The organism is Rhizobium sp. 01L410 (assembly GCF_056400165.1).
The window spans coordinates 1-55,843 of the sequence record NZ_JBFTST010000003.1; the positions used below are offsets into that span (position 1 = coordinate 1).

Here is a 55,843-nt window from a genome sequence, read left to right on the forward strand (position 1 = left end):
CAACGCCATCCGGCGGATGATGTTTAAAAGTCCCATGTGGATCACTCCGTTGCCCCCGCCGCTCGCCGCATTGGGGGAAGGTTCACATGGCTCAATTCTCAATGGAAATTATGCGCCTAACCGGCTCAGTTCTGCGTGGAAACCAACACGGGGCGGCAACCCCGGCCTTTTTCGTATCATCCTGTCACACCTGCGACAGAACACCCCGAATATGAGGGTGATGCGAAACTGAAATCAATCCGCAAATTTGTGGAAGCTGTGGACCGCAAGATATTCCCAACGTATTGGGACTAGGCCGTTTTTCGTTTTCCACAGCAAAATATTGTTGAAAATCAGCCTGTTACTGCGGCGGCGTTAAGACATTGTTAATGCTGTATTTTGTGCGGGAAAAGTGCGGGATTGCAAGGTTCGAGCAACGTAAGTCGTCGCGCACCGCAAGGAATCACAAAGAATATCGACCACGATTCGGGTTGAAATTGCCAGCCGATCGCTTTCACTAGGCGAGCTCGCCACGTTTCCCCGGATCGTTTCTCACCATAGCTCGCAATAATCGCTCCGATGACTCGTCTTCGACATAGATCTGATCGCTTTCAGCCGACCTAGCGCGGCTCATCTCTTGCTCAGACGCAGGCAACTCAAACACCCTTGATACGAGCCGCCTCGCGAGCCGCCTTGATGTCGATCGACTGGGCTACTCCGTCAAATCAAATGCCGCAAGATCACTTGGCCTGGTCATTGTGTAACTGTTTCGCCACCATTGTGGCTTGTCGACTTCCTGCAGCTTTGCCAGCCAGGCCTCCAAATCTTGCCCGGTCGGCGGGGTGCCCTTCACATAATAGCAATTCAGCATCTCCAACTCCGCCGTTGGCGCGCCGATAAATCGCGTCCCACTGAAGTCACAAAGCTCAATTTTTGAGGTGGCGAATGTCTTGGCAGAAAATTTATCGAAACTGCAATGCGATATCGAGCACTTATAGTAGTAATCGCGTTCCAAGAGGGACGCGTACTTGCAGTTCACATCGATGAACCGGGCGAAGTCATCAATATTCTTCAAAGTAAAATTGCTTATCTTACCTCCGACGTACTTGTGTGACGCAAAGCCTCTTGCTCCCTCCCACTCATAATTGGGATCATCGGACTCAAAAACTGCTTCGATTTCGGATTGAAGACCGATGTGAAGCCCTTTTGCCAACGTCCGGCGAGCTGCAAGACAGGCATTTCGCAAGCTCTTAGTGCGAACATGGCGCAGGTAAAAGTCTGCCAGAAGGTTCATCGCTTGCAATGAAAACTTCCGTCGTTCATCGAGTATGAGGATCTCAAGGGTCGCTATTCCGCCCAACGCCTGCGCTTCACGTTCCTTATCGCCCAGCATTTTCGCACCCTCTTGAAGGAGCTTAGCTAGGTTAGCCTCGTCGTTGGCATCGTTGTTTCTGATCTGTTGGCTGACCTGAAGCCGCTGCTGCTCAAGCTGCTGGCGCTGTTGTTCAAGTTGCTGGGTATTTAGGACACCTCGCCAAGCCACGGTAAAGAACGTGACCAGCGCTAAGAGCGCTCCGCCGAATGGTGTGAAGGCCTGGGCCTTTTGAACCATGGATGCATTATCGCCTGAATCGATCACCCACAGAGCGGCAATTGAAGCTACGATGACGGCTATGATCATTGACGACAAGGCAAGAGCAAACCACGTTTCGTGGGTGATTGCTGGACCCTCGCTGATCCGATTTCTCACCTTCTCTTCGTTCTTACCCAAATCCGTCACTTTCGAGCACCTTGATAGACGCAATCCCGTCGATTGCGATAGTTGGAGGGTTTTTGCTGGTGCAAAGGGGGTGTGAGGGGCGAGTGCAGGTCAGGCCTTCTTTTTCGCTGGCGTCTTGGATTGCCCCGCTTTCTTTACTGCTGGCGGCGGAGTTTCGATCTTGCTCCAGTCCCAACGTTCGCCCTCGGCGGCTTCGCGCCTCACCAGGCCGTAGCCGTAGCGAGAGGCGATCGAACGCACCTTGTCGAGCAGCGCCTCGTCATATCCGTCGTCACCGGGCTTTGGAAACGTCTCCGGATCTGGCGATACCACGTCATCGTCATCGCCATTTGCCGGCAGCAGTTCGACCTGGCGGCGTCCGTCGTCGAGGTGGTGAATCTCGGCGATCGACATACCCCGCAGCGCCCTCACCTCGTCGAGGATGGTGCCGAGCGTGCTCATGATCGAGACGCCGGGTGTCGGGTGCGACCTCAGGTGATCGCCATACGAGAGCCCATAGTCCCCCTCACTCGGTTCGGGTGCTTCGGCATGCCGCGACAGATGCTCGTCATAATCGAGCGTATCCTGAAGACGCTTCAGGATCTCTGCGTTGATAGACCTGTGTCCGGCATTCGCCGCAGCCTCGATGCGAGCCTTAAGCGTTTCAGGAATGCGCAGTCTGAAATGAGGATCTTCTCGGGCCATGACGCACCTATGACGCACAATCACCTTGACATCAATGCCTCACCGTGCGCTATATCTGATAGACGCACGGTGCGTCACGGAGGAATTCTTATGACATCTCGCACTGCCGAACGCCTCCTGATCCGATTTTCGGAGGGGCTCAAGGCACGGATCAAGGAAGAGGCAGAAAAGAACCACAGGTCGATGAATGCGTCCAACTTGAGCGCGCACTATTTGATCCACTCGAAATGAAAAAGGGAGAAGCGGCTTAGGACCCGCGTCTCCCTTTGAGATCAACATTCTGTCTAGGAGAATGCCGAAATGCGCAAACAGATTAACGCCAATGCCAATTTAGATGCAAGCGGTATCGATAAGGGCATTGTGATTGACAGCATCGACGACATGCATACCGCTCGAAGCTACATCCACGCGATTCAGCTGATGGCAAACGGGCTAAGCATGACGCCGGACCCGAAAGAAGACGCCAACGCGTTTCTGCTGGTCTCGATCCAGGCGATGGATTTCACGCTCAAGGCCTTGAACACTCTGCAGGAGGAAGTGAATGGCGCTCTCGAAGCTTCACACCATGGATAGCGTTGCCGAGGCACTGCATGTGTCCAAGCGCACGCTTCAGGACATAATCAAGGACAAGCCCTTCTACCGGCAGGTGGGAAGGCGCAAGGTGTTTACAGACGCTGATTATCAAGCGCTGGTGGAGTCTCTTTCATGCCACTCAAACTCATCCCGCCAGGCCGGCACGGAAGCCCTAACTTCTACATCCGCGGCACCATCCGAGGCGTCACTGTTGACGAAACTACAGGCACTGACGACCGGAAAAGGGCGGAAGAAATCCGCATCCGCAGGGAAAGCGAGATCCTCGACCGTCGTATCCATGGCATCCGAAAGACAGCGACGTTTCTTGAAGCCAGCGTGATGTATCTCGATGCTGGCAACTCTGCCCGATACGTCGATAGGGTAGCCAAGCATTTTGGAATGACGCCGCTTGCCGATATCGACCAGATCGCGATCGACCAGGCGGCGGCCAAGCTCTATCCGAAGGCGGGACCCGCAACCCGCAACCGGCAAGTTTACACGCCGATTTCGGCGATCATGCATTTCGCCGCAAGTCGCAAGATGTGCGAGCGGCCTCTCATTGAGCGACCGAAACAGCCGAAAGGTCGCATTCGCTGGCTGACCAAGGAAGAAGCCGACAAGCTCGTCCAGAATTGTTCTCCGCACCTCAAGCCGCTAGTCATGTTCTTGTTGCTGACGGGCGCCCGAATGTCGGAAGCGCTCTATCTAAACTGGCGCGACGTCGATCTCAGCCGCGCCCACGTCCAGTTCATTGATACGAAGAACGGCACCGACCGAGGCGTTAGCCTTCATCCTTCTCTCGTCGTCGCTCTCGCCAATATCAAACATCGCGACGGCGCCGTCTTCCGTCGGCCAGATGGACAGCCTTACGAGGTGAAAGGGGATGACGAAGGCGGTGGTCAGATCAAGACCGCATTCAAGGGCGCCTGTCGCCGCGCCGGCATTGTGAACTTTACGCCTCACGATTGCAGGCACACCTGGGCGACGTGGCACTACGCCGCCAACCGCGACTTGCTGGCGCTCCAGAAGCTCGGCGGCTGGAAGACGGAGAAGATGGTGCTGCGCTACGCGCATGTGAACGTCTCCAATCTGGCGGACACGATCAATGCTATCTCTTGGGGGAAATCCGGGGGTGGCAAAAGCGTAAAGCAGAAAAGAACAAGGAAAACAGCATGATGCAGAGCGATAAACGCGACCTTGGTAAGGGTGAGGTCGGTGGTTCAATCCCACTCGGCAGCACCAGTTTTTCTTCAGTTAATTCACGCCCCCCGCTTACGCCGATCCCGCACGGTCACCTGGAATGTGCCGTCGCCAACATGAATGGCGGTACCGCTCCAACAGAGCAATTTATCAAGTTTCAGACCTCCCCCTTTTCTTTGACTTGTTGCCCCATAGTTAAATCCCTGTCGCCGAAAGGCTTTTTGGATAGGAGTGGGGATAAATGGGTGCTTCGATACTGATCGGTATTCTGATCACGTTTCTCGTCATCATTCTCGTATTGTACTTGGTTCAACGCCTGCCGATCGATGGCCGCACACGGCAGATCGTGCAGATTATCGTGATCATCATCGGTATCGTGTCGCTACTGAAATACCTAGCTGTCTTCTAGGATCCGGGGGCCCGGCTTTTGCCGGGCCACAATTCCCGCACGGAGCAAGGCCACACGTTCGCCCTCGGCATCTCCTCCAATGTGAGATGGCCGATCTGGCCAAGTTCAGTTCAAATCCCCCATTGCGACCAATGAATAACCCGCTAATATACTCTCAGCACGAGCCTTTCGGGAGGAACACGAGGGGCGTTGTGCGCGTTTGGCGTAAACACTGGAGGAATACGCCTATGGCAACTGACAGATGGGATAGTCCGGTCAAGGTCGGCTTCGAGGATACCGATGCCCGTACCGTCAACGGTCCGTTCGATGCATTGAAGTGCCTTGCCGATCTCTGGCCCGCGGCGCGCGGTCTGCGCTATCTGAAAGCCCGCAGCACCTGCCGTGCAGCACTCGATGGCCGCAAGACGGCGGAAGAGGCGCGGCTGGAGTTTGTGGCGGCGGCCGAAGAGGCGAAGCTCAGGCTTCACTGACCAGCGGCGGCTTCAGCGGGAAACAGCGACCCTGACGGCTGCGTGCCGGAACGGGACGGCTGTTTATTTTCATTTAACCAACGGTGAAGGACGGGCTGGATAGCCCAAGTATTGACGTTGCGTGCCGGCGCAGGCCAACAATAAAACATCCGCAGCCATCATGATGATGGTCAGAGGCTCGTCACCCTCTGCTTATGCAGACGAGCCTCGAACAGAGATAATTTGCGGAAATACTTCGGGTATTTCACGCTTTCAGCAGCCGGTATCGCTCTGGCTTTCGACTTCCACATAGCCGACGCCCATGATCGTGCCATCAGGTGCGCGGATGAAGGACGGCATGTAATGCGCCTCGGCCGGCTGGCAGGCGACGGTGCTGGTATATTCGTTGAGCGCGATCTGATCCTGCGGCAGAGCCGAGTAATAATCGACATCGGTTTCCAGAGAGGCGGCTGCGGGAATGGCAAATGCGGCGGAGGCAATGAAAAGGGCTGGAACCCCCATACGGATAAACGTCCTCATGACTCTCTCCAGCGTTGAAATCCGCCCAATCAACCCTTGAAGGGCGGCTTTGGTTCCCCGCTTTTCTTCGCACGATTTCACGCGCACTTGCCGGAACTTTTCGGGCAGCCGGTCTGTTCAATAGGGTTGAGAACAACGTGGCCGGACGAAGTAGAATTAATCATGAAAACACTGATGCTGATCATCGTCGCGCTCATGGTGGCATCCGTTCTCAGTATTCTCGTCATCAAGCCCTTCGAGCAGGGCGGCAGCAACGATGACACGCCGCCGAAAACGATCCAGCAGCCGGAGCCGAAGTAACGCGCCGCCCTTCCCCCGCGCAAATTTCGAAGCTCTCTACTTGGCGAAGCGGATCTTTGGCGCATATCAATGAAGGGGTCGAAGGGGGCAACTCTCATGTTCAAGGTCATCGTTCCGGTTTTCACCGCCGCCGCCATGCTGGTGGCCTGCGGCGCTGCCGATAGTGGCGCCGGGCCGACGCCTATCCCCGGCAGCCTCACCTATGGCGGCCCTGCCCGCTCCAAGCTGACGAAATCGCCGCCCGGCAGCTATGTCTATAACAGCTTCTACAATTCCAGCGGTCAGAAGGTGCAGGAGACCTATATCCTGCAGCCGGACAGGACGCTGAAGCTGACGCGCCAGGAAGTGGTTTCCGACTTCGTCTACTGACGCGCGCTTGACAGGAATCACTATCAAGAACATTCAAGGAACGTCTTATTTGTCCGTGCCGCTCTGCCGCGCGGGCGCCAACCGGACGGCTGGATGTATCTCGAGAAGCTCAACCCGCAACAGCGCATGGCCGTGGAGCATGGAACCCTCACCGAGGGGAGCCATGTCGCGGGACCGCTGCTGGTCATTGCCGGCGCCGGTTCCGGCAAGACCAACACGCTGGCGCACCGTGTCGCGCATCTGATCGTCAAAGGCGCCGATCCGCGCCGCATCCTGCTGATGACCTTCTCGCGCCGGGCGGCCTCCGAGATGGCGCGGCGCGTCGAGCGCATTTGCGCCGAAGTGCTCGGCGCCAATTCCGGCATCATGGCCGATGCGCTCGCCTGGAGCGGCACGTTTCACGGTATCGGCGCGCGGCTGTTGCGCGACTATGCCGATCAGATCGGTGTCGATCCGGCCTTCACCATCCACGACCGGGAAGACAGCGCCGATCTGATGAACATCATCCGGCACGATCTCGGCTTCTCGAAGACCGAGAACCGATTCCCGACCAAGGGGACGTGCCTGGCGATCTATTCGCGGGTGGTCAATTCGGAGGGTGAGCTGCCACTGGTGCTGCGCGATGCCTTTCCCTGGTGCGCCACCTGGGAGAACCAGCTGCGCGATCTCTTCGGCGCCTATGTCGAGGCCAAGCAGGCGCAGAACGTGCTCGATTACGACGACCTGCTGCTCTACTGGGCGCAGATGGTGGCAGAGCCAATGATCGCCGAGGATATCGGCAGCCGCTTCGACCATGTTCTGGTCGACGAGTATCAGGACACCAACCGGCTGCAATCCTCCATTCTGCTGGCGCTGAAGCCGGGCGGACAGGGACTGACCGTCGTCGGCGACGATGCGCAGTCGATCTATTCCTTCCGCGCCTCGACGGTACGCAACATTCTCGACTTCCCGGCTTCGTTTACGCCTGCCGCCAATATCGTCACGCTCGACCGCAATTACCGCTCGACGCAGCCGATCCTGGCGGCCGCCAATGCCGTCATCGACCTTGCCTCTGAGCGTTTCACCAAGAACCTCTGGACGGAGCGGCAATCGGCCGAGCGGCCGCGCCTGGTGACCGTTCGCGACGAGGCCGATCAGGCGCGCTTCGTCGCTGACAAGGTGCTGGAGAACCGCGAGGAAGGCGTCAAGCTGAAGAGCCAGGCGGTGCTGTTTCGCGCCTCGCATCACAGCGGCGCGCTGGAGGTGGAACTCACCCGGCGCAACATTCCCTTCGTCAAGTTCGGCGGGCTGAAGTTTTTGGATAGCGCGCATGTCAAGGACATGCTGGCGGCATTGCGCTTTGCGCTCAATCCGCGCGACCGCGTAGCCGGTTTCCGGCTGATGCAGATCCTGCCGGGCGTCGGCCCCTCGACGGCGCAAAAGACGCTTGATCACATGGCCGCCGATCCGAGCCCGATCCAGGCGCTTGCCGAACTGGCCGCACCGCCGCGCTCGGGCAACGATTGGACGGCTTTCGTGTCCGTCATGCAGGAGCTGAAGACTGGCAAGGCCGGCTGGCCGGCCGAGATCGGGCTGGTGCGCGAATGGTATCAGCCGCATCTGGAACGGCTGCACGAGGATGCCTCGACGCGTCAAGCCGACCTGCTGCAGCTCGAGCAGATTGCAGCGGGTTATCCTTCCCGCGAGCGCTTCCTGACGGAACTGACGCTCGATCCGCCGGATGCGACCAGCGACCAGGCCGGCGTGCCGCTGCTCGACGAGGATTACCTGATCCTTTCCACCATCCATTCGGCCAAGGGGCAGGAATGGACCAAGGTGTTCATGCTGAACGTCGTGGATGGCTGCATACCATCCGATCTGGCAGTCGGCAGCAGTGCGGAGATCGAGGAAGAACGGCGGCTGCTTTACGTCGCGATGACGCGGGCCAAGGACAATCTCGATCTCGTCGTGCCGCAGCGCTTCTTCACCCACGGACAGAATGCGCAGGGTGACCGGCATGTCTATGCCTCCCGCACCCGCTTCATCCCGGCAACGCTGCTGCAATTCTTCGAGGTCTGCGGTTGGCAGCAAGCGAAGGCCGAAACGGCGGCCAGCCAGCAGGCGCGCCAGGTGCGGATCGATGTCGGCGCACGCATGCGCGGCATGTGGCGCTAAAGGGCCAAGGGCTCGACGCGGCCGAAAAACGGCGCGAGGGCTTCAGGGCCGACCGCCGAGACATCCGCCGGTTTCCATTTCGGATTGCGATCCTTGTCGATGACGGCGGCGCGGACGCCCTCATAGAAGTCGGGCGTCTTCAGGATCTGCATGCAGGCAGCCAGTTCCCGGTTCAGACATTCTGCCAGGCTGGCGCTCGCCCTGCCCGCCCGCAGCAGACGCAGCGTCAGCTTCAGGCTGGTCGGCGAGCGTTTGGCGATGACGGTGCGCGTCTCGGCGGCGAAGGCTCCATCCTCTGCCTCCAGTGCCGCCAGAATGTCCTCGACGCTGTCGAAGCGGAAAGCGCGGTCGATGATCGCCCGGTTGTGCTCCAGATGGCCGGCATGGGGATGATTGGCGAGATGTTTCAGCATGGCATCGACGGTGGTCGACGACGATCCGACTGGCATGCGGGCCAGCGCATCGATCATCTCGGGCAAGCGGGCGGAGGCAATCTTGACGTCGGCAAGCCCGGCATAGAGCGCGTCCGTGGCATTCATTTCCAGGCCGGTCAGCCCTGCCCAGGTGCCGGTTTCGCCGGGCATGCGCGGCAGCAGCCAGGTGGCGCCGACATCCGGAAAATAGCCGATCCCGGTTTCCGGCATGGCAAGCCGCGTGCGCTCGGTTACAACCCGGTGGCGGCCATGCGCCGAAAGACCGACGCCGCCGCCCATGGTGATACCGTCCATGACCGCGATGTAGGGCTTGGTGAAATTGGCGATGCGATGGTTGAGCGCGAATTCCTCACGCCAGAAGGTTTCAGCCTCCTCTGAGCCCGCAAGGCCGCTCTGGTGGAGAGCGCGGATATCGCCGCCGGCGCAGAAGCCGCGCTCGCCCTCTCCTGTGACGACGATGCTTGCAACGGCAGGATCGGCTTCGAACTCGTCGAGCGCCGCGTCCAGCATGCGCACCATGGTCAGCGTCAGGCTATTCAGCGCCTTGGGACGGTTGAGGCGGATGATGCCCGCGCTGCCGCGCCGTTCGATGAAGACTTCCCGGTCGGATGTTTTGTGCATGGTCACCGCGCCTTTGTTGATCAGATATCAATAGACAGGCGCGGCACTTCGTTCCAGTGGGATCAGTAAGGCAGCATCGCGTGTAGAGGTTCCTGGCCGATCATCAGGCCGTCGCGCTGCAGCGCATAGTCGATCGCCGCATCGAGCTTCAGCGGTCGCGAGAAATGGTAGCCCTGCGCCAGCCGCACGCCCATCGCCCGAAGACCGTCGGCAACCTCTTCGCTCTCCACGCCTTCGGCAACCGATGCGATGCCGAGGTTCTGGCAGAGATTGGCGACGGAGCGGGTGATGTTCATCGAACGGATATCGCGATCGAAATTCATCACGAAGGCCTTGTCGATCTTCAGCTTGTCGAAGGCGAGACGATGGATGTGGCTGAGGCTGGAGAAGCCGGTGCCGAAATCGTCGAGCGCGATCGATATACCGGCGGCGCGCAGGACGCCGATCACCTGGTCGGCCGTGTCGAAATCGGAAAGCAGCGCGGTCTCGGTGATCTCGAACTCGATACGCTTGGGATCGACGCCGGAGCGATGGATCATGGCCAGGAGAGCCATCGACGTCTCGTGGTCGCAGATATCGCGGGCCGAAAGGTTGAACGACAGGCGCAGATGCTCGGGGATCTGCTTCAGCGCGTCGAGCGCCTGACCGAACAGCACGCGGGTCATCCGGCCGATGACAGCCGTGCGCTCGGCGGCTGGAATGAAGGCATCCGGGCTGATGCGGCCGAAGCGGGCACTGTCCCAGCGCGCCAAGGCCTCGTAGCCGACGACGCGGCCGCTCTTGAGCTCGATGATCGGCTGGTATTCAAGCGACAGCTCGCTGGCGAAATCGTTGGCCTGCAGTTCGAGCTCGATCAGGTAGCGCTGGGTCAGTATCTTCTCATGTTCAGCCGAGAAGAATTCGACGCCGCCGCGGCGCTTGCTCTTCACCTGATAGAGCGCGAAGTCGGCCTTCTCGTAGAGATCTTCGGCGGAGAGATCGCCACCCTCGGGATAGACAATGCCACAGGATCCGGAGACGCGCACCGAACCGTCGGGAATTTCGAAGGCTTCGTGAACGGAGGAGCAGAGAGCCTGGCCGAGATCGGCGGTGGCCCTGCGGCTGATACCTTGTGGAAAGATGATACCGAACTCATCGCCGCCGAGACGGGAAACCACAGCCTCGCTGCCGGCAAGCGCGGTGAAGCGGCGCGCGGTTTCCTTGAGCACGAGATCGCCCGCCGAATGGCCGAAGATATCGTTGACGGGCTTGAAGCCGTCGAGGTCGATGATGCCCATAACCGGCGGCTCCTTTGGCTGCTCTTGCAGAATGCGCTCCAGCGACAGGAAGAAGCTGCGGCGATTGGCAAGGCCGGTCAATTGATCCTGAAGTGCGTTGCGGCTGTTGACGAGGTTCAGCTCATGGGCTTCGGCCTGCTTCTTCTCCAGCTCCTCGGTCATCTGCACGAGACCGGCGAAATTCTGGAAATAGCTGTTGATCACCCGCAGGAACGGAAGGATCAGGAACAGACCGCTGACGGCGGTGGCGATAAAAACAGGATTTCCTGACGACAGGAAGGTCAGCACCATGGCCGTGAAGGTGATGACCGTGGTGATCATCGCCGCGACCGGCAGGTGCATGAGACAGAAGACGCAGGAGATTCCCGTTACAACGAGGAAGTAGGCGATCTGGCCCTGCTGATAGGCATTGCCGTAGCTGTAGAGCGCGACGGCCCAGGCGCCGAAGGCGATGGTGAGGATGCAGGAGCCGGCGATCGTCACGCGCATCACCTTGTAGGCGCGTTCAGGCGTGACGTTTTCCTTGCCGTTGATCTCCCACCAGCAGAGGCGGAACAGGCAGGCGACACTGAGGCCGGTCGGGATATAGAGCGACAGCCAGAGCGGCGCGGTCTTGATGTGGGTGATCGCGACAGCCAACGAATTGATGATCAGCAGGACATAGAGAATCGGGATCTGTGTCGACAGAGCCTGAAACTGTGCCATCAAGAACTTCGGGTTGTCTTTTTGCAGCCGTAGCGAAGCGATGAAGCTTTTCATTGTCCCTTTTCCCTTGGCCATAAAACAGCCAGAGAAAGCTTGATTTTTTCTTATTTACGCCGGAGCTAGCCCTCTATCCTCAGACAGATGGTAAACATCATGTTAGCGCGATCAGAACGATGCGGCGGCGAGTTCGCGGTAGATGCCCTGAAGATCGCCGACGCGGCGCTGGGTCAGTTCCAATTCCCAATCAAGCGCGCTGCGAACGATAGTTTCCAGCGAGTCATGCTTCGGAACCCAGTCGAGCAGGCGTCGCGCCAGCGTTGCATCGGCAACGACGCTGGCGGAATCGCCCGGGCGGCGTGGCGCCATGTGAATCTTAAACGAGTGGCCGTGGACGCGGGTGACCATGTTCAGCACATCGAGAACGGAATAGCCCGAGCCGTAACCGCAATTGGCGACCAACGAACCCTTGCCCTTGCGCAGGTGCTGTAGCGCCTTCAGGTGCGCCTCGGCGAGATCGGTCACGTGGATGTAGTCGCGCACACCGGTGCCATCATGCGTTGGATAGTCGATGCCATAGACGGCGACGCTGTCGCGCTTGCCAAGAGCCGCTTCGCAGGCGACTTTGATCAGATGCGTCGCGCCATTGGTGGACTGGCCGGCGCGACCCTCGGGATCGGCGCCCGCAACGTTGAAATAGCGAAGGGCCACGTAGTCGAAGTCATAGGCTGCAGCCGCATCGCGCAGCATGAACTCGGTCATCAGCTTCGACTGGCCGTAGGGATTTTCCGGATTGAGGCTGGCGGTCTCCTTGACCGGATCGGAACTCGGCTGCGGTCCATAGACAGCAGCGGTCGATGAGAAGACGAAATGGCGTACGCCGGCTTCGATAGACGCGCTGAGCAACGCGCGCGTCTTGCCGGAATTGTTATCGTAATAGGAGAGCGGATCTGAAACCGACACCGGTACGACGGCCGAACCGGCGAAATGGATGATCGCCTCGATGTCGTTTTCGATGAAGATCGTCCGCAGAATATCGGGATCGGCAACATCGCCGAGATAGAAGCGGGCCGCAGGCGCAACCGCCCAGCGGAAGCCGGTCGATAGGCGATCGAGCACGACCACCTCTTCACCCGCCTCAAGCAGTGTCCAGACCATATGGCTGCCGATATAGCCAGCGCCGCCCGTCACCAAGATTGCCATGTCCCGCATTCCCTGTTTTGTCGCACAGGGGCATCAGACGGATTTTACCTTTCGGATTCTCTTATCAAAGGCCCGTTTTGGGCCGTTCCGGCGGGTAAGTTTGCGGCTGTGGTTAGAGGCCGATTTCGGCTTTCGCTACAATTTTATCGAACCGGCCAAACACGGGGCAGATGCCCGGCTGATGGCGCCGGGCATTCCGATCTCAGCGGCTCATGATGTAGTCGCAAAGACGCTCGGCGGCGGTGCGAACCTGGGCCGGATCACGCAGGAAACAGGCGCGCAGGAAGAGTTCGCCGCCCGCGCCGAAAGCCGCACCCGGCGCCAGGCCGACACCGGTCTTGTCGACGATATCGATCGCGGCCTTGCGGCTGTCGGTGATACCGTCGATCTTCAGGAACGCATAGAGAGCGCCATCGGGCTTCAGCGTCTCGACGCGATTGGTGGCAATCAGGGCGTCGCAGAGGATATCGCGGGCTTCGGTGGCCTTGCGAATGTTGACGGCGACGAAATCATCGCCGTGGTTGAGCGCTGCGACGGCGCCCTTCTGCATGAACTGCGCAACGCCCGAGGTTGAATACTGGATCAGGTTTTCCAGCACCTGCCCGGTTTCCGGCGGGCCGACGATCCAGCCGACGCGCCAGCCGGTCATCGACCAGTTCTTAGAAAAGGAATTGACGAAGAAGATCTTGTCGCCTGGTTCCATGACGTCGAAGAACGAAGGCGCGCGGCCGCCAGCGTAGAAGTAGCGGGCATAGATCTCGTCGGCCATGATCCACAGGCCGTGCTTGCGGGCGATCTCGAGAATCTGTGCCAGATCCTGCTTCGTCGCCGTCCAGCCCGTCGGGTTCGACGGTGTGTTGACGAAGAGGCCCTTGGTCTTCGGCGTGATCGCGGCTTCGATCCGGTCGAGATCAACCGCCCATTTGCCGCCTTCGAACTGAAGCTCGACGGCCACCGAACGGGCGCCGGCGATTTCGAGTGCAGCTGCGATATTCGGCCAGGCGGGCGTCAGATAGGCGATCTCGTCGCCCGGCGAGGTCATCGCCTGCACGGCAATCTGGATCGCCTGCATGCCGGAACCGGTGACATAGAAATGTTCCGGAGAGAGCGTCACACCGAAATGACGGCCATAGTAGTCGGAAAGCGCCTGGCGAAGTTCGGGAATGCCGCGCTGCCAGGTGTAGAAGGTCTCACCGGCCGCCAGTGCATCCATCGCCGCCTTGCTGATAAAATCAGGGGTCGGAAGATCGCCCTCACCGACCCAAAGGGGCAGCAGGCCTTCGCGGCCGCGGGCGTAATTGACGACTTCGACGATCCCGCTTTCGGGTGCCGTGACGGCGCGCGGGCTGAGGCTATTGACGATCGACATGCAGGTCTCCGGTTTTGGCCTTCATAGAACAAAACCCGGCGCAAATCCCAATGAGAATGCGTGATGTCACATCGATTTTCGTGATGGATTGAGCCCTGCCTGATAGCAGGGCTCAAAGGCGCTGAAATCAGGCCGGACGCTTGGCCAGAAGATCGCGGATCTCCGTCAGCAGCGCCACGTCTGCCGGCGGCGGCGCGTCTTCCGCGGCCTTCTCCTCGTTACGCTCGATCTGCTTGCGCAGCATGTTTACGGCCTTGACCATCAGGAAGATGATCCATGCGAGGATGAGGAAGTTGATGAGGACGGTGATGAAATTGCCATAGGCAAAGACAGCGCCCTGCGCGCGGGCGGCAGCCAGCGTCGGAGCGTTGACGGCCGATGAGAGACCAATGAAATAGTTGGAGAAGTCGAAGCCGCCGAAGATGGCACCGACGATCGGCATGATGATGTCGTCGACAAGCGACTTGACGATACCGCCGAAAGCGCCGCCGATAATGACACCGACCGCCAGGTCCATGACATTACCGCGGGCAATAAACGCTTTGAATTCGTTGAGCATCCGATCTGTCTCCCTCTGATGCGCACTCACTGACAGTCCGTGCTTTATTAGCTACATGTCCGCCATAATTATTCAATTGTTAATTTTGAATAACCACTTCTTCCGGCGTCTTGGACTTAAGGTCTAGACCGCCCCGATTTCCAAAGGCGGGCATTTCCCCTAATCTCCGAAACTCAAGGGGCCTGGCGAACAATTCGCCGGTGGAGGATCGATGCTTCCTGGCTGGGTCATAATCGCGTCTGCCTTCGGCTACATGCTGCTGCTGTTTGCCGTCGCGAGCTATGGCGATCGCAAAAGCCGCCGGCTTGGCACGCAGGAAGGCGGCTGGCCCGTTGTCTATGCGCTCAGCCTGGCGATCTATTGCACGTCCTGGACCTATTTCGGCGGTGTCGGCCTTGCCTCGCAGCACGGCCTCGAATTTGCCGGGATCTATATCGGACCGATCGTGGTCTTCACGCTCGGCATGCCGCTCCTGCGGCGGATTATCGAGCTTGCCAAAGCCGAGAAGCTGACGTCGGTCGCCGACTTCATCGCGGCGCGCTACGGGAAAAATTCAACCGTCGCGACGATCGTGGCACTGATATCGCTGGTCGGCGTCATTCCCTATATCGCGTTGCAGCTGAAGGCGATTTCCAGCACCGTTTCTGTTGTCGTGAACCCGCAGGATTACGGCATCGGCAGCGGCAATCTCTACTTCCTCGACCTGCCGCTGATCGTCACCCTCATGCTTGCCTGTTTCGCGGTGATGTTCGGCACCCGCCACACGGATGCGACCGAGCATCAGGACGGGCTGATCCTCGCCGTCTCGATGGAATCCGTCGTCAAGCTCATCGCCTTTCTCACAGCCGGCATCTGCGTCATCTGGTTCCTGTTCGACGGGCCGATGGATCTCTGGGAGAAAAGTGCGGCGAACCCCTTGGTGACCGCGGCGCTGGATTACCAGACGCCGATCAGCCGCTGGATCGTGCTGACGCTGCTCTCGGCCTTTGCGATCATCATGCTGCCGCGGCAGTTCCATGTGACCGTCGTCGAAAACAGGACGGCCAAGCAGCTGAGGCTCGCGGGCTACCTGTTCCCGCTCTATCTCGTCGCTATCAATCTCTTCGTGCTGCCGGTGGCGATCGGCGGGTTGCTGACCTTCGGCGGCGCCGGCAATGCCGACCTCTATGTGCTCTCGCTGCCGCTTGCCGGGCAAATGCCCGTGGTGTCGCTGATCACCTTCATCGGCGGCTTCTCGGCGGCAACCGCGATGGTGATCGTCGATTCCGTGGCTTTGTCGATCATGGTGTCGAACGACATCATCATGCCGATCTTCCTGCGGCGGAAGCTCGCCGGGCGCGCCAGCCAGCGCGACGACTTTGCCAAGACGCTGCTCAACATCCGCCGCAGCGCCATTTTCGCCGTCCTGCTGCTCGGCTATGCCTATTATCGTTCGACCGACAGTACGGCGGGCCTCGCCTCGATCGGCCTCCTCTCCTTTGCGGCGATCGGACAGATCGCGCCGGCGCTGTTCGGTGGCCTCGTATGGCGGCGGGCGAATGCGCGCGGCGCGATCCTTGGGCTGACCTCCGGCTTCGTCATCTGGTTCTATCTGCTGTTCCTGCCGTCGCTCGGCGGGCCTGATTATTCCTATATCGCCAGCGGGTTCCTGGGTTTCCTGTTTCCCGGCACGACGGTTTTTACCGCGCCGGATGCCGACCCTCTCGTCAACGCAACCACGATGAGCCTGCTGGTCAACACGGCTTTCTTCATCGTCGGCTCAATGACGCGCAATGCAAGGCCGCTGGAGCGCATCCAGGCGGGCATCTTCGTCAAGCGGCAGTCGCGCTCGCAATTTGCGACGCGCGGCTGGAAAACGCGGATCAGCGTCGGCGATCTGAAGGCCGCCATCGCCCGCTATCTCGGCGAGGAACGGATGCAACGCTCGCTTGCCACCTACGAGCAAAGCTCCGGCCGCAAGCTGGAAGACGACCAGCCGGCCGACATGGCGCTGATCCATTTCAGCGAACAGCTGCTCGGCAGCGCCATCGGCTCGTCTTCGGCAAGGCTGGTGCTGTCGCTGATCCTTCAGAAGATCGAGGATGCGTCGTCGGATACGGCCTGGCTGCTCGATCAGGCCAGCGAGGCGCTGCAATATAACCAGGACATGCTGCAGACGGCGTTGTCGCAGATGGACCAGGGCATCGCCGTCTTCGATAGTTCCAACCGGCTGACGATCTGGAACCGGCGCTTCCGCCAGCTGCTCGACCTGCCTGAAGATGTCGGCCGGGTCGGATTTCCGCTGTCGGAGATCGTCGCCATTCTCGGCCAGCGCGGCGACATCCCGGCTGCCGATCTGGCGCAGACCGTTCGCCACTTCCAGACGCTCGACAAGCCGTTCTCGCTGGTTCTCGGCGGCGGCGACAGCATCATCGAAGTGCGCTCCAACGCCATGCCGGACAAGGGCATCGTTGCTACCTTCACCGACATTACCCAGCGCGTCGAGGCCGACAGGGCGCTGAAGCAGGCGAACGAAACGCTGGAGCAGCGCGTTGCCGAACGCACCGCCGAGCTGACGCGGGTCAACCATGAGCTCGGCGAAGCGCGTGCTTCGGCCGACGAGGCCAATATCGGCAAGACCCGCTTCTTTGCGGCGGCCGGCCACGACATTCTGCAGCCGCTGAATGCCGCGCGGCTCTATTCATCGGCGCTGGTCGAGCGCATGGCGCAATCCGACAACGGGCCGATCGTCCGCAACATCGACTCGGCGCTTGAATCCGTCGAGACCATTCTCGGCGCCGTGCTCGATATCTCGCGGCTGGATACCGGCGCGATGCGGCCGCGGCTGACGACCGTGCCGCTATCGGATCTTCTCCAACGGATCGAGACCGATTTCGCGCCGATCGCCCGCGAGAAGAAGCTGAAGCTGGTGGTGATGCCGACCACGCTCAAGGTGCGCTCCGACCCGAACCTGTTGCGCCGCCTGGTGCAGAACCTCGTCTCCAACGCCATCAAGTACACGCTGACCGGCAAGGTGCTGGTCGGTGCGCGCCGGCGCGGCGACAAGGTGGTGATCCAGGTGATGGATTCTGGCATCGGCATTCCGCCCTCGAAATTCCGCACCGTCTTCAAGGAATTCGCCCGCCTCGACGAAGGCGCCAAGACCGCGACCGGGCTCGGGCTCGGGCTTTCCATCGTCGATCGCATCGCGCGCGTTCTGAACCATCCGGTGGAACTGCACTCGACGCATGGCAAGGGAACCGATTTCCGCATCGCCATGCCGCTCGACACGACGAAGCTCGGGGCAGCGCCGGTTGCGGCCGTCAGCACTGAACGTCAGGCACAGACGCTTCGGGGCCTGAAGGTCCTCTGCATCGACAACGAACCGAATATTATCGAGGGTATGCGGCTTCTGATTTCCGGCTGGGGCTGCGAGGTGCAATCGCTGGCTTCACTCGCCGAAGTGGCGGACTTCCACGCGCCTACACCCGACCTGGTGATCGCCGACTATCACCTCGACGACGGGACCGGCATTGCCGCGATCCTTAATCTGCGCCATCGCTTCGGCGCCGAGCTTCCGGCACTGCTTCTGACGGCCGACCGGACGCTCGAAATCCGGGCGGAAGCCGAACGCCACGGGATTTCCGTGCAGCACAAGCCGGTGCGCCCGGCGGCACTTCGCGCCTTCATCACGCAGATTTCGGGCCAGAAGCGGGCGGCCGCGGAGTAAAGTCTCCACGGAGAGCCTGCCTGCCGGACCGCCGTCGTCATGCGCGAAAACGCAAGCGCGGCGGTTGTACAAAAGATCGCCGCCGGTGCCCGCAATGGTAGGCTAATGCAAAAGGCTGAATTGCAATAGCGTGCGATCCATCGCCTCATTGAGCCGGGCAACAATCTTCTATCCTCATCGAACGGGTCCGCCCTGGACCCCTGGCAAAGCTTTGGTTCCACATATGCGCCTGATTGTCGTCAATGACGTTTCTGTTGTCCGGGGTGGCGCCACCAAGGTTGCCATCCAATGCCTGGAAGCCTGTGTCGATGCCGGGGTCAACTGCACCTTCTTCGTTGGTGACGACGGGGCGGGGCTGAAGGAATACGGGCTTGATGTGCGCACCATCGCGCTCGGCGAAAAGCCGCTGCGCGACGGCCCTGCGATCGCCAATATCTTCGACCGGCATTTCAACAAGCGGGCCTATGAGGCGCTCTCGGGGCTGCTCAAGGAATCCATCGACGAGACGGTGGTTCATGTTCACGGCTGGAACCAGATCCTCTCGCCCTCGATCTTCCACGCGCTGTCGCAGAGCAATGCGCGCGTCATCATCACCGCCCATGACTTCTTTCTCAACTGCCCGAATGGCGGCCTGTTGAACTACAAGAGCGGCGAAATCTGCGGCGTGACGCCGATGTCTCTCGGCTGCCTGACCACCAATTGCGACAAGCGCAACTATCTGCACAAGCTCTGGCGCTTCCGCCGAACGCTGGCGCAGGCCGGTGTCGGCGAGGCCTTCTGGGAGCGGATCGAGGTGATCCTGGCGCATGAGAACATGGAAGCCTATCTGACGCCCGGGCCGCTCAAGCATTTCCAGACGCTGCGCACGCCGACCGAACCGCTGACCCGCCAGCCGACCGAACCGTGGCTGCGCGAGCGCATCATGTTTCTCGGCCGCATGACCTGGGAAAAGGGCGTGCGAACGCTCGGTGATGCGCTGCGGATGACCGGCCAGGCCGCGACATTGATCGGACGCGGGCCGCTGCTCGAAGAGATGCAGAAGACGCTGCCGCATTGCTGGGTGCCGGGCTGGCTGGACGATGCCACCGTCGCCAGGCTCGCCGGCGAGGCGCGCGTCTTCATCATGCCGTCGCGCATGCCGGAACCCTATGGCCTGGTTGCCGCCGAGGCGATCATGAGCGGGATACCGCTGATCGTCAGCAGCAATGCGCTGATCTCCGAAGAGATCGCGGCGAATGGCGCCGGGCTGGTGTTCAAGAGCGGCGATGCGGCCTCGCTCGCCGACGCGCTCGGCAAGGTGAAGAACGACAGTCTTGTCGAAAAACTAACCGAGGGCGCCCGCGCCTTCGGAAAGAAGATCGCGCCCTCCCGCCAGGAATGGGATCGGAAGATGATCGCGATCTACACGGGGGAAAATGCCTTTCTTGCGGCCTAGGAGGGATCATGGCGCGTGCATTGGTGACTGGGGGATGCGGCTTTGTCGGCCGGCATCTTTGCGAACGGCTGCTCGCCGAAGGATTTGATGTCGTTGCCGTCGACCTGATGAAACCGGGCACCGGCGCGCTGCCGCCATCGCAGAGGCAGCTCGCCAACCGCCACTACACTTTCCTGCAGGAGGATTGCCGCAGCTTTTTCGAGCGCAGCACCGAGCGCTTCGACTATGTCTTCCATCTCGCGGCCCTTGTCGGCGGGCGGATGACGCTGGAGAACCAGACGCTGCTGGTTGCCGAAGATCTGGCCGTCGATGCCGCGCTCTGGCGCTGGGCGGGCGAAAACCGGCCGGGCAATGTCGTCTATTTCAGCTCGAGTGCCGCCTATCCCGTCTCGCTGCAGACCTTCGAGGCGCAGACCATCCTCTGCGAAGACATGATCTCCTTCGACCGGCCGATCGGTGTGCCCGACCTCAGCTACGGCTGGACCAAACTGACCGGCGAATTCCTGATGAAGCTCTATGTCGAGCGCTACGGCGGCCGCGCCGTCGCCTACCGCCCGTTCAGCGGCTATGGTGAAGATCAGGACCTCGCCTACCCCTTCCCGGTCATCTGCCGCCGGCTGATCCGCGAACGCGGCGCCCCCGAAGTCTCCGTCTGGGGCAGCGGCCATCAATGCCGCGACTTCATCCACATCTCCGACTGCGTCGGCTTCGTGATCGAGACGATGGACGCCATGACCTCGGGCACCAGCCTCAACCTCTCGACCGGAGACGCCACCTCCTTCATCGAACTCGCCGAACGCATCAGCCGCCAACTCGGCTGGTCACCCAAGGTGAGCGGCACCGCGAGCCGCCCGGAAGGCGTGTTCTACCGTTGCGGCGATACGGCGCTGCAGCGAGCGCTCGGGCTGGTGCCGAAGGTGAGCCTCGAGGAGGGGATCAGGCGGTCGCTGGAGTTTCATCGGGAGATGGAGGTGATGGCGTGAGGCGTGATTGTAGCTGAACGACTTGGCCCTATTTGGCCTTCAGTGTCTCAAGCAGCGCTTGCGCTTGCTCGCCTCCCAACTCAAAAATGAACGGCATTGAACACGGTGCCTGCAATACCGTCAGCAACTGCGGCTCCAGGTTTGGGACAATGGTTGCACTCGGGCCACGAAGCGGTGGACGATCTGAACCAGATCGCCTTAGCGCGATCACAAAAGGTCCGGACGGCATCTTTTCCGGCTCGCCAAAAGTCGAGTTATCCCATGTGGCTTCGATGATCTCCGGTGCCTGACCCTGGAGCACTTCTTCAACCTGAATTTCGAAGCGGGCGTAATCGGTTATGAAGCCGGAAATGTTTGACAAAGAGTCGCGAAGCTTCGAGGGCTTCATCTTAGCGACCATCTGCCGGTTACGCTCTCTCGCTTCCGGGTCGAGAATAAGCCGATAATTGGCTACGCGGCCGATTACGACGACATCGGCATATTTCACATCGCTAAGCGCAAGGCGTGCGACGCTCATGCAGGCAGTCGCGGAATTTACCACAAAGAGCGAGCTGAGACTTATGACAGCCGCCATGCAGGCGCTTCGAATATTGGTCGAGAGATGACGTCCAGCCGGTGTCATTTGGTTCCATTTCCTTGCAACGCAGGCGATCAATTTCTTGGTAGATTTTGGCAATCTTTCGTCCGCGCACGCGGAACTATGATCAAAAATTGAATCGTCCATAGCACCGTCATTTTGAGATGCGGGAGAGCCGAGGCACCCATCAACCCCTTGTTAAACCTTTATTGACCATAATCGCCGCTTAAGGCGCGGTATTGTAGGCGTTCACCGGACCTCTGCTGCCTTTGTTCCCGCGTAAGACGGAGATGGTCATGATGGAATATGCGGCGGAAACGCGGGTGGTTGGGGAGCGCGAGGGGCTTGGCTTCCTTTCGGCGCTGGCGCGGCGTGCGGCCCGGGCCCTTGTGGCTGCGTTTCTGGCGGTGCCGGCCTTTCTCGGCTCCGAGGTTGGCGCGGCGGCCGAAGACCGAGCGCTGAAACTCTATTTCACCCATACCGGCGAGAAGGCGACGATCACCTTCAAGCGCAACGGCAAGTTCGATCAGCGCGGGCTGACGCAGATCAACCGCTTCCTGCGTGACTGGCGCCGCAACGAGCCGGCCCGCATGGATCCGCGGCTGCTCGATCTCGTCTGGGAGGTCTATCAGAAGGCCGGCGGGCGCGATTACATCCATATCGTTTCCGCCTACCGTTCGCCCGCCACCAACAACATGCTGCGCACCCGCTCGCGGCTAACCGGTGTTGCCAAGAACAGCCAGCACATGCTGGGCAAGGCGATGGATTTCTATATTCCGGGCGTGCAGCTTTCCAAGCTGCGCGGCATCGCCATGCAGATGCAGGGAGGCGGCGTCGGCTATTATCCGAAATCCGGCTCGCCCTTCGTGCATCTCGATGTCGGCCGGGTGCGTGCCTGGCCGCGCATGTCGCGCCAAGAGCTGGCGCGCATCTTCCCGAGCGGCAAGACCATGCATGTGCCGGCCGATGGACGGCCGTTGCCGGGGTATAATCTGGCAGTCGCCGAATACAAGAAGCGCGGGAGCGTGAAGACCGTCGAGATCGCCTCGGCCGAGGACGACGAGGATACGGGCAGCAGCGCTACGCTTCCGAGCAAGCTGGCGACGGCGCTGGTGCCGACGCCGCGCAGCGTCCGGCGCGAGATCCCGATGCTGGCAGCAGCGCCAGTGCCGGAAAAGCCTGCTCCTGAAACCTTCACCAATCTCGCTTCGCTGAGCGTGCCGCTGCCGGCATTCCGGCCGGGCAGCGAGAAAGCCGCAGCACCGATCGATCCGGTCCAGACGGCGTCGATCGATCCCGTTGCCATCCGGCCCGAGATCCGTCCCTCCGTGCCCTCCTTCGGCGCCAGCGCGCTTGCCTCGCTGAAGCCGAGCTCGATGCCCGGCGCCCGGGCCGAGCTGATGGCGGCATTACCGATGGCGAAGTCACCCGAGCTCAATGGCGGCGTCTCCGCCATCTCCGACGAAGCGCTGATCGGCTGGGCGCTGCATGGCAACGGACGCGAGCTCGGCATGAGCGCGCCGCGGATCATCCGCCGGGCGATCCTTGCCGATCAGAGCATGACCTACGAGGTCATGGACGACGAAGAGGAAACCGACGAAGCCGAGTTCGATGTTGACCGCTTCGGGTCCGATCAGGCAGGTTGAGGGGATGGGCGCGGAGCAAGCGCCCGCCTGCGCCCGATGACGGCGCCAGCCTGAATGGAGTTTGAGAATTGAGTACCGCTTTCGTCAAGGAAGAGAGCGCGGAAACGGCTGCAGAAACGCATCTGCCCGACCGCCCGATCTCGCCGCACCCGAACCTCGTCACCGAAGCCGGCCTGAAGGCGCTGGAAGAGCAGCTGCAGGTGGCACGCGAGGGCGTGGAAGCCGCCGCGGGGATCGAGGACGTCAACGAGAAGCGACGGCAGACGGCCATTCCGCTGCGCGATTTCCGCTATTTTGCCGAGCGCGTGCGCACCGCGCAGGTGATGCCCGCTCCCGCCTCCACTGACATCGTCGCCTTCGGCAGCAAGGTGACCTTTAGCCGCGATGACGGCCGGGTGCAGACGTATCGCATCGTCGGCGAGGACGAGGCCGATCCCAAGGCTGGGTCGATTTCGTTTGTCTCGCCTGTGGCGCGAGGGTTGATGGGCAAGGCTGTTGGTGATCTCGCGATGGTGGGCGATCAGGAGCTGGAGATTACGGCGATCGCTTGAGGACGGCCACGAAGGTCGTCATCCTCGGCCTTGTGCCGAGGATCTAAAGAGGCCCTACGTCAGCCGTTGTACCCTGTGTCACCCTTTGCAGATGCTCGGGACAAGCCCGAGCATGACGACGTTTTGGGCGGTGCCTGTCGCCTCTCTGCCGATGAGGCGGCTTACGCCGCCTCCTTCTCTCCGCGATAGGGATCAAACCGGCCATAGAAGGTCTCACCCTTGGCGGCCATGTCCTTCAGCAGCGGTGTCGGCTTGAAATGGGGGCCGTAGCTGACGGCCAGTTTTTCCGCCAGTTCGACGAAGGCCTTGGCGCCCATGCCGTCGATATAGCTCAGAGCGCCGCCGGTATAGGGCGCAAAGCCGAAGCCGAGGATGGAGCCGACATCTGCCTCGCGCGGATCGGTGACGATGCCTTCCTCGACCGTGCGGGCGGCTTCCAGCGCGATGGTAACGAGGAAGCGCTGCTTCAGCACCTCGATATCGAGATCATCGGCCTTCTTCTGCGGATAGAAGCTCTTCAATTCCGGCCAGAGCGACTTCTTGGCGGGCTTCGGCGGGTAGTCGTAGAAGCCCTTGGCGTTCTTGCGGCCGAAGCGGCCTTCCTTCTCGACCATGCGGGAGACGAGCTCCATGTGGCGCGGGTCGATCGCCTTGTCACCGAGATCGGCGACGGTGGCCTTGAGGATCTTCAGCGACAGGTCGATCGCCACTTCGTCGTTCAGCGCCAGCGGTCCAACAGGCATGCCCGCCATCTTGGCGGCATTCTCGATCATCGCCGGAGGTACACCCTCGATCAGCATGTCGTAGCTTTCCGACATGTAGCGCAGGACGCAGCGGTTGACGAAGAAACCGCGGGTATCGTTGACGACGATCGGCGTCTTCTTGATCGCAGCGACATAATCGAGCGCCACGGCGAGCGCCTTGTCGCCGGTTTCCTTGCCGAGGATGACCTCGGTCAGCATCATCTTCTCGACCGGCGAGAAGAAGTGGATGCCGATGAAATCGGCGGGGCGCTTCGAGTTCTTGGCGAGACCGGAGATCGGCAGCGTCGAGGTGTTGGAGGCGAAGATCGCTCCATCAGGGAGCACTTCCTCCACGGCCTCAATGACCGCTTTCTTAACGTCCCGATCCTCGAAGACGGCTTCGATAACGAGGCCGGCATCCTTGAGATCGGCGTAATCGGCGGAGGGCGTGATGCGGGCGAGGATCGCGGCCGCTTCATCCTGCGTCAGCCGGCCCTTACCGACCGATTCCTTAGCGAGGCCCTCGCCTGTTGCCTTGCCCTTGTTCGCCGCGTCCATATCGCGATCGATGAGCGCCACCTCGAGACCAGCAGCAGCCGAGACATAGGCGATCGAGGCGCCCATGAAACCAGCGCCGACGACGCCGATCTTCTTCAGCTCTGTCTTCGGCTGACCGGCCGGGCGGCGGGCGCCCTTGCCGAGTTCCTGCATCGAGATGAACAGCGAGCGGATCATCGAGAAGGCTTCGGTGGTCTGCAGCACCTGGGTGAAATAGCGCTGTTCGATCTTGAGCGCCGTATCGAAGGGTACCTGAAGACCTTCATAGACGCATTTCAGGATGGCAAGCGCGCCAGGATAATTGCCCGCCGTCTCGCGACGCAGGATCGCCGGAGCGGCCGGCCAGAGCTGCGCGGACGCCGGCGTCCAGATGCCGCCGCCCGGAACCTTGAAGCCCTTCTCATCCCAGGGGGCAACCGGCTTCAGACCGTCCTTGATCATCTGCTTGGCGGCCGGGATCAGCTGGTCCGCCTCGACCACCTGATGCACGAGGTTCATCGCCTTGGCGCGCGAGGCGGTCAGCGACTGGCCTGTCGTCATCATCTGCAGGGCGGACTGCGCATCGGCAAGGCGCGCGACACGCTGCGTGCCGCCAGCGCCCGGGAAGATGCCGACCTTGACCTCGGGAAGCGCGATCTTCACCGATTTGGCATTGGAGGCCACCCGACCATGGCAGGCGAGCGACATTTCGAGTGCGCCACCCATGCAAGTGCCGTTGATCGCCGAGACCCACGGCTTGCCACATGTTTCGAGCTTGCGGAACAGACCGGTCATGCGGCCGACGAGATCGAACAGTTTTTGCGCGGCGGTATCGGGATTGGCGGCCTTCTCGTCGTTGTAGAAGGTGAACATCGCCTTGATCATCGACAGATCGGCACCGCCGGAGAAGGACGACTTGCCGGAGGTGATCACCACGCCCTTGACGGCGCTGTCGGCGACGGTGGCGTCAACGATGGCGTTGAGCTCTTCCATCACTTCGGTGGTGAAGACGTTCATCGACTTGCCGGGCATGTCCCAGGTGACGAGGGCAATGCCATCGGCATCGGTGGCGACGGTGAAATTGGTGTAGCTCATCGTCTCTCTCCCTTAGACGCGTTCGATGACGGTGGCCGTGCCCATGCCGGCGCCGATGCAGAGCGTGACCAGCGCGGTGTTCAGGTCGCGGCGCTCCAGCTCGTCCAGCACGGTGCCGAGGATCATCGCGCCAGTGGCGCCGAGCGGATGGCCCATGGCGATGGCGCCGCCGTTGACGTTGATCTTGTCGTGGGCAATGTCGAAAGCCTGCATGTAACGCAGCACGACGGCGGCGAAGGCTTCATTGAGCTCGAACAGGTCGATATCGGCAAGCGACATGCCTGTCCGCTTCAAAAGCTTCTCGGTGACATCGACGGGGCCGGTCAGCATCAGCGCCGGGTCGGAGCCGATATTGGCGAAGGCCTTGATGCGGCCGCGCGGCTTCTTGCCGAGGCTCTCGCCACCAGCCTTGGAGCCGAGTAGGACGGCGGCGGCGCCATCGACGATGCCGGAGGAATTGCCGGCGTGGTGGACGTAGTTGATGCGCTCGACTTCAGGGTGGGCCTGGATGCCGACAGCCTCGAAGCCGCCCATTTCACCCGGCATCTGGAAGGACGGGTTCAGCGAGGCCAGCGCCTGCATGTCGGTACCCGGGCGCATGTGCTCGTCATGGGCCAGGATCGTCAGACCATTCTGGTCCTTCACCGGGATGACTGAGTTCTTAAAGTAGCCATTTTCCCAGGCATTGGCGGCACGCTTCTGGCTCTCGACGGCATAGGCATCGACGTCATCGCGGGAGAAGCCATATTTGGTGGCGATCAGATCGGCCGAGACGCCCTGCGGCATGAAATAGGCCGGAAAGTTGACCGATGGGTCCATGAACCAGGCGCCGCCGGACATGCCGAGACCGACGCGCGACATGCTTTCGACGCCACCGGCGATGACGATGTCGTCAGCACCCTGGGCGATCTTGCCGGCCGCGAAATTCACCGCATCGAGGCCCGAAGCGCAGAAGCGCGAGATCTGCATGCCGGGCGCGCGGGTGGAATAACCCGCTTCGAAGGCAGCCGCCTTCGGGATCACTGCGCCGGCATCCATGACCGGATCGACGCAGCCCATGATGATGTCATCCACGGTGCCGGTGTCGAGGCCGCTGCGGTCGCGGATCGCTTCCAGCGTCTTGGCGGCAAGGCGCACGGACGGCACTTCATGAAGCGAGCCGTCCTTCTTGCCGCGGCCGCGCGGCGTGCGCACGTGGTCGTAAATGAATACCTCGGTCATCGTCTCATCTCCCTCGCGGCGCCTAGCGCCGGGTAAACCTAACTCCCTTCTCCCAGCGGGGAGAAGGTGGCCCCCGAAGGGGTCGGATGAGGGGGCCAGGGCTCGGCCTGTTGGCCGTTCGCGCTATCGCGCTCACCCCCTCATCTGTCCTTCGGACATCTTCTCCCCGCTGGGGAGAAGGGAACGCCTATCAAAATGCCTCGGCGGCCAGTTCCATCATCGTGTCGGCGCCGGTTTCGATGCGGGCCTTGCGCAGCGCCGTCTCGGGCATGATACGCTCCATGTAGAACTTGCCCGTGACGAGCTTGTTGTTCAGGTAGTCGGCACGGGCGCTATCGCCATTCGCAAGCGCGTCTTCGGCGGCCTTGGCCATCTTCGCCCACATGTAACCCAGGACCACGAGGCCGAAGAGGTGCATGTAGTCAGTCGAGCCGGCACCGGCATTGTCGGGCTTGGCCATGGCATTCTGCATGAACCACATGGTTGCCGCCTGGACGTCGTTCAAGCCCTTCTTCAGGTGCTTGGTGAAGAAGGCGAGCTTCTCGTCGTTGCGGTTCTCTTCGCAGAAGTCACCGATCTCCTTGAACAGCGCCATGACGGCGCGCCCGCCGTTGAGGCCGAGCTTGCGGCCGACGAGATCGAGCGCCTGGATGCCGTTGGCGCCTTCGTAGATCATCGCGATACGGGCATCGCGGACATACTGGCTCATCCCGTGTTCTTCGATATAGCCGTGACCGCCAAAGACCTGCTGGGCCATGACGGCATGGTCGAAGCCCTTGTCGGTCAAGACACCCTTGAGGATCGGGGTGACCAGACCGAGGATATCGTCTGCCGTCTGGCGTTCCTTGTCGTCTGCGGAGCGGTGGGCGACATCGGACTTCAGCGCCGTCCAGAGCAGGAAGGCGCGGCCTGCCTCGTTGAAGGCGCGGATGGTCATCAGCGAGCGGCGGATATCCGGGTGAACGATGATCGGATCGGCCTTCTTTTCCGGCGCCTTGGGGCCGGAGAGCGAACGGCCCTGGATGCGCTCGCGGGCATAATTAACGGCATTCTGATAGGCGATCTCGGAGATCGACAGGCCCTGCAGGCCGACGCCAAGGCGAGCTTCGTTCATCATCACGAACATGGCGTTGAGGCCGCGGTTCTCGGCACCGATAAGATAGCCGGTCGCCTCGTCATAGTTCATGACGCAGGTGGCGTTGCCGTGGATGCCCATCTTGTGCTCGATGGCGCCGCAGGAAACGGCGTTGCGATCCCCCGGTGCGCCGTCTTCCTTGACGATGAATTTCGGGACGATGAAGAGCGAGATGCCCTTGGTGCCTTCAGGCGCGCCCTCGATGCGGGCGAGCACCAGATGGACGATATTGCCGGTCATGCCGTGTTCGCCGGCGGAGATGAAGATTTTCTGACCCGAAATCTTGTAGCTGCCGTCGCCCTGCGGCACGGCCTTGGTGCGCAGCAGGCCGAGATCGGTGCCGCAATGCGGTTCGGTGAGGTTCATGGTGCCGGACCATTCGCCGGAAACCATCTTCGGCAGGTAGGTCTGCTTCTGCTCGTCGGAGCCATGGACGAGGATCGCGGCAATCGCGCCCTGGGTCAGGCCTGGATACATCATCAGCGACATGTTGGCGGCGGAGGTATATTCGCCGACGGCGGCGTGCAGTGTGTAGGGCAGGCCCTGGCCGCCGAACTCTTCCGGCACGGCAAGGCCGGTCCAGCCGCCCTGGCAATAGGCGTCGTAAGCTTCCTTGAAGCCTTTGGGGACGGTCACGGAGCCATCGTCGGCGCGCTTGCAGCCTTCCTGATCGCCCGAATAGTTCAGCGGGAAAAGCACCTCCTCGGCGACCTTTGCGGCCTCACCAAGAATGGCCTCGATCATGTCAGGCGTGGCGTCCGCGAAGCCCGGGAGATTGTTGTAACGCTCCAGACCCAGCACGTCGTTCAGCACGAAGAGCGTGTCGTTAACCGGGGCCTTGTAGACTGGCATCGTTCGAATTCCTCCAATTCGCAGACCGGACCGAGACCGGCACATGGCAGTGTCTTACAAAATATTGACGTTTGCGTAAACGTCAAATTCTGCATTCGCGCGAATTTGTGAAGATGCCGAGGCGATCCGGCTTCAACCTGAAAGCGCCGATACGTCAGTGAAGCTCGGCCGAGAGGGCGGACTGCCTGCGGATCACGTCGCTCATGGCTTTCAGAAGAGTGGAAAACTCCTCGAGCACCAGACCGAAATAGGCGTCATCCGTCTCCGCCAGAGCGCTGACGGAGGTGCAGGCGTTGAAGATCAACTTGTCGAGATTGTCGTTGCGGTCGAAGACGCCGTCGCAGAGATCGTCGTCGCGGAGCGTATGAAGCTCATCGACGATCTTGCGGATCAGCGAGCGGCGCTGCCAGCGATGCATGTTGACGATGTTTTTCTGCGCATGCCGGATTTCGGACATCAGGTCTGTAAACAAGAAATGGTCCCCGTGAGCTGGCTCACCATATCCGGCTTTTGTAACGCTATCGTGTGAGCCGCGGGCGCAGGCAATTTGCCATCAGCTCCTGCTTCGTGGCGAAGTGCCCGAACAGCTGAACGAGCTCGCGCTCCTGCTTCTTGTCCAACCCCTGTTTGCGGGCGAAATCGCTGACGCTCCACACTTTTCTGGCATCGAGCAGCGAGGTGATCTTGGGGTCGATATGCGAGCTCATGGGAATGCCCTCCTTCAAGCCGTCATATCAACGCGGAAGGCAGGGCCGGAGTTCCTGCTGGACACCGGTTTTTGAGCGTTATTCTGACGCAGGCAAAGCGGCAGCGAAATGTGTGATCACGCCCCGCTAAAGGCGAGCCTTCAGGCGCTGAGCGCGGGCTGCGCCAGCGGCGGTGCGGCCTTGGCAAATTTCTTCGCGCCGGCAACACAGGCAACGACGGCGAGCGTTGCCGCCAGCATGCCCCAGCTGACACTTTCCCCAAGCAGAGTTGCGGCGAGCACCAGACTGAAGAACGGCTGCAGCAGCTGCAGCTGGCCGACCCCGGCGATGCCGCCGAGCGCCAGGCCGTGATACCAGAAGATGAAGCCGATCAGCATGCTGAACAGCGAGACATAGGCGAGACCAAGCCAGGATGGGTTGCTTATAGAGGGAAGGGTCTGAGGCATGGCCACGACCGAGAGTACCAGCATGAGCGGCAGAGAGAGGACTAGTGCCCAGGAAATCACCTGCCAGCCACCGAGCTTGCGGGAAAGCCGCGCGCCCTCGGCATAACCGAGACCGCAAACGATGATCGCGGCAAGCATCAAGAGATCGCTTGGTGATATTGCGCCGTCGCTCTGGATCAGGGCGAAACCGGCAACGATGGCGCTGCCCAGGCAGGAGAACAGCCAGAAGACCGGTTGCGGCCGCTCGCCGCCCCTCAGAACACCGAAGATCGCCGTCGAGAGCGGCAACAGGCCGATGAAGACGGTCGAATGCGCCGAGGTGATATGTTTAAGCGCCAGCGCCGTCAGCAGCGGGAAGCCAACGACGACGCCGAGGGCAACGACGACGAGCGGCAGCAGATCACCACGCTGCGGGCGTTTCTCGCGAAACAGAAGCAGAAGCCCGCCAGCCAAAATGCCGGCGATCGCGCCGCGCGCGACAGTGAGGAACACTGGGTCGAAACTCGCCACGGCAACACGTGTCGCAGGCAGCGAGCCGCTGAAAATGAGGATCCCCACAAAGCCACTGAGCCAACCGGCTGCCGTTCTGTCCATCTGCATGCTCCTGTTCTCGCCTGCTATGAACCCGAGGACATGGCATTGCCAGCAACAGTGCGGTACAGTTCGCACAAACTGTTATGGACACGGATGCAGTACAGATGGATCAGGCGATCAAGAATCAGGAGAGCGGCAAGCGCATCGGCGCCGTGATGGCGGAGATACGCAGGCGGATTTCCGGGCGGGAACTGGTGGCCGGTTCGCGCCTGCCTTCGGTGCGCGCCTTCGCCAAGACCATGCATGTCTCCGCCTCGACTGTAGTCGAGGCTTACGAGCGGTTGGCGGCCGAAGGCCTTATTCGCTCACGCCCGGGATCGGGCTTTTACGCGTCAAGCCCACCAGCACCGCTGACTCTTTCCGATATCGGCCCGAAACTCGACCGGGCGATCGATCCGCTCTGGGTCTACCGGCAATCGCTGGAAGACAGCCCGGCCCTGCTGAAGCCCGGATGCGGCTGGCTGCCGGAAAGCTGGATGCCCGTCGATGCGATGCGAAAGGCGCTGCGGACCATTGCCCGCGGAGAGGATGCCGTTCTTGCCAATTACGGAACGCCGCTCGGCCAGCTTCCACTGCGGCAACTGCTGTCCCGGCGGATGAACGAACGCGGAATCCCGGCCTCCCCTGATCACATCATCCTGACGGAATCCGGCACCCAGGCGATCGATCTGGTCTGCCGGTTCCTGATTGAGCCGGGCGATACGGTCATCGTCGACGATCCCTGTTACTTCAACTTTCATGCGCTGCTGCGAGCCAATCGCGCCAGGGCCGTCGCGGTGCCGATGACACCGCATGGCCCCGATATCGAGGCCTTCGAACAGGCGATCGAACAGCACCGGCCGCGGCTCTACATCACCAACTCGGCCATCCACAACCCAACCGGAGCCACCTGCTCCGCCGTTGTCGCGCACAAGCTGCTGAAGCTGGCAGAGCGGGCCAACATGACAATCATCGAGGACGATATCTTCGCCGATCTGGAGCATGAACCTTCGCCACGGCTGGCTGCTTTCGATGGTTTGGAGCGGGTCGTGCATGTTGGCAGCTTCTCGAAGACGATTTCGACTTCGGTGCGTTGCGGGTTCATCGCAGCGAAGCCGGAATGGGTCGAACCGCTGATTGATCTCAAGCTGGTGACGAGCATTGGCGGCGGCAGGCTCAATGCCGAACTGATACTGCTGCTTCTGACCGACGGCAGCTACCGCAAGCATCTCGATACGCTGAAGGTCCGGCTTTCCAAGGCCATGGACGACACGATCGGCCGATTAGCCGGGCTCGGCATCGAGCCATGGATCCGGCCACGATCCGGGATCTTCCTGTGGTGCCGGCTGCCTGATGGGATCAATGCCGGAGACATCGCGCAAGCCTGCCTTGCCGATAATGTCGTGCTGGCGCCCGGCAACGCCTTCAGCCTCTCGCAGACATCCAACAGCTACCTGCGCTTCAATGCCGCGCAATGCGATGATCCGCGCATCTACCGCTCGCTGGAAAGAGCGCTGAAAGCGGCCCGTCAGATGCCGGCGATCAGGTAGCGGTCACGGCCCGCAGCCTTCGCTTGGTAGAGCGCGGTATCAACGATCTTGAGAAGATCGATACGGTTCGTCCCTGCTTGCGGCGCCAAGGCCCCACCGATGCTGAGGCGGGCGGAAACGGCCTGGCTCTCGACCTCGAAAGGCTGGCGGAAGGCCGCCACCAGCCGGTCGGCGACTGAGGATAGAGCGGCTGCATTCGGCGGATTGGGAACGAAGAGCGCAAACTCGTCGCCGCCCATGCGCACCGCGATATCACCTGCGCGGACGACGGCGCGGATGCGGTTTGCGGCTTCGCGCAGCACTTCGTCGCCAGCATGGTGGCCGAGACGGTCGTTGATGCCTTTGAAGCCATCCATGTCGAGATAGAGAGCGCCGAAGGTCTGGCCTGCTGCAAGCGATCTGTCGAGTTCGCCATCGACCAGCGCGGCGAGAACCGAGCGATTGTAGAAGCCGGTGAGCGGATCGGTCATCGCCGCAGCCCTTAGACTGGTTTCGGCAAGGCCCATGATCATGTTGGCCTTCTGCAGGCGGAGCAAGGCGCTTGCGACCAGCGCGAAGCGGCGGAGGCTGTCGATTTCGACTTCCGAGAGATCCCGCGGCCTGGTGTCGAGAATGCAGAAGGCGCCGACGGCGAGGCTGTCATCGGTTTCGATCGGCGCGCCGGCGTAAAAGCGAAAATGCGGATGACCCTCGACATAGGGCATGCGCGACAATTCCGGATGGCGCTGCAGGTCGGGGACGATGACGAGATCGTTGGCATAGACGACGCGGGTGCAGATGGAGAGATCGCGCGAGCACTCGGCAAGCTGCATTCCGGCCTGGCCGGCGATCCGCTGCCAATCCTCGTCGATGATGTTGATGGCGGCAAAGGGCGTGCCGAAGACGCCGCGGGCGAGCTCGGCCAGGGCGGCAAGTTCCGGCGTCGGACTGCGGCTCGCGGCATTCAAGGCGCGAACAGCGAGCAATCTTTCAGCTTCATTGGCGGGGAGCCGGACAACCTGTCCCATTCCAAACCTCCGTCGTCAGTCACGAACTGCTTAAACATGATGCCATGATTCGCGAACACAAGTGCTGAAGTTCCACGAATGTCAACAAGGCCTTGCTGGCAGCAATCTCCGGCAGCGGACATTGGCCCGGAAAGCTGGTAAACTGGAACTGCACTTGCAACCGGAGGAGCGCATGGACGACCATCGCGCCATTGCAGATCTCATCGCACGCCAGTTTGCCCATCTGAGCTGGACTTACGGTGCTGGGCCTGAAGCCGATGGCTTCATGGAGGACTTCCATCCGGATGCCCAGCTATTCGCATCCGCGCGCCCGGCAAGAGCGCAGACGGCGGCCAAGTTTCTCGAGCGCATGGAAGGCCTGTCGCAGACCTCCCTTCGGGCCTTTGCCGAGCGCTGTCCTGCAAGCAAGATCCTGGTTTTCGGCAATATCGCCGTCGCCGTTGCCAGTTGCGAGGCGATCGAGAATGGACGCGATCGCAGCAACAATGTCGAGATGATGCTGCTGGTGAAGGGCAGTGACGGCTGGAAGATTGCCGCCCAGGCATGGGACCGGGTCCCCGCCGGCGAGGACTTTCCGGACTGGCTTTCATAACCGGCTGTTGCTTCCGCCGACAGACGCGTTACATTTCGCTGGCTAACCGAAGAATGAGCTTGGGAGGAGCGATTTCATGAGACGCATGTGGCCTGAGGAATTCAATTTCGTTCTCAAGGATGCGGAGGAAGTGGTGTTGGACCTTCCAGCGGTGACCCACGAGGATGGGACGCATGGCGCCGCCACCCGTCGCAACGCGCTGAAGGTTCGTATTCCACAGGAAGACTACGAGCGGATCTGGCCTCTAGCCGAGGCCCGTTATCGCCTCGACGGCCGATTTGCCGGCAAGGCGATCACTCTGATCACCACCAATCCCCATTATCACGCCTGGCATCCGGCCGACGGCGGCAGCGCCGACCTGACCTCGGATAGCGGCAGGCATTACACGACAAAATATGTCGTCGTGCATTTTCTCCTCGATGACGTCAGGGAGGTAGCGGCGGCCTGAGGCCGCCCGCCCTCACGCTTCGTCGAGCGCCAATGCCAGATCGGCGATCAGGTCGTCGGGATGCTCTATGCCGATCGACAGCCGGATCGTCGATTCCAGTACGCCGATGCGCTGGCGCACATCTGCCGGAACGCCCGAATGCGTCATCGTTGCCGGGTGAGAGGCAAGTGATTCCGTTCCGCCGAGGCTGACGGCGAGCTTGAAGATCTTCAAGGCGTTCAGGAATTTGAACGAGGCCGGCTGGCCGCCCTTGATGTCGAAGGAGAAGGTCGAGCCCGCGCCGCTGCATTGCGTGGCGAATGTCTGCCCGACCGGCGACTGCGCGTCGTTGTAGGGCAGATAGTGAATCCGCTCGACCTTCGGGTGATCGCGCAGGAAACCGGCAACCGCCTCGGCATTGCTGTTTGCCCGCTCCATGCGGATCTGCAGCGTTTCCAGCGACCGCCCGAGCATCCAGCAGGAATGCGGATCGAGCTGCGTGCCGATGGCACCGCGTAGCGCCTTCACCTGTTTCATCACAGCCTTGCGGCCAAGGGCGGCACCGGCGATCAGGTCCGAGTGCCCGCCGACATATTTTGTCAACGAATAAAGCGAGATATCGGCGCCATGCTCGATCGGCCGCTGGAAGACCGGGCCGAGCAGCGTGTTGTCGCAGGCGACGATCGGGGTGTGACCCTGCTTCCTGCCGACCGCGTCGGCGACGCGGCGGATCATTGCGACATCGACCAGGCTGTTGGTCGGATTGGCCGGCGTTTCGATCAGAATGACCGAAACACGGCCTTTGGCCATGGCCTCTTCGGCTGCTGCCTCTACCGAGGTTTCGCTGACACCATCAGCAAATCCAACGGCCGAGACGCCGAGATTGAGGAAGGTCCGTGCGAGCAGCGTTTCCGTGCCGCCGTAGAGTGGCTGGGAGTGGAGCACTGTATCGCCGGGGCGAACGAAGGCCAGCAGCGTCGTGGCGATCGCCGACATGCCCGATGAAAACAGCACGCAGCTTTCCGTCCGCTCATAGACGGCAAGGCGATCTTCGACGATCTCGCTGTTCGGGTGGTTGAAGCGCGAATAGACGAGACCAGCTCCCTTGCCTTCCGGCGGCTCCTTCCGGCCGGAGACATAGTCGAAGAAGTCGCGGCCATCTTCGGCGGACTTGAAGACGAAGGTGGAGGTCAGGAAGACCGGCGGCTTGACGGCGCCTTCGGAGAGTTCGGGATCATAGCCATAGTTCAGCATCTGGGTTTCCGGATGCAGGGCATGATTGCCGATATGGGTTCTCGAAGGGTGCGGCGCAGTCATCGGATGTCTCCTCGATCGATGTCACGGTTTTCGCACCGCAAATTATATCAAATGCGGCGGCACTTTCTTGCTATTTCACGCGGCATGATGTTCCACAGAGCAACTTATTGCGGAGTTTCATCAGCATGACGCAGAAAATTGCCGACGAGATCGATCGCCGTATCCTCCGGGAGCTGGCGGCCGATGCACGTATCACCAACAACGAACTGGCCGAGCGCGTCGGGCTATCGGCTTCCGCCTGCCTGAGGCGCTTGCGGCGGCTCGAGGAGACCGGCGTGATCAAGGGTTACACGGCGCTGATCGATCCCGCCGTCGAGGGCTGGACGATGACGGCGATCGCCTCGATCCGGCTCAGCCGCCAGCACGAGGACGAGATCCAGATGTTCGAGAATGCAGTACGCGGCTGGGACGAAGTACTGGAGTGCCACCTGGTCACCGGCTCGAAAGACTATGTGCTGAAGGTGATGAGTGCCGGGCTTGAACAGTACGAACGTTTCATCAAGGACAAGATCGCCAAGCTGAAATGCGTCGATACGATCGAGACCAGCTTCGTGATGAACACGATCAAGGCGCGGCGCTCCTAAGCCCCGGAAAAGCGCAGCAAAGACCCAAACGTTAAAAAATTCTCACGCAAGTTAACGGGTTGTTTACCACGTTTCGTGAAAGGTGCGCGGTGAGCAGTGGTAATCCGCATTCCTTTTTCAAGTCTCGCGTTTCTTCGGAATGCCGCTACGCCGTCCAGCTTGAGGAAAGTCTAAAAAACTAAACTCGGATGTACGGTCTCTCAAGCCAATAGCCGAACCCTGACGAGGGTTGAGGCAGACGAAGCGAGCAAGAAGATGAACGGATCGCGATCAAATTCTCCCCGGAGCCCCGAAAGGTCGTCTCTCGACGCGCTTAATCGCACGATCGAAGGCCTGGAGGCGCGCATCGAAGGACTGATGGGCGGCAATGGCCCGTGCGACGTTGCACCGCGCAACGCGCCGCCGGAACGTGACGCCTATGTGCGATCCTACGAGCAGCCGCGACCGGCCTACGCCGCTCCCGCAGCAGCACGTCCCGATCCGCTCGCCGAAATCCGCCAGCGCCAGCGCATGCTCGAACAGGGACGCGAACGCGCCGCCGCCGAACGCGCAGCAGTTGCTGCCGCCTACCGTGAACCGGCACCTGCGATCCGCGCTCCGGCGCCGGCCGCAGCACCGGCTCCCGCCTATGGCCCCTCCAGCGACACGATGACCGAGATCGCCCAGGCGCTCGTCAACCTGCGCCAGGATCTCAAGCGCGATATTTCCGAAGGTGTGACCCGCGAAATGAGTGCGCTGAGGAGCGAACTTCGCGACCTCAAGTCATCGGCGCAGGACCGCCGCTTTGCCGACGACATCCGCGAAGACATGGGCCGCCTGGCCGAGAGCATCGACCAGCTGTCGCACCGCTCTGCCGGTCCGGAAGCCGCGGGACTGCGCAGCGAATTCGACGAACTGCGCTCGCTGATGGACGGCCTCGCCCGCGAAGATTCCGTGCGTCACATGGAAAGCCGCTGGGATGGTTTCGAAAACCAGCTGCACGCGCTCGACACGGCGGGCCTGCAGGAAGAGCTGGTGACGCTCGCCTACCGCCTTGACGATATCAAACGCCACATCGGCGGCATGGGCGAAAGCCCGGCCGTGCGGGCACTCGAAGACAAGCTGATCTCCATTGCCAGCGCGATGGAACAGTTCGGCAGCATGATCCAGCCGCATGACCGGGCAATGTCAGAGCAGTTCGCGGCAATGGATACGCGCCTCGACGAAATCAGCCGGGCGATCGCCGCCAGCAGCCGCAATGCCACCAGCGGCGATCCGGCGCTGATGCACCGCCTCGAAGGCCGCCTGAACGCGCTGGCCGAACAGATCGACCTGATGGGCCGTAGTGTCGAGAGTCGCTCGAACCCTGCCGATGGCATGGCCGACCGGCTGGAAATGCTGACGCGCCGCGTCGAGGAACTGGCAAACACCAAGGCAAGCTCGCGCCTGGACGAACGGCTGGAACAGCTGTCCTATATGCTGGAGCGGACGCACAAGGCCGCTGCACAGCCTGAGCTGAACGGCGCGCTGGCCGATATCTCCCGCAAGATCGATGCGCTCGAAAGCGGTGCGGTCAACGATGTTCTGGCGGAGCGTCTCGATTATCTCGCCCGCCGTATCGACCAAATGGAAATGCAGCCTGCGCCTGTGGCCCAGGCGCCTGTCGATGACACCGCCTTCCGCCGCATCGAGGGCCGCCTTAGCGACATCGCCGCCCGGCTGGAAGAAAGCACAGCGGCACCGGCAACCGACTCACGCGCGCTGAAGAGCCTCGAAGACCAGATCGCCAATCTCTCCGCACTGCTGCACGAACCGCGCGGCAACGAGGGACTGTCGATCGATCTCGACCGCCGCATGGGCGCGATCGAAGATTACATGGCGACGAGCGACGAATATATCATCGAAGCCGCACGCCAGGCTGCCGAAGCGGTAGTCGATGCCTATTCCCGCAATGGCAACCTGCAGGCAGGTTCCGTCCCGGCCGCCGACATGTCGGCGCTGAACGCCCTTGCCGCCGATCTTCGCCAACTCGAGGACCTGAGCCGCAGCGGCGAGGAACGCACCCACAAGACGTTCCAGGCCCTGCATGAAACGCTCGTCCACATTGCCGACCGGCTTGACGACATGGAAACGCGCAACAGCAGGCCGGCTGCACGGATGCCGGCCGCCAACGCCGATTTCGAAGTCGATCCCTATTCGCTGATCCCGGCCGGCGCCGAGGCCGAAAGGCCTGCAGTGTTTGGAACGAAGACTGCCGCTGCCGCACCTGTTGCCCGCGCCGTCAGCGAACCGGCTGCGCCGCAGCCGATGCAACCTCCCGTCAGCCACACCAGCGCAATCGCCATCGAGGCCGCTACCAAGCCCGCCGCTGACGCCAAGCAGAGCAAGAGCCTGTTTATGGCGCTCGGCAAAAAGCTGATGCCGGGCAAGAAGGCGCCGAAGGCCCAGGCTGGCGAGCGCACCATCATCGATCCGGTCCCGTCGATCGATCCTGTCGATGTCGTGCCGTCCGAAGAGGCCAACGAGCTGCTGGAGCCGGGCTCCGGCGCCCCTGACGTCAAGAAGATTCTGGAGCGGGTTCGCGCCAGCCAGAGTGCAGCGCGTGCCAATCCAAAGCCCGCGACCGAAAACGATCGCGCCGACTATATCGCGGCCGCCCGCCGCGCGGCACAGGCTGCCGCAATCGAATCCGACCCGAAGGCACAGCCGGTCAAGGGTGAGAAGAAAGCCAAGGCTCCGAAGCCTGCCGGTGGCGCGAGCTCGTTCTCGCGCTTCCGCCGTCCGCTGCTTCTCGCCGTCGGCGCCGTTCTTCTGGCGATCATGGCGTTCCCGCTTGCCCGGACGCTGACATCCGGCCAAAGCGCACCGCCAGCCGAAGTGGCCGTGCTGAGCGATGCCACGCAGACTCCAGCAACGGCCGACACCTCGGCCGCTCCGCAGGCCGATGCACCTGTAGCCGCCCAGAATGAAGCACCGGCTGCTCCCGAAGCTGCGGCTCAGACCGCCGCTCCGCCGGCTGCACCAACCGAGCACCTGACCGATGCGGCGCCGCTCGACGGCGAAGGCGCTGCGACCCTGACCCCGGGCGCCCCGACGCAGGACGCCACGGCCTTCGCGCCGAAGGATGCTCCGGCCTCGACCAACGCGGCACCTGCCCAGCCGGGCCTGACCATTCCTGACGTGATCCAGCCGGCGGCACTTGCCGACGCGGCACGCGCTGGCGATGCACTCGCCCTGTTCGAAATCGCTGCCCGCTACAGCGAAGGCCGCAACGGCGTGACGGTCAGCGAAGCCGATGCCGTCAAGTGGTACCAGCTGTCTGCGGACAAGGGCTTTGCCCCGGCGCAGTACCGCCTCGGCAGCATCTATGAAAAGGGTACTGGTGTCGCCCGCGACATCAACAAGGCCAAGGACTATTACGAGCAGGCGGCCAACCAGGGCAATGCCAGCGCCATGCATAATCTCGCCGTGCTCTACGCCTCCGGCGCGCTCGGCCAGCAGGATTATGCAACGGCGGCGAACTGGTTCACCAAGGCTGCCAATCTCGGCATCACCGACAGCCAGTTCAACCTCGCCATCCTCTGCGCCCGCGGCAATGGCGTGACGCAGGATCTCGGCGAGAGCTACAAGTGGTTCGCGATCGCCGCCAAGGGTGGCGACAAGGACGCTGGTGCCAAGCGCGACGAAGTGGCCAAGGCGATGAAGCCTGCCGACCTCGACAAGGCGCGCGCCACCACCGATGCCTGGAAGCCGCAGCAACTCGACAACAAGGCCAACGGCATCGACGTGCCTGACGCCTGGACCGGCAAGGGCACCAGCACCTCCAGCGTCGACATGAAGAAGGCGATCCGCAACATTCAGGCGATCCTGAACAATAACGGCTTCGACGCCGGTACGCCTGACGGCGAGATGGGCGCCAAGACCGTCTCGGCAATTAAGAGCTTCCAGAAGTCGATCGGCCAGGATCCCTCCGGCAAGATCAACGACGACACCGTCAAGGCTCTGCTGGAGCGCAACGCCAAGAACGCCACCAAGGCATAACGCCGGCGTAAAAGCGTGAAATCGGAACGGCCCTTTTGCCTTCGCCGCAAAAGGGTCGTTTTGCTTTTGGAGTTTCGCCACCGTGATTGATTGCCAGCCGGGGGATTCGTGAGCATTCAGCGGGACAGCGTGCCCTATTTCAGCCAGTGGGAAACGGCTGACATGACGTTGCCCGTACTTGCCGAGGGCTCTGCGGCGCTATTGCGCGATCCGCTCTGGCAACGATCGGGCGCGGAGACTGTAGAGGAATACGCGCGCTGGGCCGTCAACGTCTGCGGCATGGCCTGCCTGAAGATGGTGTTGGCCGCCCGCGGAGAGATCCGCCCGACGCTGGCATTGGCGCGGGCCTGCACCGCCTATGGCGGCTATGTCGTCAACGAGCTCGACGCCTCGATCAAGGGGCTGATCTATGCGCCCTTCGTAACCTACGTGCGCGAGCATTTCGGACTCACCGCCGAGACGATGACCGGCGTTCAGACATCAGCCATCCCGACGCTTCTGGCGGAACGGCCGTTCTTCATCGCGTCCGTCCATAGCGGCATTCGCTGGCCGGACCGCATGCCGCCGTCGAAGGGCGGACATCTGGTTCTGGTCACGGCTGCCTCGCCGGAGACGATCCGCTTCCACAATCCATCCGGTCATGATGCCGCGAGCCAGGCCGACGTGACGCTGCCGCTTTCAGTTTTCGACCGCTTCTTCGCCAATCGCGGCATCGCCGTCGGCTTCTGACCATTTCAACACCAGATCATTCCGGAGGTTTTCATGACATCTTCCCGCGGCAAGCTGCGCATCGCCGTACTCTTCGGCGGCCGCTCGGCGGAACATGACGTTTCGGTGCTATCGGCAACGAACGTGATGCGGGCGCTGGAGCCTTCGAAATACGAAGCAGTTCCGGTGTTCGTCACCCGCGAGGGTCAGTGGCTGCTCAGCCGTTTCGAGAATGGAAACCTGACCAAGCCTCTCAGCGGCACCGAGCTAGCGCTTGTGCCGGGCGGATTTGGACGGATGATCGCGATCGACGCGGGCAAGATCAGCGATGCTGGCAAGATCGAGATCCTTTTTCCGGTGCTGCACGGGATCCATGGCGAGGACGGATCGGTGCAGGGACTGGCCGAGGTCGCCCGCGTGCCGCTCGTGGGCTGCGGCATCCTTGGCTCGGCGACGGCGCTCGACAAGGATATCGCCAAGCAGTTGCTGCGCGCCGCAGGCCTGCCGGTTGCCCGCGCAGTGACCATCCATGACGGAAAGGCACCCGCATTCGGCGACCTCGAAGGCGAACTTGGCCTGCCGCTGTTCATCAAGCCGGCGCGGCAGGGTTCGTCGGTCGGTGTCCGCAAGGTTTCCGGCAGCCAAGAATTCGGCCCCGCGCTTGCCGAAGGCTTCAAGCATGACCGGAAACTGCTCGCCGAAGAATTCATTCGCGCACGCGAGATCGAGTGCAGCGTGCTTGAAGACACCAAGGGCGGGCTATTCGTTTCGCGCCCCGGCGAGATCATCCCGGCCGAAAGCCATGGCTTCTACAGCTACGATGCCAAATATATCGACGAGGACGGCGCGGCGCTGAAAGTTCCTGCGGAGCTGCCGCCGGAGATCGAGGCAAAGATCCGCGAGACCGCGGCACTCGCCTTCCGCGCGCTTGGCTGCGACGGCATGGCTCGCGTCGATTTCTTCCTGACAGAAGACATGCGCTTCCTGATCAACGAAGTGAACACCATCCCCGGATTTACCGATATCAGCATGTATTCGAAGGCGATGGCGGCAAGCGGCGTCAGCTATCCCGAGGTCATCGACCGGCTTGTCGAACATGGGCTGGCACGGGCCGGTATCTAGGCAAGAGATGGTCCTTGCCCGACGCCACAGACCGGTGCCGGGCAAGAAAACATCGGGACTTCGCGAAGGCCTGTCATAAATCCTGAAAAAAGCCGGATTATTCGGGAGTTATCGCCGCGGAATGTGCGGAACGGATGTCGTTTCTCGAAAGCCTCTGGCAACGATTTCCAAGTATGATGCGCCATTCGAATAGGACAAGCGCGCCTGCCCGGCGGGGGCAGTGAGTAATCGGGGTCGGTTGTGGCAATTTATCTGCCCATCGCAGAGTTGTCGGTGAACATCTTCATCATTCTTGGCATGGGCGCCGCCGTCGGCTTCCTGTCGGGCATGTTTGGCGTTGGCGGCGGCTTCCTGATCACGCCGCTGTTGATCTTCTACAACATCCCGCCCGTCGTTGCCGTCGCCACCGGCGCCAACCAGGTCGTGGCATCGTCGATCTCCGGCGCGATCACGCATTTCCGGCGCGGCACGCTCGACGTCAAACTGGGATCGGTGCTGCTGATCGGCGGCCTTTCCGGCGCGACCGTCGGTATCTGGATTTTCTCGCTCTTGCGCCGTCTCGGCCAGCTCGACCTGTTCATCTCCCTGCTTTACGTCGTGTTTCTCGGCACCGTCGGCGGGTTGATGCTGCTGGAAAGCGTCAACGCCATGCGCCGCGCGGCCAAGAACGAGGCGCCGGCGCCGCGTAAACCCGGGCATCATCACTGGGTGCATCGCCTGCCCTTCAAGGTGCGCTTCAAGAAATCGAAGATCTATCTCAGCGTCATCCCGGTGATCGCGCTCGGCTTCGGGATCGGCATCCTGACATCCGTCATGGGCGTCGGCGGCGGCTTCATCATGGTTCCGGCGATGATCTATCTGCTGCGTATCCCCACGAATGTCGTCGTCGGCACCTCGCTGTTCCAGATCATCTTCGTCACCGCCTACACGACGATCGTGCAGGCCGCGACGAACTTTTCCGTCGATATCGTGCTCGCCTTCATCCTGATGGTCGCCGGTGTCATCGGTGCGCAGTATGGCGTGCGTGTCGGCCAGAAGCTGCGCGGCGAACAGCTGCGCGCCCTTCTCGGTCTGCTGGTTCTTGCAGTCGGCATTCGTCTGGCGATTTCGCTGGTCGTCACGCCTGCCGATATCTACTCGATCGTGATGGGAGGCAATTGATGCGCTGCCTTCCAGCCTTCGCCTTGTCGCTCGCCCTCCTCCTGCCCGGCCTTGCATCGGGACAGATGCTGCTGCCCGGGCAGAATTCCGAGAGCTCCCGCGAAGGCCTGGAGATTGGCACCTCGACCAGCGAAATCGCCATCACCTCTGATTTCCGCGGTGCGGACCTGACGATCTTCGGCGCTGTCACCGAGACCGACCAGCTGCTGCTCGCCGTCGGGCAATATGACGTGGTCGTCGTTTTGGAGGGCCCGCGCGAGAACGCCACGGTGCGCAAGAAGCAACGCGTCTTCGGCATCTGGATCAACACCAGCTCGATGACCTTCGAGGCGGTGCCGCATTCCTACTCGATGTCGAGCTCACGGGCGATCGACGACGTCACGACGCCGCTCGACCTCACCGACGAGGGGATCGGCATCGACCACATTCCGCTGACGCCGGTCGGCTATGTCGGCGATGGCAGCAGTCTGGGCGAATTCCGCGAATCCTTCCGCCGGCTGCAGCAGAGCGGCGGCCTTTATGAGCGCGATCCCTCGGGGGTCCGCTTCGTCAGCTCCAACCTGTTCAAAGCGAGCCTGCGGCTTCCGGCCAATATTCCGAACGGCGTGCATACGGTGCGCGCCTATCTGTTCAAGAGCGGAAAGCTGGTGACGCAGAAATCCGTGCCGTTGCGCGTCATCAAAACCGGCATCGAGCAGATGATCACCGATGCAGCGCACGAGAAGCCGATCCTTTACGGTGCTTTCTCCGTGTTCCTGGCGCTGATCACAGGCTGGCTAGCCAGCATCGTCTTCCGCAAGGACTGATCAGGCGCTTTTCTTCCGCGCGACGACCTCAAGATAGGCTTCCGTCAGCCGCCCGAGGACCGAAGGCGTTCCCGGTGGAAGCTCCATGCCGAGATGCTTGGCGCGCAGCTCATCCATGAAATCGTTCCACAGCTGCGCTCCACCATTTTCCAGCAGTTCGGCGCGGATCGCCAGCTCCTCTGAAACAGGCATGTGCTTTCGCCCCCAGGCGCCCATCTGCGCCAACAAGGGCACGAGATCGATCGACATTTCGGTGAGGCTATAGACCGACTTCTGCTTGTGGCTCGGATCGTCTTCCTTGGTAAGCAACCCTTTGTCGACGAGACGGCGAAGGCGGTCTGCCAGGATGTTCGAGGCGATCCCCTCCACCGAATTCTGCAGCAATTCGCGAAAATGGCGGCGATTGCCAAACATGATGTCGCGGATGACGATCAGGCTCCACCGGTCGCCGAGGACCTCGAGCGTCAGATTGATCGGGCAACCCGAGCGGTGCAACTCATTCATTCCCAGCCCCCAAAACCGATTGCATTTTGCCGGTGGTTTACCCCCCGCACTCAACCGGTTGCTTTTCGCAATCGGTTTTGACTATGATAGATTTAGACGTTCAAAGGGAGGAAATGCAAATGCGCAAGCTCGTTGTCTGGAATCTGATGACGCTTGATGGCTATTTCGAGGGCACGAAGCCTTGGGACATCGACTTTCATACGCTGGTCTGGGGGCCGGAACTGGAAGCCTATTCCGAGCAATTCGGCAAGGAGGGCGATGTGCTGGTCTTCGGCCGCAAGACCTATGAGGGCATGGCGGCCTATTGGACGACCACCGAGGACGACGACAATATCAAGCCCTATATGAACAGCATCGCCAAGATCGCCGTTTCCCGCACCCTGACCGAGGCGACCTGGAACAACACGCGCGTCGTCAGCGATCCCGTCGCAGAGCTCACGAAGCTGAAACGGCAGGATGGCAAGACGATCTTCATCTTCGGCAGCGCCGAACTCGCCGATGGGATGCTGAAGGCCGGGCTGGTCGATGAGATCCGCATCTGTCTCGTGCCAGTCATTCTCGGCAGCGGCAATCCCCATTTCAAGCCCGCCAGCGAACAGCGCGCCCTGACGCTTATCGAGAGCACAACCACCAAGAACGGCGGCGTCATTCTGCGCTTCGCAGTGCCTAAAGCGGCTTAAGTTTCGTTGATGTTGTGGCCGAGAAGGCGGGCGTCACCAAACAGCCGAACAGCTGACTCTTACGCCTACCGATCTGTACTTTGACAGAATAGGCCATTTCAGCCTGTTTCACTCCCGCCACGCAGCCGGGTTCTGTCTGGACGCGGCTCTGTGGCTGAGAGATGGCGTCAATCCCTGGCCGCGCCAGCGCGCCCACATCCCGCCTCCTGAGGGACACAACTTCGCCTTTGAATAAAAACCGGTCTTTAAGATTTACGAGTTAGTAATCTCTCGAAACGAGAGGTTCAGTTTTGCGTATCCGTACACTTCTCGCCCTGGTGCTGCTGGCACTTGTTGCCGGCTGTGCGACGGCGCCCCGTCAGACACGAAATATCTGCGCGGTCTTCGACCAGCGCGACGGCCTGTTTACCAACTGGCAGCGCGAGGCCGAGCGCGCCGAGAAGAAATACGGCATTCCCGTGCCGATCCTGATGGCGACGATGTATGTGGAATCCGGCTTCCAACCGAACGCCCGTCCGCCGCGCACAAAACTCTTCGGCTTCATTCCCTGGACGCGGCAATCGACCGCCTACGGCTATTCGCAGGCGCTTGACGGCACCTGGAGCCACTATCAGTCGGAGACGGGAAACTGGACCGGCCGCCGCACCAACTTCGCCGACGCGATCGATTTCATCGCTTGGTACCACTACAGCAACAGCCAGGCGACCGGCATCCAGCGCAACGATGCCTACAATCTCTACCTCGCCTACTATTCCGGCCCGACCGGCTACAAGCGCGGCGACTGGCGCTCGAACGGCCAGCTGCAGAAGACGGCGCAGAAGTTTGCGAATATGGCCGCGACCTATCAGCAGCAGCTGAATGGGTGCGATTGAGGCGCGAGCTTAGCCGCGCAGGTTCCCGAACCTGACTGAATAGATGCGGTCGCGGCCCAGAAGATGGGCGACCAGCGATGCGTGATCGAAGAGGCCCTTCATCGCCTTGTGGCCGAGATCGAGGCCGCCGCTCATGACGCCGAAGGCGGGCATCAGCAGGCGCGAACCATCCGTGGCAAAGCAGGGACGGCGGATCGATTTTTCGCGGCGGCGGACGGTGGCGGCCGGATGCAGGTGACCGGCGATTTCGCCCTGCTGCAATCCACCCTTCGGCTCATGCCGGAAGGTGAGGCCCCCATAGTGGATCTCGTCGGCGCAGATGCCGGGCAGATCGACGGTGCCGTCAGGGTCATGGTTGCCGTTGATCCATATCCATTCACGGCCGCGGGCCATGTCCGCAATCAGCATGCGGAAGGGTTCCGGCAGGTGCTGCGAGCCGACGCGGTCATGAAAATTGTCGCCGAGCGAGACGACGATCTTCGGATCGTAGCGGGCAATGACGGCCGAGAGAACGGTGAGCGTCGCCAGCGTATCGTAAGGCGGCAGCATCATGCCGCGGCGGGCGAAGGCTGCCCCCTTCTCCAGATGCAGGTCGGAGACGACGAGCATACCTGTTTCCGGCAGATAGAGCGCGCCGAGTGGATCGCAGACGGCGGCAACACCAGCGACCGACGTTTCCACGCCGGGCATCGGGACCAGTCCGTTGAGTTCGCGCGCCAGCGCCAGGCGGTTCATTGCGGTCTTCTATCCTAAATCTTCAGCTCATCGCCTCGGCGATGAGGTCGTCTGCCGCTTCGGCCAGCAGCGCATCATGGGCTTCGCCCGGTACCGCCTCCTTGCCGATCTCGAGCATGACGGGCACGGCGAGCGGCGAGATGTGGTCCAGCGCGCGATGCGTGATGTGACCCTTGATTCGTCTCAGCGTATCGCCAAGCCGGGAAATATCCAAAAGCCCGGTGCCGGCATCCTGCCGCGTCGCCTGCAGCAGGATGTGATCAGGCTCGTGGCTTCGCAGTACGTCATAGATCAGATCCGCGGAAACGGTGACCTGCCGGCCGCTCTTTTCCTTGCCCGGGTGACGGCGCTCGATCAAGCCTGCAATCACGGCGCAATTGCGAAAGGTGCGCTTCAAAAGAAAGGATTCGTCGAGCCAGGATTCGAGATCATCGCCGAGCATGTCCTCGTCGAAGAGATCGGCGAGGCTGAGGCGGCCGTTCTGGACCATCAGGCCGAGGTCCTCCAGGCCCCAGATGCCGAGCGAATAGTCTGTGCAGACGAAGCCGAGCGGTTTGGCGCCTGCCCGCTCCAGCCGCCGTGTCAGCAGCATGCCGAGCGTCTGGTGCGCCAGGCGCCCCTCGAAGGGATAGGCGACCATGTAGCAGCGGCTGCCGCGCGGGAAAGTTTCGATCAGCAGCTCGTCGCGCTTCGGCAGCATCGACTTGTCCTTCTGCAGCGACAGCCAGTCGCGTACCTGATCCGGCAGATGGTCCCAACGGTCAGGATCGGCAATCATCGAGCGGACTTGATCGGCGAGATAGGTGGAGAGCGGAAACTTGCCGCCGGCATAGGAGGGGATCTTCGGATCAAGCGAGAAGGCTTGCGAGGCCAATGCCTCGTTCTCGCGAATGCCCTCGAAGCGCAGCACCTTACCCGAGAAGATGAAGGTATCGCCCGGCGACAGCTGCTCGAAGAAATACTCCTCCATCTTGCCGAGCACCGCCCCGCCGCGGCCGATGCGCCCGCCCTCGCCGCGCTTGACCATCTTCAGGTTCAGCATCGGGCTCTCGACGATGGTACCGAGATTGAGCCGGTATTGCTGGGCGACCTGCGGATTGGAGACGCGCCAAAGACCGTCGCTGGTTTTGCGGATGCGGGCGTAGCGTTCATAGGTGCGCAGCGCATAGCCGCCGGTGGCAACGAAATCGACGATCTGTTCGAAGGTTTCCCAGGGCAGATCGGCATAGGGGGACGCGGTCCGGATTTCGTCATAGAGCTGCAGCATATCGAACGGCTCGGCGCAGGCCATGCCAAGCACGTGCTGGGCCAGCACATCCAGCGCACCGCGTCCAACCGGAGGGGTGTCCTGCGCGCCGATATAATTCGCGTCGAGCGCCGCCTGGCACTCCATCACCTCGAAGCGGTTGGCAGGCACGAGGATCGCCTTCGACGGTTCGTCCATCCGGTGGTTGGCGCGGCCGATGCGCTGGGCGAGACGCGAGGCGCCCTTGGGCGCGCCGACATGGATGACGAGATCGACATCGCCCCAGTCGATGCCGAGATCGAGCGTCGAGGTGGCAACGACGGCGCGTAGCTTGTTGGCGGCCATCGCCGCTTCCACCTTGCGCCGCTGGCTGACATCGAGCGAACCGTGATGCAGGGCGATCGGCAGGTTGTCCTCGTTGATCGTCCAGAGTTCCTGAAAGAGCATTTCGGCCTGGGAGCGGGTGTTGACGAAGAGCAGCGTCGTCTGATGATCGAGAAGCTGTTTGTAGACATCGGGAATGGCGTATTTGGCGGAGTGACCCGACCAGGGGATGCGCTCCTCCGTCTTCAGGATCGAGATATCGGGCTTCGCGCCACCATCGACGGTCACCAGACCGGCATGTCTCTCCTCGCCCTCTTCCTGGGCCATCAGCCATTTCTGCAGATCCATCGGCTCGGCGACCGTGGCGGAAAGGCCAATGGTCTGCAGGTTGGGAGCGAGCCTGCGGAGCCTGGCAATGCCGAGCGAGAGCATGTGGCCGCGCTTGGACGTGACGAGCGAGTGCAGCTCATCCAGCACGATATATTTCAGGTCCTTGAAGAAGCGCCCGGCTTCCTTGTTGGCCAGCAGCAGCGCCACCTGTTCCGGCGTCGTCAGCAGGATATCGGGCGGGTTGAGCTTCTGGCGCTGGCGCTTGGCATTCGGCGTGTCGCCGGTGCGGTTTTCGATGCTGACGGGCAGGCCCATCTCTTCGACCGGCTTGGTCAGATTGCGCTCGATATCAACGGCGAGCGCCTTCAGCGGCGAGACGTAGAGCGTGTGGATGCCGGTGAAGGCCGAGCCGGGCGGGATCTTGCCGCGGCGGGTCAGATCGATCAGCGCCGGCAGAAAACCGGCCAGCGTCTTGCCGGCGCCCGTTGGTGCGATCAGCAGCGTGCTCTCGCCGGCTTCGGCGCGCGCCAGCAATTCCAGCTGATGTTTGCGCGGCCGCCAGCCCTTTTCCGCAAACCAGCGGAGAAAGGGGGCAGGCAGGGCAAGGCTGGTATCGGCATCGACTTGGTCCACGCCATAAAGGTAGTGAAATCAGGGCGAAAGAGAAGAGCGCGATCTCACATCGCGATATAGCGGTCCTTGCGGTGATTGATGGCGAGCGTGAGGTTCAGGACCATTGCGCCAAGCACCGAGCAGGCGATGATGAACGGGCTGGCGACAAAGAAGGACAGCGCCAGAATGATGCCGTCGAAGCCGAGCTGGACGAGGCCTGCCCGCCAGCCGAAGCGCTCCTGGATATAGAGCGCCAGAATGCCGACGCCGCCCAGGCTGGCGCGATGGCGGAAAAGCGCCAGCATGCCCGCGCCGATGACCAGGCCGCCGAAGAGGGCACCGGCGATCGGATCGACATGCGAAAGACTGATGAAGCGAGGCGCAACCTCGGACAGTGCCGAGGTCATGGCGATCGCTATAAAGGTCTTGACCGTGAAGGCAGGCCCGAGGCGGCGAAAGGCGAGATAATAGAAGGGCAGGTTTACGGCGAAGAAGCAGAGGCCGAAGCTCCAGCCGGTGGCGTAATGCAACAGGAAGGCCATGCCGGCCGTGCCGCCCGTCAGAAGGCCGGCGCCTGAAAGCAGCGAGACGCCGAGCACCGCAAGCATGCTTCCGGCAACCAGGCCCTGGGCATCGTCAAGGAGCGAGTGGCGGTCTGCCGAAGAGTTCAAGACGCCTATGAATGCCATTACTCGCCCTCCCGGTTTGGCTCTTTCTATCCTGACGGAGCCACTTGGCAAGATGTCCCACTCAGCGATCTGCATTTTCGCCGCATTCCCGGAGCCGCCTGACGGCTGACACAGAAGAGAGACAGCCGATGCCGACACGCCGCTCGATCCTTGCCGCCATCGGCGCGCTCACCCTTCTTCCCCGGATATCGAGAGCGGAAGCCGCGGCACCCGCCAGCCTGACGCTTTGGCCAGGCTCTCCTCCGGGCGGCGGTGGTCCGTCGGGCGATGTGCGGCAGAATTCCAAGGGGGCGGTCAGCAATATCGCGGTGCCGAAGATCGATGTCTTCGCGCCGAAAGTTCCAAATGGGACGGCCTTCCTGATCGCGGCGGGCGGTGGCTACAAGCGCATTGAGATGCAGAACGAAGCGCTTCCGGCCGCGCAGTGGCTGAACGATCGCGGGATCACCGCCTTCGTGCTTTCCTACCGGCTTCCGGCAGAAGGCTGGGAGGCCGGGCCACTGGCGCCGCTGCAGGACGCGCAGCGGGCGCTGCGGTTGATCCGGGCGAATGCCGTAACCTTCCAGATCAATCCTGATCGCCTTGGTGTCCTCGGCTTTTCCGCTGGCGGCCATCTTCTCGGCTTGGCGGCGACGCGATCGGCTTTCGCTTCCTACGCGCCGATCAATGCGGCCGACACGCTTTCGGCGCGGCCGGATCTTGCGGCATTGATCTATCCCGTCATCACCCTGAAACCCCCGTTCGACCATACATCGACGCGAAAGGTGCTGATCAGCAGCCATCCGAGCCTGGCCCTCAGTTCGGAGTGGTCGGTGGAAGATCATGTGAAGGCCCATTGCCCGCCGGTTTTCCTCGTGCAGGCGCAAGACGATCCGATTTCCGATCCGCAGAATACGTTGATCATGCAAGCCGCCTGCGAGAAGGCGGATGTGCCGGTGGAGCTGCACCGGCTGGCGAGTGGCGGCCATGGCTTCGGCATGGGCGTGCCGGGCACCGATACGGCGGCATGGCCGGACTATTTCGCCACCTGGCTCGACAAGCAAATCCCGCCTCGCGGCTGAAATTTGCTCCCGTTTAACAACACGCTTGACTCCCGCGATAATCATGGATATTTTTTATCCATGAATTGAGGAGATGACTTCGATGAAACTCAGCGACGGTGTCGAGCAGGCCATTCATTGCGTAGCGGTGCTTGCCGGCCTTTCTGCCGAAGGCGTGCTGTCGGCCGCCGCACTCGCCGAATTTCACGGCGTTTCGACGAGCTATCTCCTGAAGCATCTGCAGGCGCTTTCGGGTGCCGGGCTGTTGAGCACCGTGCCGGGGCCGAAAGGCGGCTACCGGCTGGCGAAAAAGCCCGATGCTATTTCGCTGCTTGATATCGTGCTTGCCGTCGAGGGTCCGGCGCCCGCCTTCCGCTGCAGCGAAATACGCCAGCGCGGGCCGAACCCACTGCCGCAGCGCTATTTCACCAAGCCGTGCCAGGTCACGGCGGCGATGCTGAAGGCCGAGCGCGCCTATCGCGCCGAACTCGCCAAGACAAAGATCGCAGACATTCTGGCGGACCTTGCCGCCGATGATGACGGAGGCATCGCCGCCCGCGGTTGCGCCTTCATGGACTTGAACGAACGCAAAGCGGCTCGATGAAGCCTTACCCCCAAAGGAGAATGACGATGCAACCCCGTTTCAATTTCGCCAAGGCTGCCCCTGATGCCTACAAGGCTGTTGCTGCATTGGAGCAGTATGTCCAGACCTCAGGTCTCGAGCGCCGCTTCATCCACCTGATCAAGCTGCGCGCTTCGCAGATCAACGGCTGCGCCTATTGTGTCGACATGCATGTGAAGGAAGCGCGTCACGACGGTCTCTCCGAACAGTGGATCAACCTGATGTGCGTCTGGCGTGAATCGCCGGTCTATGATGCCAGGGAACGTGCGCTGCTCGGCTGGGTCGATGCTGTCACGAACATCGCTTCGACCGGCGCTCCGGATGCCGATTACGAGGCGCTGAAGGCGCATTTCGGCGAAGAAGAAATCACCAAGATTACCGTGGCGATCGGCGCGATCAATGTCTGGAACCGCCTCGCCGTAGGCTTCCGGGCACAGCACCCGATCGACCAGCCGGCAAAGGCTGCCTGAGGCTACGAGCCCCTCTCTCCAAACGGGGAGAGGGGTTCATTCATCAATTCGTCTTGGGTGCGGTCTGGACCGGCCGTTCGGCGGAGGGATCGACGCTGTTGAAGACTTGGCGGAGGGTCTGGGAGATTTCCTCGGCTGAGGCACCCTTCGCGTATTCTTCCTTCATGCGGCGTCTGACAAGCTTTTCCAGTTCTGACATATCGTCACCTCATCATTTCCGGCGCGAGGTCATTTTCGCGCTGCAGCATGAATGAGGCAAGTTACGATTTGTTCACGCGCGCTCACAGCGCGATGTAGCGATCGGCGCGGTGGTTGATCGTGAGAAACAGATTGAGCACCACTGCGCCCAGCACCGAATAGAAGACGACCGGCGGCGTGGTGACGAAGAAGGCCGCCGCCAGCACGCACATATCGATCGCGAGCTGAACCAGACCGGCGCGGATGCCGAAACGCTCCTGCATATAGATGCCGAGAATGCCGACGCCGCCGAGGCTGGCGCGGTGACGGTAAAGCGCCAGAAGCCCGAAGCCGAGCAGCAGGCCGCCGAGAAGGGCCGCCCATGCGGGCTGGATCGTGGCGATCGCCATGACCTTCGGCTGCAGGCTTGTCAGCGCCGAGGTGAGGCCGATGGCGATGAAGGTCTTCAGCGTGAAGGCGATGCCGAGACGCTTCCAGGAGAGATAGAAGAACGGCACGTTCAGAAAGAAGAAGGCCAGACCGAAATTGATATCGAACGCGTAGTGGAGCAGGAAGGCGATCCCCGCGGTGCTGCCGGTCAGGAGGCCGGCGCTGGCGAGAACATAAAGGCCGAGCGCGGAGACGAGGCTGCCGGTGAAGATGCCCTGGACATCCTCGACGGCGGTGTGGCGCGTGGCGCTGGTGTTCCAGAAACCGAGGGCACTGATGAGCTGGGTCATGTCGCTAATCTCCAAACGGCAGACGAGTTCAAGAGCGCCGGAGACACTCCTGCGCGATGGATTTTCGCTGATGAGAGAGCCGGGGCGTTCCTGCTTTTGGATGGCGGCGCCGGTCGGCTGATGGCGGAATTATTGGGCTTTTCGCACTTGCGAGCAAGCGAAATATGTAAGCAATACTGACCTATTTCAAATTCGCAAGATTTATGCGCTCACTTGCCCCGGCGCGTAAGGAACAGAATACCGGAAACCGGTTTTCCGCCATCTTTGCGAATGATGGTTTTCTCGATTTTCAGCACGTCGAAGCCATGGCGGGCGCAGAGGGCTCGGACATAGGTTTTCGAGTGGGCATAGCGCAGCGAAGGCGCCAGATGAAAGCTATCGCCTTCCCCTGCATCCTCGACGGAGAAAGCGAAGTCGCCGCCCGGCACAGCAAGCCGTTCCGCGATCACGAAGACGCTTTCGAGATTGCCGAGATACATCAGCACGTCGGCAGCCGTGATCAGGTCAGCGCGAGTTTCGCTTCTGCCTGAAAAGATGCCGGAGCTTTCAGGGGAGAGCGAGAGATCGGCCTGGGCGAGATGATCGTAGATCCCCTTCTCTTCTGCCTTGGCCAGCATGTTCTGCGAGAGGTCATAGCCCTCAAGCGCATCGACAGCTTCGCGGATTTCCGGCCCGAGGAGACCCGTGCCGCAGCCGAGATCGACGGCCAGCGCATAGCGGCGGCCGGTGGATGCCAAGAGCGCTGCCAGCTTCTGCGGGACGGAGTAATCGAGCTTTTCGACAAGCGATGTCTCGAAACGACCGGCGTAGTCGTCGAAAAGACGCTCGACATAGCGGCTCGGCGGCTGGTCCGGTGTGTCCGCTTCGCCGAGAAGCACGAGCTTGAGGCCTGCGCCGAAGATATCCTCGGGGTCGAGCGCGAGGGTCTGCCTGTAGCCATCGGCAGCGCCAGCCGTGTTGCCAGCCTTTTCGCGATAGGTCGCCAGCCGGTACCAGCCGGCCGCCCAGGACGGCGTCAGTTCCAGGGCCTGCTCCATGAGTTCAGCCGCCGCTTCCGGCTCGCCGCCTTCATCGAGCATCTTGGCATAATCGGCGCGACGGTCGGCAATGACGTCGCCTGAAGAGAGCTGGCTCTGCTGCATGATGGGACCTTTTGAGTGCCCGCGCATTTGGCGGTGGCCACAAAAAAACTCAAGTCCTATTTCAGAGGCGGGGCGGACAGCTCTGGAAAAGGCTTGCGAGCAATGATTCGCGACCGTATCTCAGGGCAAACAGGAGATGTGAATGTCCGATCAGGTGAACAAGTTTCTCGGCGACTCGCTCGGCCGAACTTTGGTGAAGCTCTTGGTGGTTTCGCTGATCGTCGGCTTCGTCATGACGATCTTCGGCTGGACGCCGTATGAGATCGTCTACGGCATTCGCGATTTCATCCGGGAAATCTGGTATCGCGGCTTCTCGGCCCTCGGCCGTGTCGGCGATTATCTGCTGCTCGGCGCCACGATCGTCATTCCGATCTTCGTCATCATCCGTCTCTTCAACTATCGCCGCTGATCATGAGCTTCACAATCGTTTCCCGGCGCGGATTGCTGCGCCTCTCCGGCCTTGCACTTGTCGCAGGCGTTGCAAGCTGCACGACGACGCCGAAGATGTCATCGACGCCTTCGGACGGTCAGGACGAGACGGCGGCCGCTCTGCCGCTCGTCAACCAGCTGCGTGCCAAGAACGGCCTGCCGCCGCTCAGCATCGACCCGGCGGCAAGTGCGGCAGCGATCTTCCAGGCGAAGCGCATGGCGAGCGCCGGCAAGATGGCGCATCTCATGGGCATGTCCGACAGTTTTGGCGCCCGTGTGAAGGCGAGCGGGGTGCAGCTTCCCGCGGCCGAGAATATCGGCGTCGGCCAGAAGTCGGTCGATGGCATCGTTCAGGCGTGGATCAACTCGCCGCATCATCTGGAAAACATGCTCGGCCGCTATAGCGGCGTCGGCGTTGCCGTTGCGCATAATGCATCTTCCAACAACTGGCCCTATTGGGCCATGGTGCTCTCGAACTGAGGCGATTCTGCCTCCCGTTTCGAGGCAGGCATGAGCAGGACAGACGACCGCGCCCCATTGGCATTCGACGTGACGCACCGGCTGGTGCTGTCGATCGCCATCCCGATGACCCTCGGCTTCATGACGACGCCGCTGCTCGGCCTTGTCGATACCGGCGTCGTCGGCCATATGGGCCAACCGGACGCGCTTGCCGGTCTCGCGATCGGCGCCATGCTCTTCGATCTCCTGCTTGGCAGCTTCAACTTTCTCCGCGCCTCGACGACCGGCCTGACCGCACAGGCGCTTGGCAGGCGTGATCTGCGGGAGCAGCAGGGCGTGTTCTGGCGGGCGATGATTTCGGCAATCGGCTGCGGCGTCTTATTGCTCTGTCTGTCCCCGCTGCTTCTGGCAGCGGGGCTGAAGCTGATGGGACCGGAAGCGGCGGTGGCGCAGGCGACCAGCACCTATTTCTCGATCCGCATCCTGGCAGCGCCTGCCGCACTGGCAAACTATGCCATTCTCGGCTTCGTCCTCGGACGCGGCCAGGGCACGATCGGGCTTTCGCTGCAGATCCTCATCAACGGCATCAATATCGTGCTCGCCATCTATCTCGGTCTGGAGCTTGAATGGGGTGTCGCAGGCGTCGCCTGGGGCACGATGGTCGGC

At 61.5% G+C, this 55,843-nt stretch carries 56 protein-coding genes (1 of these 56 cut by a window edge); 32 read left to right on the forward strand and 24 right to left on the reverse strand.

Annotated features, from left to right (window positions below; translation table 11 throughout):
- The coding region (locus AC1DV9_RS07200; protein ID WP_477946968.1) for a hypothetical protein at positions 1–232 on the forward strand (232 nt) is incomplete at its 5' end.
- 459 nt (positions 233–691) lie between these two features.
- Here AC1DV9_RS07200 and AC1DV9_RS07205 read toward each other — a convergent pair.
- Positions 692–1,759 (reverse strand): hypothetical protein, encoded by a 1,068-nt coding sequence (locus tag AC1DV9_RS07205; protein ID WP_477946970.1) that lies wholly within the window; start codon positions 1,757–1,759, stop codon positions 692–694.
- Positions 1,760–1,849: 90 nt separating this feature from the next.
- Entirely contained in the window at positions 1,850–2,443 is a 594-nt protein-coding gene (locus AC1DV9_RS07210) for an Arc family DNA-binding protein (protein WP_477946971.1), read from the reverse strand.
- Positions 2,444–2,533: 90 nt separating this feature from the next.
- Between AC1DV9_RS07210 and AC1DV9_RS07215 the strand changes: the two genes are divergently transcribed.
- The 6 genes from AC1DV9_RS07215 (at position 2,534) to AC1DV9_RS07240 (ending at position 5,095) form a co-directional block, all read left to right on the forward strand.
- On the forward strand, positions 2,534–2,674 hold the full coding sequence (locus AC1DV9_RS07215) for an Arc family DNA-binding protein (protein WP_477946973.1): 141 nt from the start codon (positions 2,534–2,536) through the stop codon (positions 2,672–2,674).
- 69 nt (positions 2,675–2,743) lie between these two features.
- Positions 2,744–3,016, forward strand: a complete 273-nt coding sequence (locus AC1DV9_RS07220) for a hypothetical protein (RefSeq protein ID WP_477946975.1) — start codon at positions 2,744–2,746, stop codon at positions 3,014–3,016.
- Positions 2,985–3,356 (forward strand): hypothetical protein, encoded by a 372-nt coding sequence (locus AC1DV9_RS07225; protein WP_477946977.1) that lies wholly within the window; start codon positions 2,985–2,987, stop codon positions 3,354–3,356. The genes AC1DV9_RS07220 and AC1DV9_RS07225 overlap by 32 nt, the downstream gene beginning before the upstream one ends.
- Before the next feature lie 59 nt (positions 3,357–3,415).
- Complete coding sequence (locus AC1DV9_RS07230; RefSeq protein WP_477946978.1) at positions 3,416–4,192, forward strand: tyrosine-type recombinase/integrase; 777 nt, start codon at positions 3,416–3,418, stop codon at positions 4,190–4,192.
- A 265-nt stretch (positions 4,193–4,457) separates the two neighbouring features.
- Positions 4,458–4,625 (forward strand): Thivi_2564 family membrane protein, encoded by a 168-nt coding sequence (locus tag AC1DV9_RS07235; protein ID WP_112387546.1) that lies wholly within the window; start codon positions 4,458–4,460, stop codon positions 4,623–4,625.
- Between the two features lie 227 nt (positions 4,626–4,852).
- Positions 4,853–5,095: a DUF982 domain-containing protein gene (locus tag AC1DV9_RS07240; protein ID WP_112387545.1), complete on the forward strand. Its 243-nt coding sequence runs from the start codon at positions 4,853–4,855 to the stop codon at positions 5,093–5,095.
- Positions 5,096–5,347: 252 nt separating this feature from the next.
- Here AC1DV9_RS07240 and AC1DV9_RS07245 read toward each other — a convergent pair whose 3' ends face one another.
- On the reverse strand, positions 5,348–5,614 hold the full coding sequence (locus AC1DV9_RS07245) for a hypothetical protein (protein WP_477946979.1): 267 nt from the start codon (positions 5,612–5,614) through the stop codon (positions 5,348–5,350).
- A gap of 162 nt (positions 5,615–5,776) precedes the next feature.
- Here AC1DV9_RS07245 and AC1DV9_RS07250 point away from each other — a divergent pair, with 162 nt between their 5' ends.
- The 3 genes from AC1DV9_RS07250 to AC1DV9_RS07260 all read left to right on the forward strand — a co-directional run bounded on the left by AC1DV9_RS07250 (position 5,777) and on the right by AC1DV9_RS07260 (position 8,437).
- A complete protein-coding gene (locus AC1DV9_RS07250) occupies positions 5,777–5,914 on the forward strand; it encodes a hypothetical protein (RefSeq protein WP_162698714.1) in 138 nt (45 codons plus the stop codon).
- 135 nt (positions 5,915–6,049) lie between these two features.
- Positions 6,050–6,283: a hypothetical protein gene (locus AC1DV9_RS07255; protein ID WP_477947494.1), complete on the forward strand. Its 234-nt coding sequence runs from the start codon at positions 6,050–6,052 to the stop codon at positions 6,281–6,283.
- 93 nt (positions 6,284–6,376) lie between these two features.
- Positions 6,377–8,437, forward strand: coding sequence for an ATP-dependent helicase (locus tag AC1DV9_RS07260; protein ID WP_477946980.1), 2,061 nt, complete (start codon positions 6,377–6,379; stop codon positions 8,435–8,437).
- Here AC1DV9_RS07260 and AC1DV9_RS07265 read toward each other — a convergent pair.
- The 5 genes from AC1DV9_RS07265 to mscL form a co-directional block, all read right to left on the reverse strand.
- A complete protein-coding gene (locus tag AC1DV9_RS07265) occupies positions 8,434–9,492 on the reverse strand; it encodes an enoyl-CoA hydratase/isomerase family protein (protein ID WP_477946982.1) in 1,059 nt (352 codons plus the stop codon). The two genes, AC1DV9_RS07260 and AC1DV9_RS07265, sit on opposite strands and share 4 nt — an antisense overlap.
- Positions 9,493–9,554: 62 nt before the next feature.
- The gene (locus AC1DV9_RS07270; protein ID WP_477946984.1) at positions 9,555–11,528 is read right to left on the reverse strand and encodes a putative bifunctional diguanylate cyclase/phosphodiesterase; all 1,974 of its coding nucleotides are present in this window, start codon (positions 11,526–11,528) and stop codon (positions 9,555–9,557) included.
- Between the two features lie 111 nt (positions 11,529–11,639).
- Complete coding sequence (galE, locus tag AC1DV9_RS07275; RefSeq protein ID WP_477946986.1) at positions 11,640–12,674, reverse strand: UDP-glucose 4-epimerase GalE; 1,035 nt, start codon at positions 12,672–12,674, stop codon at positions 11,640–11,642.
- A 202-nt stretch (positions 12,675–12,876) separates the two neighbouring features.
- Positions 12,877–14,043: a pyridoxal phosphate-dependent aminotransferase gene (locus AC1DV9_RS07280; RefSeq protein ID WP_477946988.1), complete on the reverse strand. Its 1,167-nt coding sequence runs from the start codon at positions 14,041–14,043 to the stop codon at positions 12,877–12,879.
- 127 nt (positions 14,044–14,170) lie between these two features.
- Positions 14,171–14,602 (reverse strand): large conductance mechanosensitive channel protein MscL, encoded by a 432-nt coding sequence (gene mscL / locus AC1DV9_RS07285; protein ID WP_112387538.1) that lies wholly within the window; start codon positions 14,600–14,602, stop codon positions 14,171–14,173.
- 211 nt (positions 14,603–14,813) lie between these two features.
- Between mscL and AC1DV9_RS07290 the strand changes: the two genes are divergently transcribed.
- From AC1DV9_RS07290 to AC1DV9_RS07300, 3 genes are all read left to right on the forward strand, one after another.
- Positions 14,814–18,311 carry a hybrid sensor histidine kinase/response regulator gene (locus tag AC1DV9_RS07290; RefSeq protein WP_477946990.1) on the forward strand — a complete coding sequence of 1,166 codons (3,498 nt, stop codon included), beginning with the start codon at positions 14,814–14,816 and terminating at the stop codon, positions 18,309–18,311.
- 223 nt (positions 18,312–18,534) lie between these two features.
- Positions 18,535–19,746 carry a glycosyltransferase family 4 protein gene (locus AC1DV9_RS07295; protein ID WP_112538594.1) on the forward strand — a complete coding sequence of 404 codons (1,212 nt, stop codon included), beginning with the start codon at positions 18,535–18,537 and terminating at the stop codon, positions 19,744–19,746.
- Between the two features lie 8 nt (positions 19,747–19,754).
- On the forward strand, positions 19,755–20,729 hold the full coding sequence (locus tag AC1DV9_RS07300) for an NAD-dependent epimerase/dehydratase family protein (RefSeq protein ID WP_477946992.1): 975 nt from the start codon (positions 19,755–19,757) through the stop codon (positions 20,727–20,729).
- A 28-nt stretch (positions 20,730–20,757) separates the two neighbouring features.
- Here AC1DV9_RS07300 and AC1DV9_RS07305 read toward each other — a convergent pair whose 3' ends face one another.
- The gene (locus AC1DV9_RS07305) at positions 20,758–21,453 is read right to left on the reverse strand and encodes a hypothetical protein (RefSeq protein WP_442207932.1); all 696 of its coding nucleotides are present in this window, start codon (positions 21,451–21,453) and stop codon (positions 20,758–20,760) included.
- A 143-nt stretch (positions 21,454–21,596) separates the two neighbouring features.
- On the opposite strand from AC1DV9_RS07305, the gene AC1DV9_RS07310 reads away from it, so the two are divergent.
- Both AC1DV9_RS07310 and greA read left to right on the forward strand, forming a co-directional pair.
- Complete coding sequence (locus AC1DV9_RS07310; RefSeq protein ID WP_477946994.1) at positions 21,597–22,952, forward strand: peptidoglycan L,D-endopeptidase MepK; 1,356 nt, start codon at positions 21,597–21,599, stop codon at positions 22,950–22,952.
- Positions 22,953–23,020: 68 nt separating this feature from the next.
- Complete coding sequence (gene greA, locus AC1DV9_RS07315; protein ID WP_112538591.1) at positions 23,021–23,503, forward strand: transcription elongation factor GreA; 483 nt, start codon at positions 23,021–23,023, stop codon at positions 23,501–23,503.
- A gap of 161 nt (positions 23,504–23,664) precedes the next feature.
- Here greA and AC1DV9_RS07320 read toward each other — a convergent pair whose 3' ends face one another.
- From AC1DV9_RS07320 to AC1DV9_RS07345, 6 genes are all read right to left on the reverse strand, one after another.
- Positions 23,665–25,878, reverse strand: coding sequence for a 3-hydroxyacyl-CoA dehydrogenase NAD-binding domain-containing protein (locus AC1DV9_RS07320; RefSeq protein WP_477946996.1), 2,214 nt, complete (start codon positions 25,876–25,878; stop codon positions 23,665–23,667).
- 12 nt (positions 25,879–25,890) lie between these two features.
- The gene (locus AC1DV9_RS07325) at positions 25,891–27,099 is read right to left on the reverse strand and encodes an acetyl-CoA C-acetyltransferase (RefSeq protein ID WP_477946998.1); all 1,209 of its coding nucleotides are present in this window, start codon (positions 27,097–27,099) and stop codon (positions 25,891–25,893) included.
- Positions 27,100–27,289: 190 nt separating this feature from the next.
- Positions 27,290–29,086 (reverse strand): acyl-CoA dehydrogenase C-terminal domain-containing protein, encoded by a 1,797-nt coding sequence (locus AC1DV9_RS07330; protein ID WP_477946999.1) that lies wholly within the window; start codon positions 29,084–29,086, stop codon positions 27,290–27,292.
- A gap of 154 nt (positions 29,087–29,240) precedes the next feature.
- Complete coding sequence (locus AC1DV9_RS07335; RefSeq protein WP_148194269.1) at positions 29,241–29,558, reverse strand: hypothetical protein; 318 nt, start codon at positions 29,556–29,558, stop codon at positions 29,241–29,243.
- A gap of 46 nt (positions 29,559–29,604) precedes the next feature.
- Positions 29,605–29,793 carry a hypothetical protein gene (locus tag AC1DV9_RS07340; protein WP_112387526.1) on the reverse strand — a complete coding sequence of 63 codons (189 nt, stop codon included), beginning with the start codon at positions 29,791–29,793 and terminating at the stop codon, positions 29,605–29,607.
- 140 nt (positions 29,794–29,933) lie between these two features.
- Positions 29,934–30,833, reverse strand: coding sequence for a DMT family transporter (locus AC1DV9_RS07345; RefSeq protein ID WP_477939108.1), 900 nt, complete (start codon positions 30,831–30,833; stop codon positions 29,934–29,936).
- Between the two features lie 83 nt (positions 30,834–30,916).
- Between AC1DV9_RS07345 and AC1DV9_RS07350 the strand changes: the two genes are divergently transcribed.
- Positions 30,917–32,362 carry an aminotransferase-like domain-containing protein gene (locus AC1DV9_RS07350; RefSeq protein WP_477947001.1) on the forward strand — a complete coding sequence of 482 codons (1,446 nt, stop codon included), beginning with the start codon at positions 30,917–30,919 and terminating at the stop codon, positions 32,360–32,362.
- Here AC1DV9_RS07350 and AC1DV9_RS07355 read toward each other — a convergent pair.
- On the reverse strand, positions 32,341–33,369 hold the full coding sequence (locus tag AC1DV9_RS07355; RefSeq protein ID WP_477947002.1) for a GGDEF domain-containing protein: 1,029 nt from the start codon (positions 33,367–33,369) through the stop codon (positions 32,341–32,343). The genes AC1DV9_RS07350 and AC1DV9_RS07355 overlap by 22 nt on opposite strands.
- A gap of 172 nt (positions 33,370–33,541) precedes the next feature.
- On the opposite strand from AC1DV9_RS07355, the gene AC1DV9_RS07360 reads away from it, so the two are divergent.
- Both AC1DV9_RS07360 and AC1DV9_RS07365 read left to right on the forward strand, forming a co-directional pair.
- A complete protein-coding gene (locus tag AC1DV9_RS07360) occupies positions 33,542–33,961 on the forward strand; it encodes a hypothetical protein (RefSeq protein ID WP_112514003.1) in 420 nt (139 codons plus the stop codon).
- A 76-nt stretch (positions 33,962–34,037) separates the two neighbouring features.
- A complete protein-coding gene (locus AC1DV9_RS07365; RefSeq protein WP_112387523.1) occupies positions 34,038–34,409 on the forward strand; it encodes a hypothetical protein in 372 nt (123 codons plus the stop codon).
- A 12-nt stretch (positions 34,410–34,421) separates the two neighbouring features.
- Here AC1DV9_RS07365 and AC1DV9_RS07370 read toward each other — a convergent pair whose 3' ends face one another.
- Complete coding sequence (locus AC1DV9_RS07370) at positions 34,422–35,705, reverse strand: cystathionine gamma-synthase family protein (protein WP_477947003.1); 1,284 nt, start codon at positions 35,703–35,705, stop codon at positions 34,422–34,424.
- 125 nt (positions 35,706–35,830) lie between these two features.
- Here AC1DV9_RS07370 and AC1DV9_RS07375 point away from each other — a divergent pair, with 125 nt between their 5' ends.
- The 6 genes from AC1DV9_RS07375 to AC1DV9_RS07400 all read left to right on the forward strand — a co-directional run bounded on the left by AC1DV9_RS07375 (position 35,831) and on the right by AC1DV9_RS07400 (position 44,106).
- A complete protein-coding gene (locus tag AC1DV9_RS07375; protein ID WP_112387521.1) occupies positions 35,831–36,289 on the forward strand; it encodes an Lrp/AsnC family transcriptional regulator in 459 nt (152 codons plus the stop codon).
- A 255-nt stretch (positions 36,290–36,544) separates the two neighbouring features.
- Positions 36,545–40,309, forward strand: coding sequence for a peptidoglycan-binding protein (locus AC1DV9_RS07380; RefSeq protein WP_477947004.1), 3,765 nt, complete (start codon positions 36,545–36,547; stop codon positions 40,307–40,309).
- A gap of 114 nt (positions 40,310–40,423) precedes the next feature.
- Positions 40,424–41,038: a C39 family peptidase gene (locus tag AC1DV9_RS07385; RefSeq protein ID WP_112514341.1), complete on the forward strand. Its 615-nt coding sequence runs from the start codon at positions 40,424–40,426 to the stop codon at positions 41,036–41,038.
- Between the two features lie 33 nt (positions 41,039–41,071).
- Entirely contained in the window at positions 41,072–42,139 is a 1,068-nt protein-coding gene (locus AC1DV9_RS07390) for a D-alanine--D-alanine ligase family protein (RefSeq protein ID WP_112514006.1), read from the forward strand.
- Positions 42,140–42,379: 240 nt separating this feature from the next.
- A complete protein-coding gene (locus tag AC1DV9_RS07395; protein ID WP_112387518.1) occupies positions 42,380–43,300 on the forward strand; it encodes a sulfite exporter TauE/SafE family protein in 921 nt (306 codons plus the stop codon).
- The gene (locus tag AC1DV9_RS07400) at positions 43,300–44,106 is read left to right on the forward strand and encodes a TIGR02186 family protein (protein WP_310293107.1); all 807 of its coding nucleotides are present in this window, start codon (positions 43,300–43,302) and stop codon (positions 44,104–44,106) included. Before AC1DV9_RS07395 ends, AC1DV9_RS07400 begins: the two co-directional genes overlap by 1 nt.
- Here AC1DV9_RS07400 and AC1DV9_RS07405 read toward each other — a convergent pair whose 3' ends face one another.
- Positions 44,107–44,610 carry a winged helix-turn-helix transcriptional regulator gene (locus tag AC1DV9_RS07405; protein WP_477947007.1) on the reverse strand — a complete coding sequence of 168 codons (504 nt, stop codon included), beginning with the start codon at positions 44,608–44,610 and terminating at the stop codon, positions 44,107–44,109. It abuts the gene before it with no gap.
- Positions 44,611–44,729: 119 nt separating this feature from the next.
- On the opposite strand from AC1DV9_RS07405, the gene AC1DV9_RS07410 reads away from it, so the two are divergent.
- Together AC1DV9_RS07410 and AC1DV9_RS07415 are read left to right on the forward strand one after the other, a co-directional pair.
- Positions 44,730–45,290, forward strand: coding sequence for a dihydrofolate reductase family protein (locus AC1DV9_RS07410; protein WP_477947008.1), 561 nt, complete (start codon positions 44,730–44,732; stop codon positions 45,288–45,290).
- 290 nt (positions 45,291–45,580) lie between these two features.
- Complete coding sequence (locus AC1DV9_RS07415; RefSeq protein WP_112387514.1) at positions 45,581–46,162, forward strand: transglycosylase SLT domain-containing protein; 582 nt, start codon at positions 45,581–45,583, stop codon at positions 46,160–46,162.
- Positions 46,163–46,171: 9 nt separating this feature from the next.
- On the opposite strand, the gene pdeM is transcribed toward AC1DV9_RS07415, so the two are convergent.
- The 3 genes from pdeM to AC1DV9_RS07430 are packed head-to-tail and all read right to left on the reverse strand — an operon-like array spanning position 46,172 to position 50,098.
- On the reverse strand, positions 46,172–46,897 hold the full coding sequence (pdeM, locus tag AC1DV9_RS07420; protein WP_112538578.1) for a ligase-associated DNA damage response endonuclease PdeM: 726 nt from the start codon (positions 46,895–46,897) through the stop codon (positions 46,172–46,174).
- Positions 46,898–46,919: 22 nt separating this feature from the next.
- Positions 46,920–49,430: a ligase-associated DNA damage response DEXH box helicase gene (locus tag AC1DV9_RS07425; RefSeq protein ID WP_477947009.1), complete on the reverse strand. Its 2,511-nt coding sequence runs from the start codon at positions 49,428–49,430 to the stop codon at positions 46,920–46,922.
- 44 nt (positions 49,431–49,474) lie between these two features.
- On the reverse strand, positions 49,475–50,098 hold the full coding sequence (locus tag AC1DV9_RS07430; protein WP_477947010.1) for a YitT family protein: 624 nt from the start codon (positions 50,096–50,098) through the stop codon (positions 49,475–49,477).
- Between the two features lie 128 nt (positions 50,099–50,226).
- Here AC1DV9_RS07430 and AC1DV9_RS07435 point away from each other — a divergent pair, with 128 nt between their 5' ends.
- The 3 genes from AC1DV9_RS07435 to AC1DV9_RS07445 all read left to right on the forward strand — a co-directional run bounded on the left by AC1DV9_RS07435 (position 50,227) and on the right by AC1DV9_RS07445 (position 52,230).
- Positions 50,227–51,159: an alpha/beta hydrolase gene (locus AC1DV9_RS07435; protein WP_477947012.1), complete on the forward strand. Its 933-nt coding sequence runs from the start codon at positions 50,227–50,229 to the stop codon at positions 51,157–51,159.
- Between the two features lie 82 nt (positions 51,160–51,241).
- Positions 51,242–51,742, forward strand: a complete 501-nt coding sequence (locus tag AC1DV9_RS07440) for an RrF2 family transcriptional regulator (protein ID WP_112387509.1) — start codon at positions 51,242–51,244, stop codon at positions 51,740–51,742.
- A gap of 26 nt (positions 51,743–51,768) precedes the next feature.
- On the forward strand, positions 51,769–52,230 hold the full coding sequence (locus AC1DV9_RS07445) for a carboxymuconolactone decarboxylase family protein (RefSeq protein ID WP_112538573.1): 462 nt from the start codon (positions 51,769–51,771) through the stop codon (positions 52,228–52,230).
- A gap of 43 nt (positions 52,231–52,273) precedes the next feature.
- Here the strand turns inward: AC1DV9_RS07445 and AC1DV9_RS07450 are convergent, their stop codons facing one another.
- From AC1DV9_RS07450 to AC1DV9_RS07460, 3 genes are all read right to left on the reverse strand, one after another.
- Positions 52,274–52,429 carry a hypothetical protein gene (locus AC1DV9_RS07450; protein ID WP_310293121.1) on the reverse strand — a complete coding sequence of 52 codons (156 nt, stop codon included), beginning with the start codon at positions 52,427–52,429 and terminating at the stop codon, positions 52,274–52,276.
- Between the two features lie 82 nt (positions 52,430–52,511).
- The gene (locus AC1DV9_RS07455) at positions 52,512–53,147 is read right to left on the reverse strand and encodes a YitT family protein (protein ID WP_477947014.1); all 636 of its coding nucleotides are present in this window, start codon (positions 53,145–53,147) and stop codon (positions 52,512–52,514) included.
- A 209-nt stretch (positions 53,148–53,356) separates the two neighbouring features.
- Positions 53,357–54,289, reverse strand: coding sequence for a class I SAM-dependent DNA methyltransferase (locus AC1DV9_RS07460; protein WP_477947016.1), 933 nt, complete (start codon positions 54,287–54,289; stop codon positions 53,357–53,359).
- Between the two features lie 142 nt (positions 54,290–54,431).
- Here AC1DV9_RS07460 and AC1DV9_RS07465 point away from each other — a divergent pair, with 142 nt between their 5' ends.
- The 3 genes in view from AC1DV9_RS07465 to AC1DV9_RS07475 are tightly spaced (at most 30 nt apart) and all read left to right on the forward strand, a layout consistent with a single transcriptional unit that may run on beyond the window.
- Complete coding sequence (locus AC1DV9_RS07465) at positions 54,432–54,698, forward strand: DUF6460 domain-containing protein (protein WP_025555281.1); 267 nt, start codon at positions 54,432–54,434, stop codon at positions 54,696–54,698.
- A 2-nt stretch (positions 54,699–54,700) separates the two neighbouring features.
- Positions 54,701–55,198 carry a CAP domain-containing protein gene (locus AC1DV9_RS07470; RefSeq protein WP_112387505.1) on the forward strand — a complete coding sequence of 166 codons (498 nt, stop codon included), beginning with the start codon at positions 54,701–54,703 and terminating at the stop codon, positions 55,196–55,198.
- 30 nt (positions 55,199–55,228) lie between these two features.
- Positions 55,229–55,843: the beginning of an MATE family efflux transporter gene (locus tag AC1DV9_RS07475; protein WP_477947018.1), read on the forward strand. It continues 732 nt past the right edge of the window; 615 of the gene's 1,347 nt are visible here — the first part of the coding sequence; its start codon is at positions 55,229–55,231; its stop codon lies off the right edge, out of view.

Coding starts and splice junctions, on each gene's coding strand:
- AC1DV9_RS07330 (WP_477946999.1), bottom strand. CDS start 29,086: ATGCCAGTCTACAAGGCCCCGGTTAACGACACGCTCTTCGTGCTGAAC.
- AC1DV9_RS07445 (WP_112538573.1), top strand. CDS start 51,769: ATGCAACCCCGTTTCAATTTCGCCAAGGCTGCCCCTGATGCCTACAAG.
- AC1DV9_RS07455 (WP_477947014.1), bottom strand. CDS start 53,147: ATGACCCAGCTCATCAGTGCCCTCGGTTTCTGGAACACCAGCGCCACG.
- AC1DV9_RS07300 (WP_477946992.1), top strand. CDS start 19,755: ATGGCGCGTGCATTGGTGACTGGGGGATGCGGCTTTGTCGGCCGGCAT.
- AC1DV9_RS07270 (WP_477946984.1), bottom strand. CDS start 11,528: ATGAAAAGCTTCATCGCTTCGCTACGGCTGCAAAAAGACAACCCGAAG.
- AC1DV9_RS07390 (WP_112514006.1), top strand. CDS start 41,072: ATGACATCTTCCCGCGGCAAGCTGCGCATCGCCGTACTCTTCGGCGGC.
- AC1DV9_RS07320 (WP_477946996.1), bottom strand. CDS start 25,878: ATGAGCTACACCAATTTCACCGTCGCCACCGATGCCGATGGCATTGCC.
- AC1DV9_RS07440 (WP_112387509.1), top strand. CDS start 51,242: ATGAAACTCAGCGACGGTGTCGAGCAGGCCATTCATTGCGTAGCGGTG.
- AC1DV9_RS07470 (WP_112387505.1), top strand. CDS start 54,701: ATGAGCTTCACAATCGTTTCCCGGCGCGGATTGCTGCGCCTCTCCGGC.
- AC1DV9_RS07460 (WP_477947016.1), bottom strand. CDS start 54,289: ATGCAGCAGAGCCAGCTCTCTTCAGGCGACGTCATTGCCGACCGTCGC.
- AC1DV9_RS07450 (WP_310293121.1), bottom strand. CDS start 52,429: ATGTCAGAACTGGAAAAGCTTGTCAGACGCCGCATGAAGGAAGAATAC.
- AC1DV9_RS07365 (WP_112387523.1), top strand. CDS start 34,038: ATGAGACGCATGTGGCCTGAGGAATTCAATTTCGTTCTCAAGGATGCG.
- galE (WP_477946986.1), bottom strand. CDS start 12,674: ATGGCAATCTTGGTGACGGGCGGCGCTGGCTATATCGGCAGCCATATG.
- pdeM (WP_112538578.1), bottom strand. CDS start 46,897: ATGAACCGCCTGGCGCTGGCGCGCGAACTCAACGGACTGGTCCCGATG.
- AC1DV9_RS07245 (WP_477946979.1), bottom strand. CDS start 5,614: ATGAGGACGTTTATCCGTATGGGGGTTCCAGCCCTTTTCATTGCCTCC.
- AC1DV9_RS07230 (WP_477946978.1), top strand. CDS start 3,416: ATGACGCCGCTTGCCGATATCGACCAGATCGCGATCGACCAGGCGGCG.
- AC1DV9_RS07350 (WP_477947001.1), top strand. CDS start 30,917: ATGGACACGGATGCAGTACAGATGGATCAGGCGATCAAGAATCAGGAG.
- AC1DV9_RS07260 (WP_477946980.1), top strand. CDS start 6,377: ATGTATCTCGAGAAGCTCAACCCGCAACAGCGCATGGCCGTGGAGCAT.
- AC1DV9_RS07265 (WP_477946982.1), bottom strand. CDS start 9,492: ATGCACAAAACATCCGACCGGGAAGTCTTCATCGAACGGCGCGGCAGC.
- AC1DV9_RS07375 (WP_112387521.1), top strand. CDS start 35,831: ATGACGCAGAAAATTGCCGACGAGATCGATCGCCGTATCCTCCGGGAG.
- AC1DV9_RS07345 (WP_477939108.1), bottom strand. CDS start 30,833: ATGGACAGAACGGCAGCCGGTTGGCTCAGTGGCTTTGTGGGGATCCTC.
- AC1DV9_RS07220 (WP_477946975.1), top strand. CDS start 2,744: ATGCGCAAACAGATTAACGCCAATGCCAATTTAGATGCAAGCGGTATC.
- AC1DV9_RS07240 (WP_112387545.1), top strand. CDS start 4,853: ATGGCAACTGACAGATGGGATAGTCCGGTCAAGGTCGGCTTCGAGGAT.
- AC1DV9_RS07410 (WP_477947008.1), top strand. CDS start 44,730: ATGCGCAAGCTCGTTGTCTGGAATCTGATGACGCTTGATGGCTATTTC.
- AC1DV9_RS07225 (WP_477946977.1), top strand. CDS start 2,985: ATGGCGCTCTCGAAGCTTCACACCATGGATAGCGTTGCCGAGGCACTG.
- AC1DV9_RS07340 (WP_112387526.1), bottom strand. CDS start 29,793: ATGAGCTCGCATATCGACCCCAAGATCACCTCGCTGCTCGATGCCAGA.
- AC1DV9_RS07405 (WP_477947007.1), bottom strand. CDS start 44,610: ATGAATGAGTTGCACCGCTCGGGTTGCCCGATCAATCTGACGCTCGAG.
- AC1DV9_RS07255 (WP_477947494.1), top strand. CDS start 6,050: ATGCTGGTGGCCTGCGGCGCTGCCGATAGTGGCGCCGGGCCGACGCCT.
- AC1DV9_RS07370 (WP_477947003.1), bottom strand. CDS start 35,705: ATGACTGCGCCGCACCCTTCGAGAACCCATATCGGCAATCATGCCCTG.
- mscL (WP_112387538.1), bottom strand. CDS start 14,602: ATGCTCAACGAATTCAAAGCGTTTATTGCCCGCGGTAATGTCATGGAC.
- AC1DV9_RS07400 (WP_310293107.1), top strand. CDS start 43,300: ATGCGCTGCCTTCCAGCCTTCGCCTTGTCGCTCGCCCTCCTCCTGCCC.
- AC1DV9_RS07465 (WP_025555281.1), top strand. CDS start 54,432: ATGTCCGATCAGGTGAACAAGTTTCTCGGCGACTCGCTCGGCCGAACT.
- AC1DV9_RS07430 (WP_477947010.1), bottom strand. CDS start 50,098: ATGGCATTCATAGGCGTCTTGAACTCTTCGGCAGACCGCCACTCGCTC.
- AC1DV9_RS07380 (WP_477947004.1), top strand. CDS start 36,545: ATGAACGGATCGCGATCAAATTCTCCCCGGAGCCCCGAAAGGTCGTCT.
- AC1DV9_RS07295 (WP_112538594.1), top strand. CDS start 18,535: ATGCGCCTGATTGTCGTCAATGACGTTTCTGTTGTCCGGGGTGGCGCC.
- AC1DV9_RS07235 (WP_112387546.1), top strand. CDS start 4,458: ATGGGTGCTTCGATACTGATCGGTATTCTGATCACGTTTCTCGTCATC.
- AC1DV9_RS07305 (WP_442207932.1), bottom strand. CDS start 21,453: ATGGACGATTCAATTTTTGATCATAGTTCCGCGTGCGCGGACGAAAGA.
- AC1DV9_RS07355 (WP_477947002.1), bottom strand. CDS start 33,369: ATGGGACAGGTTGTCCGGCTCCCCGCCAATGAAGCTGAAAGATTGCTC.
- AC1DV9_RS07215 (WP_477946973.1), top strand. CDS start 2,534: ATGACATCTCGCACTGCCGAACGCCTCCTGATCCGATTTTCGGAGGGG.
- AC1DV9_RS07325 (WP_477946998.1), bottom strand. CDS start 27,099: ATGACCGAGGTATTCATTTACGACCACGTGCGCACGCCGCGCGGCCGC.
- AC1DV9_RS07290 (WP_477946990.1), top strand. CDS start 14,814: ATGCTTCCTGGCTGGGTCATAATCGCGTCTGCCTTCGGCTACATGCTG.
- AC1DV9_RS07310 (WP_477946994.1), top strand. CDS start 21,597: ATGGTCATGATGGAATATGCGGCGGAAACGCGGGTGGTTGGGGAGCGC.
- AC1DV9_RS07210 (WP_477946971.1), bottom strand. CDS start 2,443: ATGGCCCGAGAAGATCCTCATTTCAGACTGCGCATTCCTGAAACGCTT.
- AC1DV9_RS07250 (WP_162698714.1), top strand. CDS start 5,777: ATGAAAACACTGATGCTGATCATCGTCGCGCTCATGGTGGCATCCGTT.
- AC1DV9_RS07280 (WP_477946988.1), bottom strand. CDS start 14,043: ATGTCGATCGTCAATAGCCTCAGCCCGCGCGCCGTCACGGCACCCGAA.
- AC1DV9_RS07360 (WP_112514003.1), top strand. CDS start 33,542: ATGGACGACCATCGCGCCATTGCAGATCTCATCGCACGCCAGTTTGCC.
- AC1DV9_RS07435 (WP_477947012.1), top strand. CDS start 50,227: ATGCCGACACGCCGCTCGATCCTTGCCGCCATCGGCGCGCTCACCCTT.